This window comes from Streptomyces sp. NPDC086766, assembly GCF_044746005.1.
Classification (GTDB): Bacteria; Actinomycetota; Actinomycetes; order Streptomycetales; family Streptomycetaceae; genus Streptomyces.
On the sequence record NZ_JBIVBI010000006.1, the window covers coordinates 57,232 to 113,802 of the forward strand.

Genomic DNA, 56,571 nt, shown 5'->3' on the forward strand with positions numbered 1-56,571 from the left:
TCCGCAGCCAGATGTTCTCGAACTCGCGGCGCCGGTACACGCGCCGGACCGCCGCGTCGTCCGGAGAGGCCGGGTCGTTGGCGATCACGTCGCCGTCGGCGGTGAAGCCGATGACGGTCATCAGGTGGCCGGAGGTGCCGTAACCGGCGCCGGTCAGTTCGGTCTTGAGGAACGACTGGGACGTCATGGCCGGGATGCCGGCCGCGATCAGCGTCTCCAGATCGGTGAGCGAGGCGAGCCGGGTCACCACGCCCTGCAGACCGGGGAAGGTGGCCGCGTAGGCGGCGTTGAAGGGCCAGTTGCCGCAGCCGGCGTACTGGTAGTCGTAGGTGTACCGGGCCGCGTGGCAGACCTGCGGATCGGCGTAGGCGGGGTCGACCCAGGCCAGTTGCCCGGCGGTGAGGCGCCCGCCCCAGTACTCGACGATCATCTGCGAGGAGGTGGGACTGCACCAGGCCTCGCCACCGTTGTCGTACTCCGGGTACTGACCGCGGTGGATCTCCTGCGAGTAGCGCGGGACGGCCAGCTCCTTGGCCACGCCCGGCGTGGAGGCCGGGACGGTGAAGCGGTCCGGCACGTCGGAGCCCATGGCGCCGACCCGCCACACGGTGGGTGTGAGCGCGGTGCCGGGCCTGCGGTGGAGGGTGAGGCGGAGCCGGTACGACACAAGACGCAGCCCGGAGGCCGGATCGTCGACGGAGAAGGTGTCGGTCCAGATCGTGCTCCGGCCGTCGCTCTGGCCGTCGACGGAGGTCCGCCGGATGTCCTGGTCGCCGGCCGCCCAGCGGCCCATCACGTACCAGGGGGTGTCCGTGCCGTCGGAGTACGTGCCTTTCAGCTCCACCTGGAGCCAGGTTCCGGCGGGGGTGCTCGCGTTCCAGGAGGCGACCGCCTCGGTGGCGGGGACGGTGAGCGGGTGGACGGGGGAGGTCCAGGTGGCGTACTCCCAGGACGCCGTCCTGCCGGTGTGCGGGTCGGTGTAGTCGGTGGTGCCCGCGGCGGCGGCGATGCGCAGGCCGGGGCGGAGGCCCGCGACCGGCTCGGTGCCGTGGGCCTCGCCGCCGCGCCAGTCGACGTACGTGGTCCAGGCGCGGTAGTCGACCGGGCGGGCCGGGGCGCGGCCGGCAGGGGCGGCGGGAGCGGCGGGGCCGGTCCCGACGGCCGGGCCGGCGCCGGCGGCCAGCGCCGGGGCCGCGCCGGCGGCCGTGGCGGTCGCCGCGGCGGCGGCCACCGCGGCGGCGAGGACGGATCTGCGGGACGGCTGTTCGGCTCTGCTCATGGGTGGAAGACCCCCAAGGTGTCCGAGTCGGGGCGGGTCCGTGCACGACTGTGCGCCCACTATGGCCGCGGCGACCGCCCTCGGCCAGCACTTCGCCCCACGCCACGCCCACCAATATTGGTCTCCGCCACTGGCGTGACCTGGGCGGGGACGGCCCCGGTCGCGCGGGCCCGACCGGGGCGGCCCGCTCAGACCAGGTCCATCGCGGCGACCTCGTCCGGACGGCCGTAGCTGACCGGGCCCCGGAAGCGGCGGCGGGCGGTGGCGAACCACCACATCGTGGCCACGAGCAGGACGACGGCCAGGGCGATCGGGGCGTAATTGAAGGAGTCGACGGTGATCGGCGAGGCCTGCGGCAGCATGAACAGCACGCTGCTGAGCACGATCCAGGTCACGGCCACCACGCCGACCGGCCGCCCCCAGCGGCCCAGGTGCCAGGGCCCCGGCCGGAACTCGTCGCCGAGCCGCAGCCGGAGCAGGATCGGCACGGCGTAGGCGAGGAACAGCCCGACGACGTTGACGCTGACGATGGCGGTGAAGGCGGTGTGCGACCACCAGCCGGGCAGCACCAGGGCCAGCGAACAGGCCACCGCCAGCCAGACCGCCTTGACCGGGGTGCGGGTGCGCGGCGAGACCGAGTGCCACCAGCGGGAGCCCGGCATGGCGCCGTCCCGGGAGAAGGCGAAGATCTGCCGGGTGTTGCTGGTCAGGTTGGCCAGTCCGCAGAAGAGCATGGCCCCGATCACGATCAGCAGCAGCGCCTTGGCGGTGCCGAGTCCGAGGGCGTCGATGAGGATCTGGACGGGCGGTGCGGCGGAGGCCGCCACCCGGTCGTAGTCGCGGATGCTGACCACGAGGGCGAGCATCAGGACCAGTCCGGTGAGCGCCGACCAGCCGATGGCGCGGGTGATCCCCTTGGGCGCGTTCACGGTCGCCCGGACGGTTTCCTCCGACATGTGGAAGCTGCCGTCGAATCCGGTGAACGTCCAGCTGGTGACCAGCAGGCCGAGCATCCCGCCGTAAATCCCGTTGGTGAAACCGGTGTTGTTCGCGAAATGGGTGACGAAGGAGGCCGGACGGTGGTGGTCGGGGACGGCGGCCAGGGCGGTCACGATCACGACGAGTCCGATCAGCAGCCACCACACGGAGATCCGGTTCAGGACGGCGACCAACTGGACGGTGTAGGTGTTGGCGAGCCCCTGGAGCACGATGATCAGGGCGGTGAGGAGCACCGTCTGGTGCATGGTCGGCCGGTAGGAGGACCACTGCAGGGCGAGAAAGGCCTGGACGAAGGTGGCGGCGGCGTAGCCGGTGGCGGCGGTGCCGCCGATCTGGCCGACGAAGTTCAGCCAGCCGGTGAACCAGGACCAGGCGCCCTTGTGCCGACGGGCGAGTTTCCCGGCGGAGAAATACAGCGCCCCGCTCGTCGGGTAGGCCGAGGCGACTTCGGCCATGGCCGCGCCGACGAACAGCACCATGACCGAGACGCCGATCCAGCCGAAAACGAGAATGCGGGGACCGCCCGCGTTCATCCCGAATCCGAAGGACGAGAAAATTCCGGAGATGATGTTGATGATGGTGAAGGATATGGCGAAATTGTCGAAGGCCTGAAAACGCCGGGTGAGTTTTCTGGGATAACCCATCGCGTGCAGGGTCGCGTCGTCGTCGAGCGCGGCCGGGTCCCCGGTGCCGCCGGCTCCGGTGCGCGGGGCCGATATCCGTTCGGACACAGTTCGACCTTCCTCTGGGTGGGGGGTGGGAGGTGGGGCTGGGACGAGGGTCAGGGGCCGCCGGGCACCGGCAGGCCGCACGCCCGCCGCGCCCTGGAGAGCTGCTCGGCGGGGTCCCCGAAGGCGCACCACGGCATCCGTGAGGCGTAGGGGCCCATGGCGACCAGGGCGGCGCGGGCCTCGGACAGGCGCCGGGCCATGACCAGCGCGTGGGCGAGATAGGCGAGGTCGAGCACCGGGGTGAACCGTCCGCCGGCGACCGTGGGCAGCCAGTTCCGGTGGAGCGCGAGGGCGGTGGAGCGCCACGGCGGCTCCTCCCAGACCCGGTCGGCGAGCCGGCGGGCGGGGTCGTGGCTCTCCACCAGGGCGACCAGCGGCAGCAGCCGCAGCGCGGAGTCGGCGGGCGCCCGCTGGCTCAGGAAGGCGGCGACGTCCCAGGCCGCGTTGACCGAGCCGCCGTGGCGGGCGAAGAAGCAGGCCAGGAAGCGGTGGTGGGCCTCGCGGTGCCAGGGGTCGAGGGAGAGGACGTGCGCGAACAGCCGCCAGGGGCCGGGCGGGGCGGTGAGCAGGCCCTGGGGCGCCGGGTCGCGCAGCCGGTGCAGCCGGGCCATGGCGAGCCGCGCAACCCAGGGGGTGGGGTCCGCGGGGTCGAGGCCGGAGGCACGGTCGCAGGCCGACAGGGCGATCCGCTCCAGGGCGCCGGCCCGCTCGTCGCGCGCGTCGGCGGCGCGCAGCGCCCGGAGCACGGCCACCCGCGCCCACAGCAGCGCGGCCTCGGGTTCAGGCTCCTCGGCCAGCCAGCGTTCCGCGAGGTCGGAGTCGGCCGCCTCCGAGGCGAGGACCAGGGAGCGGTGGGCCCGCAGGCCGAAGGCGCCGCGTGTCTCGGCCAGGGCCTCGCGCGCGCTGCCCCAGCGTCCGGCCCGGACGTCCACGCACACGGTCGCCAGAACGCGGTCGTCGGCTGCCGGATGCCACACGTACTGCCCCTCGAAAAGCCCAGCGGCCATCGTCCCCGTCCGTCCCCGTTCACTGCCACGCGGGTGCGCAGGGGGCACTTTACTCACCACGGAGCACAACCGGAACGCGGTTTTCGATCTACCCGGAGGCGGATTCGCCGGCCAATAGCGGCGCGCGAGGGCGCAGTCTCGATAGTTCAATAGGACACTATTTTTCGGCCCTCGGCCGGGCCCGTGGAAACGCCCGGCTAGAATGTTCCGCGGAAATATGCCATCACCCGGGCCCCCGCCCGATCACTCCCCGGGAACCGCCATTCACGCCCTCTCCTCCCGCCTGCGGCGCCTGTCGCCCTCGTGCGGCCCCGTGCGCCTCGTCGGCGTCGACGGGCACGCCGGGTCCGGCAAGTCCACCTTCGCCGGCCGGCTGGCGGCGGCCCTGGACGGCGCCCCCGTGCTGCACCTGGACGACGTCGCCAGCCACGAGGAGCTGTTCGCGTGGGACCGGCGGCTGCTGGCCGAGGTGGTCGAGCCGCTCGCCCGGGGCCGGACGGCGCACTACGCCCCCTACGACTGGCGCGCCCAGGACTTCGGCCCCGCCCGGGCACTGCCGCCCGCGCCGGTGATCCTCGTCGAGGGCGTGGGCGCCGGCCGCCGGGCCCTGCGCCCGTTCCTGGCCCAGTTGCTGTGGATGGAACTGCCGCGCGAGGAGGCGTGGACGCGGGGCCGGTCCCGGGACGGCGAGGAGCAGCGGGAGTTCTGGGCCGGATGGGTCGAGGCGGAACGGCGTCACTTCGCCGCGGACCCCTCCCGGCCGTACGCCGACCTTCTGGTACGGCAGGTGGAGCAGGGGTACGAGGTGCTGCCGGGGCGGAAAGAGACGGCTGGACCGCACCGGAGCGTCACCCACCGTGACGGGCCATCGGCAGTGTGCTGAAGCCGTGAAAACCCGTCCGGGCGAACTTCGCCGACTGCCTCAACTCGGCTTGACCGGGGGGACGTACAGGTCTTACGTTCTCAATGTGCGGTCTGTCGAGACCGCCCCCCAGACGCGAAGCCCCCGGTTGTTCCCCCGTGATCGGGGGCTTCGTTCTGCCCGCGTTCCGCTCTCCGGACGCCGCACGGCGTCATCCGGTCACCCTCGGTCACCGCGCAGTCCCCGCCCCCGCCCGCTCCCACCCCGTCGAACGGGCCGTGCGGCACCCTTCGGCGGGCACCGGTCCCGCAGGTACGATGCCCTCGGTGCGACCTTCGAACGGCTGCTTCACGCACCTGCAACTCCGGTCCGCGGCACAGCCGTTCGACCAAGGCAGCCGCCGACGACGGTCGGGCGGTGAACCTACGGGGGCACGGTCTGTGGGGGACGTGATGGACTTCGGCACGCGGGGCCCCGAGGCGCCGGCCGACCTCGCCTGGCTGCGAGGCGTGGACGCCTACACCATGGGCGCCTATCCGCAGGCGGAGGAGGAGTTCCGCACCGCGGTGCGGATGGATCCGGGGATGGCCGACGGCTGGCTCGGGCTGCACGCGCTGCGCGTGGACACGACGACCGCGCTGCTCAGGATGTTCCGGCACCGGGAGCGCTTCGGCGAGCAGCGCGCCCGGCACCGCCGCACCCTCAACTCCTGGTACTGGCTGGGCTGGTGGGTGCAGCCCGTGCTGGAGAGCCCCCGGGACCTGCTGCTGGCGCACGCCTCGCACTGGCTGGACGGCCGGCACGTACCCGAGCTGGACCGCGCGCTGGCCGGGCTGCCGCCCGTGGACACCGACGCCCAGGTCCGCTTCCTGCACGCCTGCCGCGCCTATCTGGTCAAGGACTGGGAGCAGCTCGTCCGGCACACCGACTCCCTGCTCGACGACCCCCTGCTAGGCATCGAGGCCGGCCTGTTCGGCGGCATGGCGCGGGTCCGGCTGGAGATGTACGGGCAGGCCGAGCCGCTGCTGTCGGCCGCGCTGATGCGGTGCCGCAGCGAGCAGCCGCAGCGCAAGGAGCTCCGGTACTGGCTGGCGCGGGCGCACGAGGGCACCGGCCGCAGCGCCGCCGCGCTCCCCCTGTACCGCGCGGTGCACCGGGTGGACCCGGCGTTCATGGACACCTCGGCCCGGCTCGCGGCGATCGCCGAGGGCGACGGGTACGACGACGCGGCCGGCCTCGCGGCGGTCACGCTCACCGGACTCGGGCAGGACGCAGTGGACGGTCCGGACGTCCTGGACCCGCTCTTCGGGGTCGAGGGCCGCGACCTGAGGCTCCCCGAGCCCGAGACTCCGGCGTCCGGGCCGCTGCCGTCGGCCGCCGACCCGGCGGTGCGGCAGCGGACCGCGGTCCCCGCGCAACCGCTGCCCACCGGGCCGACCGATCCGGGCCTACTGGAGGAGGCGCTTGCCGAGCTGGAGCGCATGGTGGGCCTGGAGCCGGTGAAACGCCAGGTCAAGGCCCTGTCGGCACAGCTCAACATGGCCCGGCTGCGGGCCGGGCAGGGCCTGCCCGTGCAGCCGCCGAAACGCCACTTCGTCTTCTCCGGCCCCTCGGGCACCGGCAAGACCACGGTCGCCCGCATCCTCGGCCGCGTCTTCTACGCGCTCGGCCTGCTCGGCGGCGACCATCTGGTGGAGGCCCAGCGCGCCGACCTGGTCGGCGAGTACCTCGGCCAGACCGCCGTCAAGGCCAACGAACTGATCGACTCCGCGATCGGCGGAGTGCTCTTCGTGGACGAGGCCTACTCCCTGTCCAACTCCGGATACGGCAAGGGCGACGCATACGGCGACGAGGCGCTGCAGGTGCTGCTGAAGCGGGCGGAGGACAACCGCGACCACCTGGTGGTGATCCTCGCCGGCTACCCCGAGGGCATGGACCGCCTGCTCGCCGCCAACCCCGGGCTGTCCTCCCGCTTCACCACCCGCGTCGACTTCCCCTCCTACCGGCCCCTGGAGCTGACCGAGATCGGCAAGGTGCTCGCCGCGGAGAACGGCGACCGGTGGGACGAGGAGGCCCTGGAGGAGCTGCGCTCCATCGCCGGGCACGTGGTCGACCAGGGGTGGATCGACGAGCTCGGCAACGGGCGCTTCCTGCGGACGCTGTACGAGAAGAGCTGCGCGTACCGGGACCTGCGCCTGTCGGCGTATCCCGGTTCGCTGTCGCGGGACGATCTGGCCACGCTGCGGCTGCCGGACCTGATGCAGGCGTACGGAGAGGTGCTGTCGGGGCGGGGGCCGCAGGATCCGTCGGCTCTCTGAGCCGGCCACGGCCACCGCGCCCGGCGGAGCCCGCTCCGGCCGGCCGGCCGCGCCGCGAACGCGGGCGGCCGAGCCGGAGCGGGTCCTAGGAGGCCAGCACCTCTTCCTGCTCCCCGCTGCTGCGCGGCTCCGTCAGCCTGACCTCCGGGGTCACCCGGTGCGCGGGGTCGCGCACCTCGCCGACCAGCAGCTCCAGCACGTCCTCCAGCGCGACCAGGCCGAGCACCCTGCCCTTGGCGTCGGCGACCTGGGCCAGGTGGGTCGCCGCCCGGCGCATGACGGTCAGCGCGTCGTCCAGCGGCAGCTCCGACCTGAGCGTCGTCATCGGCCGCCACACCCGCTGCGGCACGGCCCGCTCGGACTCCTCCAGGTCGAGGACGTCCTTGACGTGCAGGTAGCCCATGAAGGCTCCGGACTCCGCGGCGACCGGGAAACGGGAGTAGCCGGTGCGGGCGGTCAGGGCGACGATCTCGCCCGGGGTGACCGAGGGGCTGACGGTCACCAGGGCCTCCCGCCTGAGCAGCACGTCGGTCACCGGGCGGGAGCCCAGCTCCAGCGCGTCCTCCAGCCGCTCCTGCTCCTCGGGGTCGAGGAGGCCGGCCTGCCCGGCGTCCTCCACCAGCCGGTTGAGCTGCTCGCTGGTGAACACCGCCTCGACCTCGTCCTTGGGGTCGACGCGGAACAGCCGCAGGATGCCCTGGGCGCAGGCGCCGAGGGCCACGGTGATGGGCCGGCAGAGCCGGGCGAAGGCGACCAGGCCGGGACTGAGCCACAGCGCGGCCTTCTCCGGCGCGGCCATCGCGAGGTTCTTCGGCACCATCTCGCCGATGACGAGGTGGAAGAAGACCACCGCCGCGAGCGCGATGACGTAGCCGAGCGGGTGGATCACCCCGTCGGGCAGGTGGATCCACTCGAACAGCGGCTCCAGCAGGTGGGCCACCGTCGGCTCGGCGACCGCGCCGAGGGTCAGCGAGCACACGGTGATGCCGAACTGGGCGGCGGCCATCATCTGCGGCAGCCGCTCCAGGCCGTACAGGACCTGGCGGGCCCGGGCGGTGCCGAGCGGCTCGATCTGGCTGCGGCGGACCGACACGAGCGCGAACTCGGCGCCCACGAAGAAGCCGTTGGCCAGCACCAGCACAGCGGCGAAGAAGAGTTGGAAAACGCTCATCGGGCGGCCTCCGCACGGGCGGCGGACTCCGTCGCGGCGGCCGTCCGCACCAGGCGGACGCGCTCGGCGCGGTAGTGCCCGACCTGGCGCACGGACAGCCGCCAGCCGGGCAGCTCGGCGCGGTCGCCGGGGGCCGGGATACGGCCGAGCAGGTCCGCGACCAGTCCGGCGACGGTCTCGTACGGCCCCTCGGGCACGTCGAGGCCGATGCGGCCCAGGAGGTCGACCCGGCAGCTTCCGTCGGCGTCCCACGCGGGCCGGCCGTCCTCCGGGGGGACCGGGGCCAGTTCGGGCAGGTCCTTGGCGTCGTGCTCGTCGCGGACCTCGCCGACGATCTCCTCGACGATGTCCTCCAGCGTCACGACGCCCGCCGTGCCGCCGTACTCGTCGACGACGACCGCGATGGGCTGCTCGCTGCGCAGCTGCGCCAGCAGGGGCTGGACGGGCAGGGTCTCGGGGACGAGCAGCGCCCGGCGGGCGATGCGGCCGACCGGGGTGCGCAGCCGCTCGTGGGACGGGACCGCCAGCGCGTCCTTGAGGTGGACCATGCCGACGACCTCGTCGATCCGCTCCTGGTAGACGGGGAAGCGGGACAGGCCGGTGGCGCGGGTCAGGTTGACCACGTCCTCCGCGGTCGCCGAGGACTGCAGGGCGCTGACCCTCACGCGCGGGGTCATGACGTGCTGGGCGGTCAGGTCCCCCAGCGACATGGTCCGCACGAACAGGTCGGCGGTGTCCTGCTCCAGCGCACCGGCCTGCGCCGAGTGGCGGGCCAGGGACACCAGCTCGCCGGGGGTGCGGGCGGAGGCCAGCTCCTCGGCCGGTTCGACGCCGAGGGCGCGCACGAGCCGGTTGGCCACGGCGTTCAGCGCGGCGATCACGGGGCGGAACAGCCGCGAGAACAGGTGCTGCGGGCCGGCCACGAACCGTGCGACCTGCAGCGGCCGGGACACGGCCCAGTTCTTGGGCACGAGCTCGCCGATCACCATCTGGATGGCCGAGGCGAGCAGCATGCCGACGACGACGGCGACCCCGGACACGGCGCCCTCGGGGACGCCGATCGCGGTGAACGGGCCGTGCAGGAGCGCGGCCAGCGCCGGTTCGGCGAGCATGCCGACGACGAGGGAGGTGATGGTGATGCCGAGCTGGGTGCCGGAGAGCTGGAAGGACAGCTCCTTGAGCGACTCGACGACCGTGTGGGCGCGTCGGTCGCCCTCGGCGGCGGCCTTCTCGGCCTCCGGCCGTTCCACGGTCACCAGGCCGAATTCGGCCGCCACGAAGAAGCCGTTGGCCAGAATCAGCAGGAAGGCCGCTCCGAGGAGCAGCAGGGGGATGGTCATGATGCCGCCGCCTCCGCGTGCGCGCGGACCTCGTGGGGTCGGTCCGCGCTATGTCGGCAGGGGGCGGCGCAGGTACTGCAGGACGGTCCGTCCATCGCCGGAGGGAGTCACTCCTCGGGTAGCAGGAACCCCTGGCGCCGGTCGGAGCACAGGGGCGGAGGCACAGCGAAAAACGCCTCCGTCACCAGATTAATCAAGACCCCGGCCGATGCGGCAGGGTGGACGTCACCCGGTCAGCTCTGAGCATCCCCGGAAGAGCGCTCGGGATCCTGGACGGAACGCGCCTCGACCAGCGCGCGCAGGGTCCGCGCGTCGGCGACGGCGCGCTGCCTGGCGATGCCCGGCTGGATGCCGAGCGCGGGCAGGCTGGTGCCGTCGCTGAGGTTGAGGAAGACCCAGGGGTCGCCCTGGCGCAGGTTCACCTGGAGGATCTCCGCCCAGTCCAGGTGCCGCCGGGAGACGATGTTGACGACGGTGACGCCGGTCTCGTCGGCGACCACCTTCGGCCGGGCGAGCGTCAGCGGCACGCCGGCCAGGAGCGCGCCGGTGAGGACGAAGCTGAGGCGCTCGCCGGGGCCGAGCCGCTCCAGCAGCAGCGCGACGGCCGTGATGACCGCGAAGAGCACGACGGCTGCGGTGAGCAGCACCGCGCGGGTGCGGCCCGGCCGGAAGGTGACCGGGAGTGCGGGCAGGTCGGACATCTCGGTGTGCCCCCTCAGAGGCGGCAGGCGTGGATCGCCGTGGTCAGGATGGCCCGGGCGCCGATCGCGTACAGGTCGTCCATGATCCGCTGGGCCTCCTTGGCCGGGACCATGGCGCGCACGGCGACCCAGCCCTCGTTGTGCAGCGGGGAGACGGTCGGGGACTCCAGGCCGGGGGTCAGCGCGACGGCCTTCTCCAGCTGCTCGACCCGGCAGTCGTAGTCCATCATCACGTAGGTCCGGGCCACCAGGACACCCTGGAGGCGGCGCAGGAACTGCTGGACCTTGGGCTCCTCGGCGTCCGCGCCGGTGCGGCGGACGACGATCGCCTCGGACTTCATGATCGGCTCGCCGAAGACCTCCAGGCCCGCGTTGCGCAGCGAGGTGCCGGTCTCCACGACGTCCGCGATGACCTCGGCGACGCCGAGCTCGATGGCGGTCTCGACGGCGCCGTCGAGGTGGACGACGGAGGCGTCGATGCCGCTGTCGGCGAGGTGCTTGGCGACGATGCCCTCGTAGGAGGTGGCGACCGTCTTGCCGTTGAGGTCCGTCACTCCGTCGGCCGTGCCGGGCCTGGAGGCGTAGACGAAGGTCGAGCGGGCGAAGCCGAGGGGCAGGATCTCCTCGGCGTTGGCGCCGGAGTCGATCAGCAGGTCGCGGCCGGTGATGCCGATGTCGAGGCGGCCGGAGGAGACGTAGATCGCGATGTCGCGGGGGCGGAGGTAGAAGAACTCCACCTCGTTCCCCGGATCGACGATGCGCAGTTCCTTGGACTCGCGGCGCTGCTGGTAGCCGGCCTCATGCAGCATCTCCGCCGCAGGGCCGGAGAGTGAACCCTTGTTGGGGACGGCGATGCGCAGCATGAGGTCGGCTTCCTTCGCGTGGTGTGCTTACGGCGGTGTGGGGTGGTGCTCAGAGGTGGGCGTAGACGTCGTCCAGGGAGATGCCCCGGGCGACCATCATGACCTGGACGTGGTAGAGGAGCTGCGAGATCTCCTCGGCGGCCGCCTCCTTGCCCTCGTACTCGGCGGCCATCCAGACCTCTGCGGCCTCTTCGACGACCTTCTTGCCGATGGCATGGACCCCCTTGCCGACCAGTTCGGCGGTGCGGGAGGAGGCGGGGTCGCCGTGGGCGGCCTTGTGCTGGAGCTCGGTGAAGAGCTCCTCGAACGTCTTCTTGGACATGGTGGTCCCCACCCTACGCGGTCCGGGCGACTCCTCAGCGCCAGGGTTCGGATACCGAACGCAGCGTGGCGGCCGTCGCCACCGCCGCCGTCACCGCCTCGTGGCCCTTGTCCTCGCGGGAGCCCTCGATTCCGGCCCGGTCCAGGGCCTGCTCCTCGGTGTCGCAGGTGAGCACGCCGAAGCCGACGGGGACGCCGGTCTCCACCGACACCTGGGTCAGGCCCTGGGTGACGCCCTGGCACACGTAGTCGAAGTGGGGGGTGCCGCCGCGGATCACGACACCGAGGGCGACGATCGCGTCGTAGCCGCGGCCCGCGAGGACCTTGGCGACCACCGGGAGCTCGAAGCTGCCGGGCACCCTCAGCAGGGTCGGCTCGTCGATCCCCAGCTCGTGCAGGGCGCGCAGCGCGCCGTCCACCAGCCCGTCCATCACCTTCTCGTGCCACTGCGCCGCGACGACGGCGACCCTGAGGTCCCCGACGTTCCGTACGGACAGTTCCGGTGCGCCCTTGCCGCTCACGTGTCTCCTCGGTGCTCTCTGCTTACTGGTTGCCGCAGCTGGACACGGCCGTCGTGTCCAGCCAGGGCAGGTCGTGCCCCATCCGGTCCCGCTTGGTGCGCAGGTAGCGGAGGTTGTGCTCGCCCACCTGGACGGGCATCGGCTCGCGTCCGGTGACCCGCAGGCCGTAACGGACGAGCGCGTCGCTCTTGTCGGGGTTGTTGGTCATCAGGCGGACGCTGCGCACCCCGAGGTCCTGGAGGATCTGCGCGCCGGCGCCGTAGTCGCGGGCGTCGGCGGGCAGGCCCAGTTCCAGGTTGGCGTCGAGGGTGTCCCGGCCGCGCTCCTGGAGCTCGTAGGCGCGCAGCTTGGACATCAGGCCGATGCCGCGCCCCTCGTGGCCGCGCAGGTAGACCACCACGCCCCGGCCCTCGCCCTGGATGCGCTCCAGGGAGGCGTCGAGCTGGGGGCCGCAGTCGCAGCGCTGGGAGCCGAAGACGTCGCCGGTGAGGCACTCGGAGTGGATCCGGACCAGGACGTCCTCGCCGTCGCCGATCTCGCCGTGCACCAGGGCGACGTGCTCGACGCCGTCGACCGTGGACCGGTAGCCGTGGGCCGTGAAGGTGCCGTGGGCGGTGGGCAGGTGGACCTCGGCCTCGCGGCGGACCGTGGGCTCGCTGGAGCGGCGGTAGGCGATCAGGTCCTCGATGGAGATGATCGTCAGGCCGTGCTTGCGGGCGAAGGGGATCAGCTCGGGCAGGCGCAGCATCCGGCCGTCCTCGCCGGCGATCTCCACGATCGCGCCGGCCGGGCGCAGTCCGGCGAGCCGGGCCAGGTCGACGGCGGCCTCGGTGTGGCCGTTGCGGACCAGGACGCCGCCGGGCCTGGCGCGCAGCGGGAAGACGTGGCCCGGGCGGACGAGGTCGGTGGGCTCGGCCGTGCCGCTCGCCAGCAGCTGGAGCGTGGTGGCGCGGTCGGAGGCGGAGATGCCGGTGGTGACGCCGTGCGCGGCGGAGGCGTCGACGGAGACGGTGAAGGCGGTCTTCATCGACTCGGTGTTGTCGTCGACCATCTGCGGCAGCTTCAGCCGGTCGAGCTCCGGGCCCTCCATCGGGGCGCAGATGAGGCCGCGGCACTCGCTCATCATGAAGGCGACGATCTCCTCGGTCGCCTTCTCGGCGGCGATGACGAGGTCGCCCTCGTTCTCGCGGTCCTCGTCGTCGACGACCACGACCGGGCGGCCGGCCGCGATGTCCGCGACGGCCTGCTCGATCGGGTCGAGCGCGAAGTCCTCGATGCCGTCCGTGGTGTACAGGATCGGTGCCGCGGTCATGCCGGCGCTCCTTCCAGGACGGGCCGCGCTTCCCTGCGGGAGCGCAGCCACCAGTCGCGCATGCCCCAAAGGACGAGTGCGCCGTAGATGACGTAGACGAAGCCGGAGAAGGCGAAGCCGTTGGCGAAGTTGAGCGGGACGCCGACGACGTCGACGAGCAGCCAGGCGAACCAGAACTCGACCATGCCGCGTGCCTGGGCGTACATGGCGACGACGGTGCCGACGAAGATGTACGCGTCCGGCCAGGGGTCCCAGGACAGCGACGGGTACGCCTGGAACAGGCCGGCGACCGCGACCGTGCCGACAGCGGCGGCGCCGAGCAGGACGGCCCGCTCCCGCCAGGTGGCGAACCGCACGGCGACGTGGCCGTCCGCCGCCTGCTCCCTGCCGCGCTTCCACTGCCACCAGCCGTAGACCGCGACGGCCATGACGACGATCTGCTTGCCCGCGCTGCCCGAGAGGTGGGCGGTGGCGAAGGCGGCGAAGAGGACGAGGCCGGAGAGGAACTGGGTGGGCCAGCTCCACAGGGAGCGCCGCCAGCCGAACGCCAGGGCGATCAGGCCGATGACGTTGCCGATCATGTCCGACCACTTGATGTGCTGGCCGAGGAGGGTGAAGGCCTCCGAGTTGAGCCAGTTCACTTGGTGGCCCCCTGATGGGCGAGCAGCCGCTCGACGTACTTGGCGACGACGTCCACCTCGAGGTTGACCGGGTCGCCGCTCTGCTTGAGGCCGAGGGTGGTCAGCGCGAGGGTGGTGGGGATGAGGCTGACGGTGAAGTGGTCGGGGCCGGCCTCGACGACGGTGAGGCTGATGCCGTCGACGGTGATCGAGCCCTTCTCGACGACGTAGCGCGCGAGGTCCCCGGGGAGGGAGATCCTGACGATCTCCCAGTGCTCGGAGGGGGTGCGGTCCAGGATCGTGCCGGTGCCGTCGACGTGCCCCTGCACGATGTGCCCGCCCAGGCGCGCGCCGACCGCGGTGGGGCGTTCGAGGTTGACGCGGGAGCCGACGGTCAGGGCGCCCAGGCTGGAGCGCTTCAGGGTCTCCGCCATGACGTCGGCGGTGAACTCCTCGCCCTCGTGCTCGACGACGGTGAGACAGACCCCGTTCACGGCGATGGAGTCGCCGTGCCGCGCCCCCTCGGTCACGACCGGGCCGCGGAGCCGGAAGCGGGCGGCGTCGCCGAGGTTCTCCACGGCGGTGACTTCGCCCAGCTCTTCGACGATTCCGGTGAACACTTCCCGGGTCCTCCTGCCTCATTCGGGCACGGACTCCGGGGCTGTCGTTGACGACAGAGACCACGAACGAGGACACCGGGTACGGCGCCGGACGGGATCCGCCCGCGAGGGCGAGCCCGTAGTCGGCGGCGCGCACGGGTGTGTGCTCGCTCGCCGCGCACTGCCTCCCATCCGGACTTTAACCGTCGGTCCAGGAATTTCACCTGGTCAACCGGCCGCTGGAAGCGACCGGGTCGCGGACTGTAACCGCCGGTTCGGACTTTCACCGACCCCGGAGTGCGCTGCTACTGGTACAGGCCCAGTGTGCCACGCCTGATCGAGGTCCCGACAGACGATCGGTGTGCAGTGCCTCACAGAACGTGGCGCCCGCCCCCGCGGGCGGGAGGCCCGGCGGCGGGCAAGGGCCGTCGTCACCGCCGCCGGACCGGTCTGCGCGGGCGCCCGGACACGGGCCGGCCGGATCCGACCCTAAGAGGACTAGACCAGAGCGGTCAACAGGTACGGACCGGTCGGTCCCTTCCTGGCACGACCCGTCTGACAGGGTGAACTCATGACGACCGCCGAGGAGTTCGAGCAGCACCGGCCGCGCCTGTTCGGCCTGGCCTACCGGATGCTCGGGTCGGCCCACGAGGCCGAGGACGCGGTCCAGGACGCCTATCTGCGCTACAGCGGCGCCGACCGCCCGGCGGTGGACCACCCGGCGGCCTGGCTCGCCAAGGTCGTCACCAACCTCTGCCTGAACCGGCTGACTTCGGCCAGGGCCCGGCGCGAGCGCTACGTCGGGCCCTGGCTGCCGGAGCCCGTGCTCACCTCCGACGGCACGCTCGGCCCGCTGGAGTCGGCCGAGCAGCGCGACGCGGTGTCCATGGCGGTGCTGGTGCTGCTGGAGCGGCTCACCCCCGCCGAGCGGGCGGTGTACGTGCTCCGGGAGGCCTTCGCCTACCGGCATCGGGAGATCGCCGGGGTGCTGGACCTGAGCGAGGCCAACTGCCGTCAGCTGTACCGGCGGGCGGTGCGGCGGGTGGGCGATCCGGGCGCCCGCTTCCAGCCCGCCCCCGAGCGGCAGGAGGAGCTGCTGGCCTCGTTCCTCGCGGCGGCCCGCGGCGGGGACCTGGCCGGTCTGGAGAAGCTGCTCGCGGCCGACGTGACGTGGTGGGGCGACGGCGGCGGCAGGGTGTCCGCGGCGCGGCGGCCGATCGAGGGGCGCGAGAAGGTCGTACGCCTGCTGACCGGCGGCGGCGGCCGGTTCGCGGCGGGGCTGGACTTCACGATGGCCGAGGTCAACGGCGCCCCGGGGCTCGCGGCATGGGCGGGCGACACCCTGGCCGGGGTCGTCTCCTTCGCGCTGCGGGACGGGCTCGTCGCGCAGGTGCGGGCCGTGGTGAACCCCGACAAGCTGGACTTCGTACGACGTCAGCTGGCGCGCTGACGGCGGGCTGTCACACGGCGCGGGGCTGCCCGGTCTCAGTGGGCGGTGGGCGCTCCGTCCGGGGGCGCCGGCACGTGAAGGGACGGAACAGCATGACCACGATCCTGGTGACCGGGGGCACCGGCACGCTCGGCCGGCTCGTCGTCGAGCGGCTGCGCGCGGACGGGCACGAGGTGCGGGTGCTCAGCCGGCACACCCCGCCGCACGCCGTCGACCTGCGCGCGGGCGGGCCCGCGCTGGACGCGGCCGTCGCGGGCGTGGACACGGTCGTGCACTGCGCGAGCTCGCCCCGGAGCGGCGACGAGGAGGCGGCCGGGCATCTGATCGCGGCGGCGCGGAAGGCGGGGGTGGGGCACCTGGTCTACATCTCCATCGTGGGTGTCGACCGGGTGCCGTACGGCTACTACCGGTCCAAGCTCGCCGTGGAGAAGCTGATCGAGGAGTCGGGGCTGGGCTGGACGGTGCTGCGCGCCACCCAGTTCCACGATCTGCTGGTGACGCTGTTCGGGGTACTGGCCAAACCGCCGGTCGTGCTGCTGCCGGCCGGGGTGCGCGACCAGCCGGTCGCGGCGGCGGAGGTCGCGGAACGGCTGGCCGGGCTGGCGGTGGGGGCGCCGGCGGGGCGGGTGGCGGACATGGGCGGGCCCGAGGTGCGCTCGTTCGAGTCGCTGGCCCGGGCGTACCTGAAGGCCACGGGGCGGCGGCGCCCGGTCCTGAACGTGCCGCTGCCGGGCCGCGCGTACCGCGGCTTCCGCGGCGGCGGCCATCTGACCCCGGGCAACGCGGTCGGCAAGCGCACGTTCGAGGAGCACCTCGCGGAGCGCTTCGGGGGCGGGCGCGAGGCCTGAACGGGGCCTGAACGGGGCCTGAACGGGGCTCGGCGGGGGGACGGGCGCCGACGGTGGCGGACGCGGGGCGCGAGGGGTGGCGGCACGGCGGCCCGCGCGTGGTGCGCGGCCGACGTGCGGCGCGGTGACAGCGGGCCGCGCTGCTCGCCGGACCGGCCGTCCGCGTGTGGTCCGGACCGGCCGTCCGCGCGTGGTGAGGGGGCGGCCGTCCGCGCGTGGGTGAGGGGGCGGCCGGCCTCGCGGAGGCCGCGCCGTGGGGGCCGTGTGCGGCGTCAGCGGTCGGGCGGGGTGAAGAGGTCGTCCTGGGCGTGGTCCCGGGCGGTCAGCAGGGCCCCGCGCAGTACGGCACCTCCGCCCAGAGCGGCGGGCCGCACCTCGGTCGGCAGGGGGGACATCCGGCGCAGCCGCTCCGCCACGCGCGCGGCGAGCACCTCCCCGCCGGCCTGCCCCACCTCACCGCCCAGGACCACGCATCCGGGGTCCAGCAGGGCCACGACCGACGCGGCCCCGATCGCCAGCCGGTCGGCGAGCGCGTCGAGAAAGCGGTCGGCGCGGGCCGCCGCGTCCAGGTCGCCGGGGTCCGGCGCAACCGCCGCGACCGCCCCGCGCACCACCTCCGCGGCGACGGGCTCCGGCCCGGGTCCGGATGCGGGTCCGCACTCCCCCACCAGCCCGAACGTCGCCGCCAGTGCCACGACCGCCGCCGAGCCCGCCAGCGAGTGGAAGCCGCCCGCGCAGTCCGTCGCGGACGGCAGGGTGGCCGTGCCCGGTACCGGGAGGAAACCGATCTCGCCGGTGCCGCCGGAGGCCCCGCGGCGCAGCGCGCCGTCCAGGACGACGGCCGCACCCGTGCCGTGGCCGAGCCAGAGCAGGACGAAGGTGTCCCGGTCCCGGGCGGCCCCTTCGCGCTGCTCGGCCACGGCGGCGAGGTTGGTCTCGTTCTCGACGATGACGCGGGCCCGCGGAAGCCTCTCCTGCAGCGCGGCCACCAGCCGGCGGTGCCACTCGGGCAGGCCGGTGGAGTTCCGGAGTTCACCGGACCCCGGGTCGATCAGGCCCGGCGCGCCGATGCCGACCGTGTGGAGGCTCCCCCGCACCGGACCGGACTCCCCCGGTGGCACTCCCGCCACTCCGGCCTCCGCGGCCGTGTGCTCCACCAGGGCCACCGCCCGCCGCACCGCGGTACCGGTGCCCGTGTCCCCGCCGATCGGTGAGGACGCCTCGGCGAGCACCCGGCCGAGCAGGTCGGACACGGTCACGGAGACGCTCTCGGTGCGGACGTCCAGCGCGGCCAGGTGGGCGCGGTCGGCGACGATCCCGTACAGCCGCGCGTTCGGGCCGCGCCGCTGTTCTCCCGACTCGCCGACGACGGTGACCAGACCGGAGGCCGTGAGGCGTTCGACGAGGTCGGCGACCGTCGGCCGGGACAGGCCGGTGAGCTGCTTCAACTGCCCTGCCGTCAACGGTCCTTCCCGCTGCATCAGCCGCAGGGCGAGCCGGTCGTTGATGGCCCGGGCGGTGCTCGGGGATGCGGGCATGCCGGGAATCCTCCCAGATCTGCGGGGCCGCGCCGCGGGCGGACGGCCGTAGGCATCCTATCTATCAGGCAGGGTTCCTGATAGTTTACGGCGGCACAGTGGGGAGACAGCCAGCCGGGGAGGGGCCCGAGAATGAGCGCAGTGGTCTACGAGCTACGTCAGGTGAGGCGCGCCCGGTACGCCGTGGCGGCCGTCTTCGCCGTGCACGGCGCCGTCACCGGGTCGTTCGCCACCCGCGTGCCGTGGATCCAGGACCACGCCGGGGTCGGTGCGGGCCAGCTGGGCCTCGCGCTGGCGTTCCCGGCGCTCGGCGCGTCGCTCGCGATGCCGCTCGCGGGCGGGATCAGCCACCGCTTCGGCGCCCGCAACGCGCTGCGCGGGCTGATCGCCCTGTGGACGCTCGCCCTGGTCCTGCCCTCCCTCGCCCCGAACCTCCTCACGCTGTGCCTGGCCCTGTTCGTCTACGGCGGCACGGCGGGCATGGCGGACGTCGCGATGAACGCCCTCGGCGTGGAGGTCGAGAACCGGCTCGGCCGGTCGATCATGTCCGGGCTGCACGGCATGTGGAGCACGGGCGCGCTGATCGGCTCGGCGGCCGGCACGCTGGCCGCGCACCTCGGCGCGGACGCCCGGCTGCACCACCTCCTGGCGGCCGTCGTGCTGACCGCGGTGGGCGTGGGGGCCTGCGGCTGGGTGCTCGACCTGCAGCCGGCCGAGGACGAGGAGGCGCCGCCGCGGTTCGCGCTGCCGCCGAGGTCGGCGCTGCTGATCGGGGCGATCGGGTTCTGCGCGGTGTTCGCGGAGGGCGCCAGCCTGGACTGGTCGGCGGTGTATCTGCGGGACCGGCTGGGGACCTCCGCCGGTCTCGCGGCCGCGTGCACCACGGGCTTCACCCTGACCATGGCCGTCGCCCGGATCGCGGGCGACCGCGTGGTGGACCGCTTCGGCTCGGTGCGCACGGTGCGCGCGAGCGGTGTGCTGGCCGTCCTCGGCGGCCTGCTGATCGTCGCCGGCGGCCGTCCGGCGGTGGCGATGACCGGGTTCGCGCTGATGGGCCTCGGCATCGCGGTGGTCGTGCCGCTGTGCTTCGCGGCGGCGGGCCGCAGCGGGCCGAATCCCAGCCAGGCCATCGCCGGTGTGGCGACCATCACGTACACCTCCGGGCTGGTCGCGCCGAGCGCGATCGGCGGCCTGGCCCAGGTCGCCGGCCTGGTCGTGTCGTTCGGCCTCGTGACCGTGCTGGCCTGCGGGCTCGCCGCCTTCGCCGGGGTGCTGCGGGCCGGCGACCGGGACCGGCCGAAGATCAGTCCGCAGCCCGCAGCAGTTCCCGGCCCGCGGTCCTGAACGTCTCGCTCCACGGCGTGGGCCGCAGGGTCTTCGCGTCCAGCCGGACCAGGACCCGGGTGCCGTGCGCGTAGGTCACCGCGCCGTCGGCCGAGCAGAAGCGGAAGCCGTACGTCAGCCCGGTCGTGCCGAGCCGCTCCAGCCACAGGTGGACGGCGTACGCGCCGGGCCGGGTCACCGGAGCCTCGTAGGTGATCCGCAGTTCCTTGACCGCGTTGCAGGCGTCGCCGGCGGCCACCCAGTCGCCCTCGAAGTGGAAGCCGTGCTCCCGCCACAGCTCGGCCCAGGCGCGCTCGACCATCAGCGGGTAGCGGGCGTTGTGCAGCAGTCCCAGGGCGTCCAGGTCGTCGAAGTGGACGGCGACCGGGACGAGCCGGCCGTACGACGGGACGGGGGCGGGCGGGGCTTCGGCGGTCACGGCGGGACTCCAGGGACATCGCGGTCGAGCGGTGGGACGGCTCCATCCTAAGCGGACGCTCAGCGACCCTTCCGGCGCGGACCCCCTTCCCCGGCCGGGCCGGCGGATCGCGTCCGTGAACGCGGTCCACGGAGAGGACCTCGGGTGCGGAGGACCGCCAGGTACCCCTGACAATGGACCGGACAGTCTTCAGGTACAGAGAAAGCGAAACCCCACCATGGACCTCGGCGTGCGCTGGAAGCTGCACGGTGACGGGCGGACGCCCGCACCCGGAGCGGTGGTGCGGCCCGACGAACGGCTCTCCTGGCCCCGCACGGTCGGACTCGGCGCCCAGCACGTCGTGGCCATGTTCGGCGCGTCCTTCGTCGCCCCCGTACTCATGGGCCTGGACCCCAACCTCGCGATCATGATGTCCGGCGTGGCGACCGTGATCTTCCTGCTCGCCACCCGCGGCCGGGTGCCCAGCTACCTGGGCTGCTCGCTGTCCTTCGTCGGCGTCGCGGCGGTCATCCGGGCGCAGGGCGGCACGAGCGCGACCGTGACCGGCGCGGTCCTCGTCGTCGGCGTGGCGCTGTTCCTGGTGGGTCTCGCCGTGCAGCGCTTCGGTGCGCGGATCATCCATGCCGCGATGCCCCCGATCGTCACCGGCGCGGTCGTGATGCTGATCGGCTTCAACCTCGCCCCCGTGACCGCCTCGACCTACTGGCCGCAGGACCAGTGGACGGCCCTGCTGGTGATGCTGTTCACCGGGCTCGCCGTCGTCGCCCTGCGCGGCTTCTGGTCCCGGATCGCGATCTTCCTCGGTCTGGCCTTCGGCTACGGCATCTCCTGGGTCTTCGACCGCGTCTTCGGCAAGATCCACTCTGTGGACGCGAGCGGCAGGCTCACCGACCACTGGCGCCTGGACCTCTCCGGCGTCGGCAAGGCCGACTGGATCGGGCTGCCCTCCTTCCACGGGCCGTCCTTCCAGTGGTCGGCGGTGCTGGTGGCGCTGCCCGTGGTGATCGCCCTGGTCGCGGAGAACGCCGGCCACGTCAAGGCGGTCGGCGAGATGACCGGCGAGAAGCTCGACGACAAGCTGGGCACCGCCATCTCCGCGGACGGCGTCGCCTCGGTACTGTCCACGGCCGTCGGCGGCCCGCCCAACACCACCTACTCGGAGAACATCGGCGTGATGGCCGCGACCCGCGTCTACTCGACCGCCGCGTACTGGGCCGCCGCCGCCTTCGCGCTGCTGTTCGGCGTCTGCCCCAAGTTCGGCGCGGTGGTGGCCGCGATCCCCGGCGGTGTGCTCGGCGGGATCACCGTGATCCTGTACGGCATGATCGGCCTGCTGGGCGCGCAGATCTGGACCAACGCCCGGGTGGACCTGCGCAACCCGCTGAACCTGGTGCCGGCCGCGGCGGGCATCATCATCGGCGTCGGCAACGTCACCATGAAGTTCACCGACACCTTCTCGCTCAGCGGCATCGCGCTCGGCACGCTGGTCGTGATCACCGGCTACCACGCGCTGCGGGCGTTGGCTCCGGCCCACCTCAAGCCGCAGGAGCCGCTGCTGGACGAGGGCACGTCCTCCTACGACGAGACGGCCGAGGCGACCGATACGGCCGAGGCGACCGGGGCCGAGACCGACGCCGGGCACCGCACCCGCTGACCACCGCCCGGGGCAGGTGAACCGGGCACGTGGTCCGGGCACGCTGTCGCTCCTCCCGCCTCGCGGGCCGTTCCCCTCCGGGCCCGGCGTCCGCTCGCCCGCGGGACGGCGGCGTTCCCCCGATCTGGGGAAGCGCCGGGCCCGTCGGCCCCCCGGCCGGGCCGGGGCTGGGACCCTGCCCCCATGGGGCAATCGGCACAGCTCACCCATGACGTGGACACCGTGGACGCGGTCGTCGCCCGGATGCGCGCTCTGGACGCCGCTCTGCCGGAGCACGACGGGCTCGCGGTGTTCAACCGCGTCTACCTCGCCGTGACCGAGGAGGTCGGACGGGGCCTGAGCGCGGGGCGGTTCGCCGACGCGCGGGCGGCGGCCACGCTGGACGTCCGGTTCGCGCGGCGGTACCTCGCCGCCGTGGACGCGGCGGACGGGGCGGGCCGCCCGCCGGCCTGCTGGCGTCCGCTGTTCCAGCTCCGCCGGCATCCGGGCGTACGGCCGCTGCAGTTCGCCCTGGCCGGCATTAACGCGCACATCGGCCACGACCTGGCGCTCGCCGTCGTCGACGCCTGCCGCGCGCTCGGCTGCGAACCGGCCGCCCTGGAGGACGAGTTCGACCGCGTGGGCGACCTGCTCGTCTCCCTGGAGGAGCGCGTCCGCGAGGATCTGATGCCGGGCCCCGACCTGCTCCAGATCGCCGACCCGCTCACCCACCTGCTCGGCGCGTGGAGCCTGGAGAAGGCCCGGGAGGCCACCTGGTCGGCGGCGCGGGCCTTGTGGGCGCTGCGCCGACTCCCCGACGTGGCCGGGGAGTTCACCGAACGCCTGGACGCGGCGGTGGGCCTCGCCGGGCGCATGCTGCTCACACCCCTGCCGGACTGACAGGCCGGAGTCCTGCCGCCACGTGGCCGGCCCACCGGTCGCGCTGACGCCCGCCGCCGCGGTCACCGAGCGGGTCCGGCTGGGCGGCAGCGTGCCGGTGGCGCCCAGCGCATGCCCACGGGATCCTGGTCGCCCGCGGAGCTCCGCGCGACGCCGGGGAGTCGCAGGGCGTCTCCGCGGAGGTCTGCGCGACCGCGCGGGCGGGCGGGGTTGCGACCCCCGGCGAACGGGGCTCAGTCCTCCGGGAGTTCGACGGGGGCGATCTCGTCGTAGACGTCGCCCGGGCCGGGGTTGCCCGGGTCGGTCTCGCCGCCGAACTGGTGCATGACGCCCCAGACCGCGTTCAGCGCGGTCTGGACGGCTCCCTCGGCCCAGCCCGCCGTCCAGGAGATGTCGTCGCCGGCGAGGAAGACGCCCCGCTTGTCCTCGGGCAGCCGGTCCTGCACGAAGTGCGTGAACAGGCGCCGCTGGTAACGGTAGTGGCCCGGCAGGTTGGCCTTGAACGCGCCCATGAAGTAGGGCTCGTTCTCCCAGGAGACGGTCACCGGGTTGCCGATGACGTGCTTCCTGATGTCGACCTTCGGGTAGATCTCGCCGAGCGACTTCAGCATGACCTCCATCCGCTCGTTCGCGGACAGCGGCAGCCACTTCAGGCTGTCGTCGCACCAGGTGTAGGAGAGGCAGATGACGGCGGGCTTGTCCGGGCCGTCGTCGAGCAGGTAGGTGCCGCGGGTCATCCGGTCGGTGAGGGTCATCGACATGACGTCGCGGCCCGTCGGGTTGCCGCTGTCGTCGACGGCCTTGTCCAGCCAGAAGGGCCGGTCGACGGGCACGAAGAGCTTGCTGGACTCCATGTAGTGGGTCCGCTCGATCGCCGTCCAGTGGTCGATCGGGAAGAGCGAGTCGTCGCAGTCGATCTTCGACAGCAGCATCCAGGACTGGGCGGTGAAGATCACCGCCGGGTAGGTGCGGACGTCGCCGTTCGCGTCCGTCACGGTGATCCGGTTGCCGGCGGTGCGGTGCAGCCGGGTCACTGCCGGGCGGGGCTCGCCGTTCACGTGCAGCGACTTCAGCGAGGTGCCGTAGGGCCAGTGGACGATCTTCTCCGGCTCGCGCTCCCACAGCCGGAGCGGCAGCTGCTGGGAACCGCCGACGATGCCGCGGTGGTGGTCGTCGGCCTCGGTGTAGACGACGCGCAGGATCTCCAGGATGGAGTTGGGGAAGTCGGTGTCCCAGCCGCCGGTGCCGAAGCCGACCTGGCCGAAGATCTCGCGGTGCCGGAAGGACGTGAAGGCCTCGGAGTCGCAGAGGAAGCCGTAGAAGGTCTGGTTGTCGAGCTTCTCGACCAGCTTCGACCAGATCTCGCGGATGCGCGGGACGTCCCGCTCCCGCATGGCGCGGTTCATGTCGGAGAAGTCCGCGCCCTCCTCCAGGCACCGGTTCCAGGCCGCCGCCACGTCCCGGTAGACCTGCGGCAGGTCGTCGATCGTCTCGGCGTAGTGGGTCTCGCCCTTGAGGTCGACGACCGTCGACGGGGTCGTCTCGGCGAGGGGGTTGGGGAAGGGCCGCGTCTGAAGCCCGACCAGGTCGATGTAGTGCTGCAGGGCCGTGGAGGACGGCGGGAAGCGCATGGCGCCCATCTCGGCGGTCAGCGAGGGGTCGCAGCCCTCGAAGCCGACGGTGCGCAGCCGGCCGCCGATCCGGTCGGCCTCGTAGACGACGGGCTTGAGGCCCATCTTCATCAGCTCGTAGGCGGCGACGATGCCGGACAGGCCGCCGCCGACGACCGCCACCTCGGTGCCGTGCTCGGTCGCCGGGATCTGGCCGAGGCCCGCGGGGTGGGCGAGGAAGTCGTCGTAGGCGTAGGGGAAGTCCGGGCCGAACATGGTGATCGGCGGCTGCTGCCCGTCGGCGTGCTCGACGGCGTTGGGCACGGTGGACGTCATGGGGCACGGACTCCTTGCGCGAAAAGGTGTTCTGGGGGAGGTGGGAGGAGATCGGGGAAGACCGAAGGGCCGCGGGGCCGCAGGGATCAGATCAGCGAGCCGTAGAGGCCCGGGCGGCGGTCCTTCAGGTACGGGTTGGCCTCGCGGGAGGCGGCGAGGAAGGCCGGGTCGGCGTCGGCGAGGACGAGCTGCTCGGCACGGCCCGCGCGGGTCCGGGCGACGCCGTCGGGTCCGGCGAGGGTGGACAGGCCGACGAACTCGAACTCGCCCTCCGTGCCGACCCGGTTGACGTACGCGACGTACATCTGGTTCTCGAAGGCGCGCACCGGGACGACGGACTCGGCGACGAACTGGAACGGGTGCATCTGCGCCGTCGGGACCAGGAGGAGGTCGGTGCCGGCCAGGGCGTGCGCGCGGACGTTCTCCGGGAACTCCACGTCGTAGCAGATCATCAGGCCCACGGTCAGGCCGCCGATGTCGGCCTGGACGACCGTCCGGTCGCCCGGTGCGAAGTGGGCGCGCTCGAAGCCGCCGAAGAGGTGGGTCTTGCGGTAGTTCGCCAGCCGGGTGCCGTCGGCGGAGATCAGCTGGGCGGAGTTGAAGACGGCCTCGCCGTCGCGCTCCGGGTAGCCGTAGGCGACGGCGAGGCCGTGCCGGGAGGCGACCCACGCGACCGCGTCCGCGGACTCGCCGTCGGCGGGCTCGGCAAGCCGGCCGACGCCGTCGCCGATGGCGTACCCGGTCAGGAACATCTCCGGCGCGACCAGCAGCCCGGCGCCCGCGGCGGCGGCGCGGCCCGCGGCCTCGTCGAGGACCTTGAGGTTCTCGGCGACGGAGCCGGGGCGGCCGGAGCTCTGGAGCAGGGCGGTGCGCATGCGTGGTCCTCACCGGTGACGGAGGGGGTTCGGGGGTCGGTTAGACCGTACGGTCGGCGGGCTCGGGCCGACAAGCGGGAGCCGTTGCACGCCGGTGAGCGGATCGTTGCGTCCCACCGGGACCCGGCGGCGATTCGTTGCGCACCCTCGCCGAGGCCTCCTCCCCCGCTCGGGCCTCCCCCGGAAACCCCCTCGCCCGCGCCGCCCGCCGATCGGTGCCGGCCGCGTCCCTCCCGCCCCCGTCCGCCGCCCCGGCGGGCCCGTGGAGACGGCCCGCACGGGCGCCGCCCGGGGCCCGCGCAAGTCACCCCAGGTGGTCCCCGCTCACGCGGGGCCGGGCACGGCGAAGGTGGTGACCACGGCCGCGTGGTCCGAGGGCCAGTCGTTGGCGGCGACGTCCGGCCAGGGGCGGGGGACGCCGCTGACGAACGTCCGCGCGTCGCGCACCGTCAGACCGCGGTGCAGGACGTAGTCGATGCGGTCCTGCGGTTCGGGGCGCCCGCTGCCGTCCTCGTGCACCGGGTGGACGGGCGACCAGGTGTGGCCCGGGTCGGCCGCCGGGTCCGGGTGGGCCTCCCGGTAGGAGTCGCGCAGGCCCGCCTCCTCGGCGGCCCGCGTCACCGGCCAGGCCACGTCGGGCCGGTCGAGGTGGGAGGGGCAGTTGAAGTCGCCGACCAGGACGACCGGCACGGCGGGGTCCCCCTCGTCGGCGATCCGCCGCAGCGTGTCCCGCATCTGGGCGAGCCGCACCTCCTCGTGGGCGATCAGCTCGGCCGCCGGGAGCCCGTCGAAGGCGGCCTCGTAGGGACCGTAGGGCGTGTAGTGCAGGTGGGCCGTCCAGATGTCGACCTCGCGGCCCGGGGCGACGGCGACACGGACCCCGGCGGCGCCGTAGAAGCCGACGTCCGGGTCGCCGAGGCGGGCGGTGACCGGGTGGCGGCTGATGACCCCGAGGTTCTCGCCGGCCCGGTGGTGGTGCCAGCCGAGGGCCTCGGCCAGTTCCCCGGCCGCGGTGCCGCCGGTCTCCTGCAGGCCCACGACGTCGGCGCCGCTCTCCAGGATCGCCTTGAGCTGCTTGGCCCGGTGGTCGTCCACCTCGGCGCCGCCGAGCCACAGGTTCCAGCTCATGACGCGCAGCTCGACGGGGACCAGGGCGCTCAGCTCCTGCGGGGTGACCCCGGCCAGGCTGGGGCGCACGGTCCGGCCCGGCGCCGCCTCGATCGGGGCGAGGGAGGGCACGGCCAGCACCGCGCACCCGGCCGCCTCGGCGGAGCGGACGCCGGTCCGGGTGTCCTCGACGGCCACGCAGGCCGCCGGGTCGACGCCGAGGGCGCGGCACGCGGCGAGGTAGGGGTCGGGGGCGGGCTTGGTGCGCTCGGTGTCGTCGGCGGTGACGGAGGCCGCGAACCGGCCGGGGCCGAGGGCTTCGAGCACGGTGTCGGCGACGGCGCGCGGGGACGCGGTCACCAGGGCGAGGGGCACCCCGTCGCGGGCGAGGGCGTCGAGCAGGTCGAGCGCGCCGGGGCGCGGCACGACGCCGGTGCGGACGCGGGAGACGAACTCCCGGTGCAGTTCGCGCGCGAGGGGGCCGGCCGGGGCGCCCGTGGCCGCCCCGAGCCACCGCGCCGTGTCCTCGACGGCGCGGCCGAGCACCTCCGGCTGGTCCGCCTCGGTCAGCGGGCGTCCGGCGACGTGCTCCACCGCCTCCCACCACAGTCGCTCGGTGTCGACGAGCGTGCCGTCCATGTCGAACAGCACGGCCTGGAGCGGGAGCCGGGGGTGGGGGGTCACGTCTCTCTCTTTCCGGAGTGGGGGGTCGTCATGGCGGGTCCGCGGTCACGGCCGGGGGGTGCGTTCCGCCACCAGGACGGGCCGGTCCGGCAGCGACACGCGCACCGGCGCGCCGGCGGCGAGTCCGGCGGCCTCGTGGGCGGGCAGGTCCGCCTTCACCTCGGAGCCGTCGGCGAGCCGGGCGGTGATCCGGACGGCCGCGCCGAGGAAGGCGGTGGCGACGACCCGTGCGTCGCCGGCCTCGTCCGCCCGTAGCCGAACCGACTCGGGCCGTACGAGCACGTCCACCTCGCCGGCCTCCGGCGCCGGGCCGTCGACCGGCAGCCGGCGGCCGAGCACCTCGACGCCGTCCCGCGCCAGCAGGCCGGGGATCCGGCTCATGGTGCCGACGAACTCGGCGACGAAGGGGGTGGCGGGCCGGCCGTACAACTCGGCCGGGGCGGCGCACTGTTCGAGCCGGCCGGCGCGCATGACGGCGACCCGGTCGGCGACCGACAGCGCCTCCTCCTGGTCGTGGGTCACGAACAGGGTGGTGATGCCGAGTTCCTGCTGGAGCCTGCGGATCTCCTCGCGCAGGTTCAGCCGGACCTTGGCGTCGAGGGCGGACAGCGGCTCGTCGAGCAGGAGGACGCGCGGGCGCAGGGCGAGCGCCCGGGCCAGCGCGATGCGCTGCTGCTGGCCGCCGGAGAGCTGGTGCGGGTAGCGGTCGCCCTTCTCGGCGAGCCCGACCAGGTCCAGCAACTCCGCCGCGCGGGCGCGCCGTTCGGCGGTGCGGACCTTGCGCATCCGCAGCCCGAAGGCGACGTTGTCGAGGGCGCTGAGATGCGGGAAGAGGCTGTACGACTGGAAGACCATCCCGGCGTCGCGGCGGTGGGCCGGGACGCGGGTGACGTCCTCGCCGTCCACCAGCACCTCGCCGGAGTCGGGGTGTTCGAACCCGGCGAGCATCCGCAGCGCGGTGGTCTTGCCGCAGCCGGAGGGGCCGAGCAGCGCGAGGAACTCCCCCGGCCGCACGGTCAGGTCGAGCCCGTCGAGGGCGACGGTGGAGCCGAACTCCCGGCGCAGGCCGCGGAACTCGACGGTGGCGGCCTGGGTCTCGGCGGCCTTCTCAAGGGCAGTGGCGGTCATGATCATCCCCGGGACGGAGCGGTTCGGGTGCGGCCGCCGGCACCGGCGAGCGCGAGGAGCAGTGCCCAGGTGACGAGCAGGCTGAGCACGGAGACGGCGACGGACAGCTGGGCCTGCGAGCCGCCGATGCTGTAGATCCACACGGCGAAGGGCCTGAAGCCCAGCAGCTGGGCCACGGTGAACTCGCCGAGCACCAGCGCGAGGGTCAGGAAGGCGGCGTTGAGCAGGGCGCCGCGCAGGTTGGGCAGCACGGCGCGCAGGAGGGCCTGCGGCCAGCCGGCCCCGCAGCTGCGGGCCGCCTCCACCAGCGTGCGCACGTCGATCGCGCGGAGCCCGGCGTCGAGGGCCCGGTACACGAACGGCAGCGCCATCACGACGTAGGCGAGGACGAGTACGAACGGGAAGTCCGGGTTCTGGACGGCCACGAAGGTCTGGAACAGCGGGGTGCGCGAGAGGTGGTCGGGGCCCCACTTGAGCACGGTGGCGATGCCGGCCACGTAGGCGATCGGGGGCACGACCAGCGGCAGTGAGCACACCACCTCGACGACGGGCCGCAGCCGGGGGGCGCCGAGCCGGAGCGCGACCACGGCGGGCACCATCAGCAGCAGCACCAGGGCGATGGTGGCGGCGGCCAGTTCCAGCGACAGCAGCAGGCTGGAGCCGAAGCCGTCGGTGGAGAGGATCTGGGAGTAGGCGTCGAAGGTGACGCCCCGGCCGGGGACCTCCACGGTGAAGACCACGGACGCGGCCAGCGGGACCAGGAAGTACAGGGCGGCGAGGCCGAGCACGGTCCCTCGCCACGGATTCAGGCGAGCCATCGCGCGCTCCGTCGTTGCAGGGGCAGGTACACGGCCATGACCAGGCCCGCGACCAGGACCATGTCGAGGCTGAGGGCGAGCGCCACGTTCTCCTGGCCGACCAGCACGTTGCCGGAGATGGCGTCGGCGATCTGCAGGGTGACCAGCGGGACCGAGCTGCCGACCATGGCGGCGGCGGTGGCGTACGCGGCGAAGGCGCTGCCGAAGAGGAGGACCAGGCCTCCGAGCAGGGACGGCGCGAGGACCGGCAGGGCGACGTGCCGCCAGTACTGGGCGGCGCCCGCGCCGTTGTTCTGGGCGGCCTCCCGCCACTGGGAGCGCAGGCCCTCCAGGGCGGGGGTGATGGTGAGGACCATCAGCGGGATCAGGAAGTAGAGGTAGACGATCACCAGGCCCCAGAAGCTGTAGAGGTCCCAGCCCTTCCCGGTCAGGCCCAGGTGCCGCGTCAGCACACCCGCGTTGCCGAGGGTGGCGACGAAGGCGAAGGCCAGCGGGACGCCGCCGAAGTTGGCGAGCACCCCGGAGGCGGTGAGCACGGCCTCGCGCAGCGCCCGGGAGCGGGAGGTCACCACGGCCTGCGCGAGCGGCAGGCCGAACGCGGCGCCGAGGGCGGCGGAGATCGCGGACAGCTTGACGCTGCCGAGCAGGGAGGTCAGGTAGGCGCCGTGCAGCGAGGTCGTCAGGTTGGCGGTGCTGTAGGTGGTGGCACCGGTGGCCTGGTCCTCGACGGTGAAGGCGCCGTTCAGCATGGCCAGGGCGGGCAGCCCGAAGGCGATCGCGGTGAAGGCGAGCAGCGGGAGGACGGCGAGGGCGCCCGGGGCGCGGCGCCGCCGCTTCGCCGAAGCGGCGGGCGCCACGTCCACCCGGGTGAGGGCGGTGGTCATCCGGAGACGGCCCTCCCCCAGCCCTGCGCGATGACCGTCTTGGCCTTGCTCTGCTGGGTCTCGGCCGGGAAGGCGGGCGTGCCGGAGACCTTGGGGAGCTTGGCGGCGGCCGCCGCGTCGAGGGTGCCGTCCTTCTGCAGGGCGGCCATCAGGGCCGGGCGCGCGTAGCCCTTGAGCCACAGGTTCTGGCCCTCGGCGCTGTAGAGGTACTCCTGCCACAGGCGGGCGGCCGCCGGGTGCGGGGCGTCCTTGGTGATGGCCTGGGAGTAGTACTGGGCGTACTTGCCGTCGGTGGGGACGGTGACCTTCCAGTCCACGCCCTTGGACTTGAACTCGTCGGCGTAGCCGGCGTTCAGGTAGTCCCAGTCGATGCTGATCGGCGTCTCGCCCTTCTCGACGGTGGCCGGGGTGGACTCGACGGGCGTGTAGTTGCCGTTCTTCTTCAGCTTGGCGAAGAAGTCCAGGCCGGGCCGGATGTCGTCGAAGGAGCCGCCGTTGGCCAGCGCGGCCGCGTAGACGCCGCCGAAGGCCGAGCCGGACTTGGTGGGGTTGCCGTTGAGGGCGACCTGGCCCTTGTACTGCGGCTTCAGCAGGTCCTTGAAGGTGGTGGGGCACTGCTTGACGCGCTTGGCGTCGCAGCCGATGGAGATGTAGCCGCCGTAGTCGTTGTACCAGCGGGCCCGCGGGTCCTTCTGCGCGGCCGGGATGCCGGCGTACCCGGTCACCTTGTACGGCGCGAGCAGGTCCTGCTGGGCGGCGCTGAGCGCGAAGGAGCTGCCGAGGTCCAGCACGTCGGGGGCGCGGTCCTGGCCCTTGCGGGAGGTGACGGCGTTGATCTCGTCCTGGCTGGAGCCGTCCGGGTTCTCCACCTCGACCTTGATGCCGTACTTCTTCTGGAAGCCGTCGATGAGGGCGCCGTAGTTGGCCCAGTCGCGGGGCAGCGCGATGGCGTGCAGCGTGCCCTCCTTCTTGGCCGCCTTCACCAGCGCGTCCATGCCGCCGAACGCGGTGGCGGAGGCGGCGGTGGCGGCGCTCTTGCCGTCGGCGGTGGTCGACGCGTTGTCGGGGGCGGCACCGCAGGCGCTCAGGGCGAGCGCGGCGACGACGGCGAGGGAACCGCCCAGGACGGCGGTTCTCGGCAGGGACACGGTCACGGGACTCTCCTGGGATGCACACGGGGGTTTGAGGCAGTGCGGAGAACTTGTCTGAACAAGTCGACCCCAGTACGCCCGCCCTCGGTGTCCTGTTCGTGAACTGCCGCGAAACCCCCGCTGCCTTCGGCTTGCACACTTCGCACCGCCCCCGGGCACCGGCGGATCTGGTTTAGGCTGCTCACGCTGTGCACAGTCGCCGACTCGGAGGGGGAACATGCCGGCGCGACACGAGGAGATCGCCGACGCCCTGCGGCGGGCGATCGGCCGTGAGGAGTACACCGTCGGGAGCCGGCTGCCGCCGGAGACGGAGCTCGCCGGGCAGTACGGCGTCTCGCGCGGCACGGTCCGCCAGGCGGTGGCGGCCCTCACCGCCGAGGGGCTGATCGGGTCCCGCCAGGGCGCCCGCCGGGTGGTGCTGGCCAGCCGCCGCAGCCAGAGCTTCGCCGAACTGCGCAGCTTCGCCCAGTGGGCCCGGGCCATGGGCCGACGGGCGACGGGCCGGGTGGTGGCACAGGGATACCGCCCCGCCGGCGAGGAGGACGCCGTGCGCCTGCACCTGTCCGAGGGGACACCGGTGCTGCACGTCCTACGGGTGCGCGGCCTGGACGGGGAGCCGGTGCTGCTGGAGCGCACGGTGTACGCGGACTGGATCTCCCCAGCGGTCGAGTCGGTCCCGCCGGACTGCCCGTCCGTCACCGAGCGGCTCTACGAGGACACCGGCCTGGTCGTCGCCTACGGCGAGCACGTCATCGACGCGGTGGCGGCGGGCGCCCGGGACGCCGAACTGCTCGGGGTGCGCCGCACGAGTCCGCTGCTGCGGGTGCGCAGGGTGACGACCACCCGGGAAGGGCGGCCGGTGGAGTGGTCCGACGACCGCTACCGCCCGGACGCCGTCAGCTTCAGCGTGCACAACTCGACGGGGAACAACGCGCTGGCCCGCAGAGGCGCGGAATAGCGCCGGCGGGCGCGCGGCCCCGCCTCGGCCTCCGCGTCTACGTCGGCGCTCCGGACGAGAACCTGCGCAGCAGCGGGGAGAGCACCAGGACGGACTTGGTCCGCTCCACGAACGGTTCCCCCGCGATGCGTTCCAGGACCCGTTCGAAGTGCCGCATGTCGGCGGCGAAGACCTGGGCGACCGCGTCCGCGTCGCCGGTGACGGTGGACGCGGACACCACCTCCTGGTAGCGCTCCAGGCCGCGCTGGATGGTCTCCGGGGAGGTGTTGCGCCGGCAGTAGATCTCGACGTACCCCTCGGTCTTCCAGCCGAGCGCCGCCGGGTCGACCCGGACGGTGAAGCCGGTGATGGCGCCGGTGGCGCGCAGCCGGTCCACGCGCCGTTTCACCGCGGGGGCGGACAGGCCGACCAGCTGCCCGATGTCCGAGTAGGAGCGGCGGGCGTCCTCGGCGAGGGCGTGCACGATGCGTTCGTCGAGATCGTTGAGCACGGGGAGTGGATCACTTCTTCGGTTCGGTCACTTCTCCGCCGTCGTGGGGCCGTCGGCGGTCACGGAACCGCCGGCCGCCGCGGGGCGGGACGGCGGTGGCCGTACACGAAGTAGAACACGAGCCCGGCCGCCCTCCGGCCCTCCGCCCGGCGCTCGGGAGGTCTCCCGGGCACGGGGGCCGGGGGCGGGGCGGTGCCGGTCAGCTCCAGCTGGCGTGCAGGGGCTTGCCCTCGGCGTAGCCGGCCGCGCTCTGGATGCCGACGATGGCCTTCTCGGCGAACTCCTCCAGGGAGGCGGCACCGGCGTAGGTGCAGGAGGAGCGGACGCCCGCGATGATCGAGTCGATCAGGTCCTCCACGCCCGGGCGCGCCGGGTCCAGGAACATGCGGGAGGTGGAGATGCCCTCCTCGAACAGCGCCTTGCGGGCGCGGTCGTAGGCCGACTCCTCCGAGGTGCGGTTGCGCACCGCGCGGGCGGAGGCCATGCCGAACGACTCCTTGTAGAGCCGGCCGTTCGCGTCCTGCTGGAGGTCGCCCGGCGACTCGTAGGTGCCCGCGAACCACGAGCCGACCATGACGTTGGACGCACCGGCGGCGAGGGCCATCGCCACGTCCCGCGGGTGGCGGACACCGCCGTCGGCCCACACGTGCTTGCCGTACTTCCGCGCCTCGGCCGCGCACTCCAGCACGGCGGAGAACTGCGGCCGGCCGACGCCGGTCATCATGCGGGTGGTGCACATGGCACCCGGGCCCACGCCGACCTTGATGATGTCCGCGCCCGCGTCGACCAGGTCCCTGACGCCCTCGGCGGAGACGATGTTGCCCGCGACGATCGGCACCCGCGGGTCGAGGTCGCGGACCACCTTGACGGCGCTGACCATCGACTCCTGGTGGCCGTGCGCCGTGTCGATGACGAGCGTGTCGACGCCCGCGTCCAGCAGCTGCTTCGCCTTGCCCGCGACATCGCCGTTGATGCCGACGGCGGCGGCGATGCGGAGCCTGCCGTCCGCGTCGACGGCCGGCGCGTACAGCGTCGCGCGCAGCGCGCCCTTGCGGGTCAGGATGCCGGCCAGCCTGCCGTCCCGGTCGACGGCCGGGGCGTAGCGCCGGTTGGCCGCGTCGAGGGTGTTGAAGGCCTCGCGCGGGTCGATCCCGGCGTCGAGCAGCAGCAGGTCCCGGGACATGACCACTTCGAGCTGGGTGAAGCGGTCGACGCCGCTGAGGTCGCGGTCGGTGACGACGCCGACCGGCCGGTGGTCCTCGTCGACGACCACACCGGCGTTGTGCGCCCGCTTGGGCAGCAGGGACAGGGCGTCGGCGACGGTCTGGTGCGGCGCCAGCACGATCGGGGTGTCCAGCACGTGGTGGCGGCTCTTCACCCAGGAGATCACCTCGGTGACCACGTCGATCGGGATGTCCTGCGGAATGACCACCAGGCCGCCGCGGCGCGCCACCGTCTCGGCCATGCGGCGGCCGGCGATGGCGGTCATGTTGGCGACGACGAGCGGGATGGTGGTGCCCGTGCCGTCCGGGGAGCTGAGGTCCACGCCCTGACGCGAACCGACCGCGGAGCGGCTCGGCACCATGAAGACGTCGTCGTACGTCAGGTCGTAGGCGGGCCGGATGTCATTGAGGAAACGCACGTGCTGCACATCCCAGTCGATCTCAAGGCGGCCCCCCGACAGGTCAGCCAGGGGGGAAGAGCACGTACTTCATTGTCCCATGGAGTCCGGATCGTCATCCCCGGTCGAAACATCCAGGCTGGTCAGCGGGCCCTTCGGAGGAACGTCCAGGGGCGAGCGCCACACGGAGCGCGGGCGTCGTGCCCATGGCCTGGGAGAACACCTCCCGTGCGGTCTCCCACTCCTGCGGGCGGGCCTTCGCGTACGGCTGCCAGCCCCGTACGGCCACGAGGAGGCCCCGGCCCGCCGCCGCACCGGGCCACACCGAGGGGTCGGAGAGGCTGTCGGCGAGCGCGTCCCAGTTCCGCCCGAACCAGTCCGGCAGCGCGAGGGCGCGGACGCACCGGTCCATCAGCCCCGCCTTGTCCGTGACGCCGTCCAGGTCCAGCACGACCGGGTGCCGGCCCGCCGGGTCTTCCGTCATCTCAGCACCGCCCGGGAGGAGAGGGGACCGACGGGGACGGGCCGCGGCGGCACGCTGCTGCCGCGGCCCGTCCCCCGGACGACGGGTCGCTGGAGGCGTCCGGCGGCCGTCAGACGCCGTCGGGGTCCGCCCGGTTCAGGGCCGGCTTCGGCGTGGGGCCCGCCGTCATCAGGTAGTCCGCGGCCGAGGTGTCCGTGACCAGGCTGGTGACCAGCCCGGACCGCAGCACGGCGTCGATCGCCGCCGCCTTGCGCTGACCGCCCGCGATCGCGACGACCTCCGGGATACGGCGCAACTGGTCGGCCTTTACCGTGATGCACCGCTCCCCCAGGTCGCGGCCGACCCGGCGGCCCTCGGTGTCGAAGAGGTGCGCCGCCATCTCGGCCGCGACGCCGAGGGAGGCGTAGTGGGCGCGCTCCTCCTCGCTGAGCATGTCGTGCACCGTCGAGATGCCCGGCTCCCAGGAGCCGATGGACACGCAGGCGACCGTGACCTTGTCGAAGTACTCGAAGGCCCGCGCGATGCCCGTCTGGTGGCGCAGCGCCGCCGCGGTGGCCGCGTCCGGCAGCAGCATCGGCGCGTAGATGGGGTGGGCGTCGCCGCCGGACACCTGCGCGGCGCGGCGCACGGCCTCCACCGAGCCGCGCTCGGAGGTCCCCGCGTCGTACACGCCCGTCAGCTGCACCACCGTGCACGGCGGCAGCCGGTCGAGGGCCGCGGCCATGTGGATGGTGGACCGACCCCAGGCCAGACCGAGGACGTCCCCCTCGTCGACCAGCTCGCCGAGCAGGTCCGCGGCGACCTCGCCGAGGTTCTCCGGGTCGGGCGTCTCCTCGGCCTCGGCCGGGGACTCCACCACGACGGCGTGCCTGAGGCCGTAGCGGGCGCGGAGCGCGTCGGAGCGCTCGGCGTCCAGCTCGGCCGGGACACGGATCTCGATACGCACGAGATCCCGTTCGAGAGCGGTCTCCAGAACCCGGGCCACCTTGAAGCGGCTGACGCCGAACTCCTCCGCGATCTGGATCTTGGACTTGCCCTCGAGGTAGAAGCGGCGGGCCATGGCCGCCGCCTGCACCAGCTCAGCGGGTCCCATCCGCATGGCTGACCGGCCCGCCGACATACCCGACACGGCGATCTCCTCACTGCTGTTCACACTCTGGATTCGCCGTTCATCCTCGCAGATCCGGCGCACTCGATCAGCCCTGATGGGAGCCGTTCACGTACCTGTGGCTCAGTGGTCGCACGCCCACGACGCCCGGGCGACGGCCTTTTCCGCCTGGGTGCGCAGTGCACGTACCGCGTCCGAGGGGTCCTTGGCCCCGTACACCGCCGAGCCGGCGACGAACACGTCCGCGCCGGCGTCCGCGCACTGTTCGATCGTAGAGGCCGAGACGCCGCCGTCGACCTGGAGCCACAGTTCGAGACCGTGCTTGCTGATCAGCTCACGGGTGCGGCGGATCTTCGGCAGCATGATGTCGAGGAACGCCTGACCGCCGAAGCCCGGCTCCACCGTCATGATCAGCAGCATGTCGAGCTCGGGAAGCAGGTCCTCGTACGGCTCGATGGGCGTGGCGGGCTTGAGCGCCATCGAGGCCCGGGCGCCCTTGGCGCGGATCTCGCGCGCGAGCCGGACGGGGGCGGCGGCCGCCTCGACGTGGAAGGTGACCGAGGAGGCGCCGGCTTCGACGTACTGCGGGGCCCAGCGGTCCGCGTCCTCGATCATCAGGTGGCAGTCCAGCGGGGTGTCCGTCGCCCGGGCCAGGGACTCCACGATCGGCACGCCGAGGGTCAGGTTCGGGACGAAGTGGTTGTCCATGACGTCCACATGGAGCCAGTCGGCACCGTCGACCGCCTTCGCCTCGTCGGCGAGGCGCGCGAAGTCGGCGGACAGGATGCTGGGGTTGATCTGCACGGCCATGACCCAAGACTGCCATGCCCGGGCACGGTTGTTCGCCCCGGTACCCCGCTGAGGCGCGCGGGGGCCGGTCGGCGGCGCACCGGCCGCCTCGAACGCCGGTCGCCGCGTGCGCGTCGGGCCGGAAAAGCGCACCGTCGTGGGACGGCCGTTCTATCGTCGACCGGCAGACGACCCGCGGGGGGACCACGGGAGGTGTTGCGGTGCCGAGGGCCCGGTCAGAGACCAGAGGAAGCAATCTGCCCATCGTCCTCGGGCTCTCCCTGGCCTTCACGGTCACGGTCCTCGACCCGCTGCTGCTCAGCCTGAACCTGGCCGAGGTGAGCCGGGCCCTCCACGTGCCGCAGGACCTGGTCGGGCTGCTGGGCGGCGCGGCGACGCTGGTGGTGGCCTCCGCCGTCCTCGCGGCGGGCGGCGTGGGCGACGCGTTCGGGCTCAAGCGGCTGCTGATGGTGGGGCTGGTGATCGTCACGATCGCCAATCTGCTCTCGACGCTCTCCTCCGGCTACCGCTTCCTGCTGGCGATGCGCTTCCTGGACGGCGTGGGTCTGACCGCGCTGCTGGGTGTCTCCATGGCCCTGCTGAAGGCTTCGGTGCCGTCGGAGAAGCGTCCCGCCGCCCTCGGCGTGTTCATGGCCATCGAGATGTTCGTGGTCGGGCTGACCCCCGCGATCGCGGGCTGGCTGGTGGAGGGCGTCGGCTGGCGGTCGCTATTCCTGATCTCCCCGCTGCTGTGCCTGTGCTCGTTCTGGCTGACCGCCCGCCGCGTCCCCGAGCCGCCCGCCCACGAACGGCGCCCGCTCGACGTGATCGCCGTCCTGCTGGTCGGTGTGGCCCTGCTGTCCCTCGTCGTCGGCATGTCCTCGGCACAGAACGGTTTCGCCCGGCCCGAGACCTGGGTGCCCCTGCTCGTCACCGTGCTCGCCGCCGTGCTCTTCGTGCTCCACGAGCGCCGTGCCCCCGAACCCGCCGTGGATCTGGCGCTGTTCCGGGTCCCCGCGTTCAACCTGGCCCTGGCGGCCGCCCTCACGCTGAACTTCCTGGGCGCCGGATTCAGCTTCTCCCTGGGGCAGTTCGGCGGCGTGGTGCTGGCGCTGCCGCCGGAGACCATCGGTCTGCTGTTCCTGCCCGGCACCGGGCTGATCGCCGGGACCGCGGTCCTCGCCGGGCGCCTGATGGGCAAGCACACGCCGCGACCGGTGATGGTGACCGGCCTGCTGACGCTGCTGGCCAGTGGCCTGGTGATGGCGGGCTCCGCCGGCCCCCAGATGGCGCTGTGGCTGCTTCTGCTGGCCACCTGGCTGTGCAACCTCGGCGTCACGATCACCTCGACCTCGGCGTCCGAGACGGTCCTCTCGCACGCGCCCTCCGGTCACACCGGCACGGTGTCCTCCGTGCAGTCGGCCGCCTCCATGACCGGCAACGCGTTCGGGCCCACCGTCTACCTGTTGCTGCTGAACTTCTTCTTCCAGCGCGAGTGGCTGGCGGACGCCCGTACGCGCGGGCTCTCCGAGTCCCAGGCGGAGCAGGCCGTGAACGCGGTGCGCAGCCAGTTGGCGGTGAGCCCCCCGGGCACCGCCGTGTACGACCCGAACCTGCTCCGGCAGTCGGCCGGGCTGAACCTCGGGCTGGACTTCAGCTACGGGCTGCGGCTCACCATGCTGACCGTCAGCTTCCTGCCGTTCGGGCTGGCGCTGGTCGCCCACTACGTGATGCCGGGCGGCTGGCGGCTGAGGCGGCGGAGGCGGGAGACCGCGCCGGAGTCCGGGGGCTGAGCGCCGGTCAGGCGGTCCGGCGGACGAGGGCCAGGTACATCGCGTCGGTGCCGTGCAGGTGCGGCCACAGCTGGACGTCCGGTCCGTCCCCGAGGGCGGGGACGCCCGGCAGCAGGGGCCGGGCGTCGATCAGTTCGGCGCCGGGGAACTGCTTGAGCACGTCGGTGACCACGGCACGGGTCTCGGCGAGGTGGGGCGAGCAGGTGGCGTAGCCGACGACTCCGCCGACGCGCACGGACTCCAGGGCGGTGCGCAGCAGCCCGCGCTGGAGCGGGGCGAAGCCGTCCAGGTCCTCCGGACGGCGCCGCCACCGCGCCTCGGGCCGCCGGCGCAGCGCGCCGAGCCCGGTGCACGGCACGTCCACGAGCACCCGGTCGAAACTGCCGGGCCGCCAGGCCGGCCGGGTCCCGTCCGCGGCGATCACCTGGTACGGCCCGGGGTTGCCGGCGAGCGCCTTGGCCACCAGCCCGGCCCGGTGGGGCTGCTTCTCCGAGGCGAGCAGCGTCGCGCCGCGCTCGGCGGCGAGCGCGGCCAGCAGGGCCGCCTTGCCGCCTGGCCCGGCGCAGCCGTCGAGCCACTTCTCGTCCGGTCCCTCCAGCGGGGCGTCGGCCAGGGCGAGGGCGACCAGCTGGCTGCCCTCGTCCTGTACTCCCGCGCGGCCCTCCCGGACGGCGTCCACGGCCCCCGGCTCGCCGCCCTCGGTGAGGCGCACGGCGTACGGGGACCAGCGTCCCGGAACCGCGGCGTCCTCGCGCAGCAGTTCGTCGGCGGTGGCGCGGCCCGGCCGGGCGACCAGGGTGACCTCGGGCCGCTCGTTGTCGGCCTCCAGCAGGTCCTCGATCCCGGCGCGCGGACCGCCCAGCGAGTCCCACAGGGCGGAGACGACCCAGCGGGGGTGGGAGTGCACGACGGCGAGGTGGTCCTCGGGGTCCTCGTCGTAGGGCGGCGCGACCTCCTCCAGCCACGCGTCGAGGTCCTGCCGGGCGACCTTGCGCAGCACCGCGTTGACGAACTTGGCGCGTCCGTCGCCGAGCACGACCCGGGCCAGCTCGACGGTGGCGGACACGGCCGCGTGCGAGGGGATCCGCGTCCCGAGGAGCTGGTGGGCGCCCAGGCTGAGCACGTCGAGCACCGGCGGGTCGACCTCGCGCAGCGGCCGGTCGACGCAGGACGCGAGGATCGCGTCGTACGTCCCCTGCCGGCGCAGCGTGCCGTACACCAGCTCGGTCGCGAGCGCCGCGTCCCGGCCGTCGAAGTCGCCCTTCTCCCGCGCCTTGCGCAGCAGCGGCGGCAGGACGAGGTTGGCGTACGCGTCCCGCTCGTCCACGGCGCGCAGCGCCTCGAAGGCGAGGACGCGGACGGGGTCCTTCTGGGGACGGCGGTACGGCTTGGCGGGCTTGCGGGGCCGACGGGTGTCGCTCACGAAAAAGGTGCTCCGGAAGTCTGGGTGCGCTGTGCACCTACCCTACGTCCCGCTCCGCGCGCCCCGCGCCGGGCGTCACCCCCCGAGGGTCTCGCCGTCCGCGATGCGCACCCCGCGCGCCCAGTCCGCGGCCCGCATCGGCTTCTTGCCCTGGGCCTGCACCCACAGCAGTTCGACCGCGTAGGAGCCGGTGCCCGCGTACACGTTGTTCTTGCCGACGGACAGGACGCCGGGGGCGAGGTCCGTCCGCTCGGGGACGGGGACGACGTGCATCAGCTTGAGCCGCTCGCCGCGGAACGTGGTCCAGGCGCCGGGGGCCGGGGTGCAGCCGCGCACCACGCGGTCGACGCGCAGGGCCGGGGTCGTCCACTCGACCCGGGCGTCCTCGACCGTGATCTTCGGCGCGAGGGTGACGCCCTCGGCCGGCTGCGGTACGGCCTTCAGCGTGCCGTCCTCGATGCCGTCCATGGTCGCGGCGAGCAGCCCGGCGCCCGCGAAGGCGAGCCGGGTGAGCAGGTCGCCGCTGGTGTCGGTGGGGCGGACCTCCTCGGTGATGGTGCCGTAGACCGGTCCGGAGTCGAGGCCCTCCTCGATGAGGAAGGTCGAGGCACCGGTGATCTCGTCCCCGGCCATGACGGCGTGCTGCACGGGCGCGGCGCCGCGCCAGGCGGGCAGCAGCGAGAAGTGCAGGTTGACCCAGCCGTGCGCCGGGATGTCGAGGGCGGCCCGGGGCAGCAGGGCGCCGTAGGCGACGACGGGGCAGCAGTCCGGGGCGATCTCCGCGAGCCGCGCCAGGAAGTCGGGGTCGCGCGGCTTGACGGGCTTGAGCACCTCGATGCCGGCCTCCTCCGCCCGCTCGGCGACGGGGCTCGCGACCAGCCTGCGCCCGCGGCCGGCCGGCGCGTCGGGCCGCGTGACGACGGCGGCCACCTCGTGCCGCCCGGAGGCGATCAGGGCGTCCAGAGCGGGAACGGCGACCTCGGGGGTACCGGCGAAGACGAGCTTCATGGGCGGAGTTGGGCCTCTCGGGCGGGGTGGACGGCGGGCAGCGCACCAGTCTATGGCCATGGCCGCGGCGCCGCCGACGGACGACGGCCGTCGGCGGCCGGGGACGTCCGGCGACGGGTCACCCCGCAGCGCACGCCCCTCCCCGGGGGCGTACGCGGATGCTCTTACGCCCCAGAGCGTGACCAGCGGAGGGCGGGCGCGTTGGTCAAGAAAGAGTTGACCACAACCGGCCGCCCGCGCGGCCCGGTTCCCTTCAACGCCGGTTCGAGAGGCTTCTTCATGGCCGACCACGCAACCCACGACGCCCAGGCCCGGGCCAGCCTGCACCTGCTGGTGCGGGACATCGAGCGGGTCCGCCGGCAGGTGGACGCACTGCGCACGCTCACCGCCCAGCTGGGGAACGTCTACCGCCCGCGCCGCTCCGGTCCCTCCACGGGCTTCGTCGTCTACGGACGCGCCCCCGCCCCGACGGTCCGTCTCGCGCAGGAGCTGCGGGACAGTGTCGAGACCCTGGTCACGGCCGCCGTGGACTTCGACCGCTCGCTGGGCTTCTCGTGGGACGCCGTGGGCTCGGCCCTCGGCGTCACCAAGCAGGCCGTCCACCGCCGTTACGGCGCGCGCCGCGCCGCGGCCCAGGCGGCCGCCGAGACCGAGCGGGCCCCGGAGCCGACGAACAACCACGCCGTCAACGTCGGCGGCTCGATCCCCGCGGTGCCGACGGTCCCCGCGGCGCGCTCCATGCCGACCCAGCCGACGGCGGGCAGCTCGTCCCTGCGCGAGGACGTCCGGCCGACGCCCTTTCCCGGCCCCCGCCACGGCTGACCACCCCCGCCTCGCCCTCCCGGGACGTCCGGGAGGGCGGCGGTGTCTCCGGCCCCGCGGGCCCGGGACCGGGAGCCGGGCACGCCGCCCCCGAAGCAGGGCGGGTCACCCGATGTCCGGCGGATCGATACGCACCCGGACGGCGTCGGCGCCGCCGCGTGCCGTCCGGGCCGCCTGTGCGGCCTTCAGTGCGGCGGCCAGCGCGGCTCCGCTGCCGGGCGGCACCCGGACCAGCGCCCGGTCCCAGTGCTCGCCGGGCGGCGGCTCCCCCGACCGGCGGGGCCGCCCGGGCGGTGTGACCGGGAACGGCACGGGACCGAGCACCTCGGCCTCGGGAGGCAGCCGGGCCGCGCGGAGGAACTCCGCGACCGCCTCCGGCGGGCCCGACACGGCCGCCATCCGGGAGACCGGCGGGAAACCCAGTTCGGCCCGCTCGGCCAGCTCCCGCACCGCGTGCCCCACGGGGTCCCAGCGCACCAGCGCCTGCACCGGCCGCAGCGTCGGCTCGGCGACGACGACCACGGTCCCGCCCGCCTCCTGCGGCCGGACGAGCGCGGCGGCGCCGATCCACCGCCGCAGCGCGTCCTCGCCGGAGCGCAGGTCGGGTCGGCCGAGCATGGCCCAGCCGTCCAGCAGCAGGGCCGCCGCGTAGCCGCCCTCGGCGACCGGTTCGGCGCCGGGGGTGCTCACCACCAGCGCGGGCGTCCCCGGCACCGTGTCGAGCACGTGCTCGCGTCCCGACGTCCGTACCGGTACGGCGGGGAAGGCGCGCCCCAGCTCCTCCGCGGTCCGCCGGGCCCCGACGACCTGGGCCCGCAGCCGGAAGGAGCCGCACTCCGGACAGTGCCAGGCCGGCTCCTCGCGCCCGCACCAGTCGCAGCGCGGCACTCCGGCGTCCTGCCCCTGCAGGGGGCCCGCGCAGTGCCGGCAGCGCGCGGGCGCGCGGCACTGCGCGCAGGCCATCCGCGGCACGTACCCCCGCCGGGGCACCTGCACCAGGACGGGCCCGTGCCGCAGCCCCTCCCGGGCCGCCTGCCAGGCGAGCGAGGGAAGCCGGGCGGCCCGGGCGGCCTCGTCGCGAGCGAGGTCCCCGTCCCCCACGGTCCGGACGAGCGGGGCGGCCCGCCGCACCTGCTCCCGCGCGGCCACGACGGGCCGGGCCCAGCCGCTCTCCACCAGCTGCGCGGCCTCCACGGTGCAGCTCCAACCACCCAGCAGAAAAGCGCACTTGTCCTGCGCCGCGCGCAGCAGCAGCACCTCGCGGGCGTGCGGCTGCGGCGCGTGCTGCTCGCTGTGGCTGTCGTCCCCGTCGTCCCAGAGCGCGACGAGCCCGAGGTCGCGCACCGGCGCGAACATGGCCGCCCGGGTCCCGACGACGGCCCGGACGGAGCCCCGGGAGACCGCGAGCCACTGGCGGTACCGCTTCTCGGGCCCCGCGTCGGCGGTGAGCAGTACATGCAGGCCCTCGCCCAGCAGGGCGGTCAGCGCGGCGTCCACCCGGGCGGCGGCCCTCCCGTCCGGTACGACGACCAGTGCGCCGCGCCCGGAGGCGAGGGTCGCGGCGACGGCCCGGGCCAGCTCATCGCTCCACTGGGGGCCGGGCAGCGCGTTCCACACCGCGCGCGGCGTGCCGCCCGCGGCCAGCGCCGCCAGGAACGCGGCTCCCCGCTCGTAGAGCGCCCAGGGGCCCGGCTCGGGCGCGGCGGGGGGCGGCAGCGGGGCGGGCGAGGGCCGCCGCTCGGCGCGCGCGCTGCGCGGCGGCACGGCGAGCTGCAGCACGTCGGCGAGGCTGCCCGCGTACCGGTCGGCGACGGCGCGCGCCAGGCCCAGCAGCTCCGGGCCGAGCACGGGCTCGGGCGAGACGACCTGGGCGAGGGCGGCGAGGGGGCCGGAGTAGTCGGACTCGGCGCGCCGCTCGATCAGGAACCCGTCGATGAGGCCGCCGCCCTCGCGTCGCCCGTCCCGGACCCGGTGCCGTCCGGCCCCGAACCGCACGCGCACCCGCACGCCGGGCTGTGCGTCGGCGTCCAGCTCCGCGGGCACGGCGTAGTCGAAGGAGCGGTCGAGGTGGAGCACGCCCTTGTCGACCAGCACCCGGGCCACGGGCAGCTCCCCGGCGAGCGCGGCGCCGCGCCAGGTACGGGGCTTGGCGCGGGGCTCCTTGGCCTTGCGCACGCTCTCCCGGATGAGCGCAAGCTGCTCCGGCGGGGCCTGACCGGCCTCGCCGTCACCCGGCCCGTTCTCGCTGCTCACGCTTGCATTCTTACCAAACGGGACCGACAACCGGGGGCGCCGGACAGGGCCGAGGCCCGGCCCCCGAAGGGAACCGGGCCTCGTGTGCCTCTCACGCACCCCTGGGCACCGCGGCCCCCGGGGTGAGAACGGCGACTAGACGCCCACCGCTGCGCGCAGGGCGTCCACGCGGTCGGTGCGCTCCCAGGTGAAGTCCGGCAGCTCACGGCCGAAGTGCCCGTAGGCCGCGGTCTCGGCGTAGATCGGGCGCAGCAGGTCCAGGGCGCGGATGATGGCGGCCGGACGGAGGTCGAAGACCTCCTCGATCGCCTTCTCGATCTTCTCGGTCTCGACCTTGTTGGTGCCGAAGGTCTCCACGAACAGGCCCACCGGCTCGGCCTTGCCGATCGCGTAGGCGACCTGGACCTCGCAGCGGGCGGCCAGACCCGCCGCCACGACGTTCTTCGCGACCCAGCGCATCGCGTACGCCGCCGAGCGGTCCACCTTGGACGGGTCCTTGCCGGAGAAGGCGCCGCCGCCGTGCCGGGCCATGCCGCCGTAGGTGTCGATGATGATCTTGCGGCCGGTCAGGCCGGCGTCACCCATCGGGCCGCCGATCTCGAAACGGCCGGTCGGGTTCACCAGCAGACGGTAGCCCTCGGTGTCCAGCTTGATGCCGTCCTCCAGGAGCGCCTTCAGCTCCGCCTCCACGACGAACTCGCGGATGTCGGGGGCCAGCAGGGACTCCAGGTCGATGTCGGACGCGTGCTGCGAGGAGACCACGACGGTGTCCAGGCGGACCGCCTTGTCGCCGTCGTACTCGATGGTGACCTGCGTCTTGCCGTCCGGGCGCAGGTAGGGGATCGTGCCGTTCTTGCGCACGTCCGACAGCCGCTTCGACAGGCGGTGCGCCAGGAAGATCGGCAGCGGCATCAGCGTCGGCGTCTCGTCCGTCGCGTACCCGAACATCAGGCCCTGGTCGCCCGCGCCCTGCCGGTCCAGCTCGTCGTCGTCGCCCTCGACCCGGGACTCGTAGGCGGTGTCGACGCCCTGCGCGATGTCCGGGGACTGCGAGCCGATCGACACCGACACGCCGCAGGAGGCGCCGTCGAAGCCCTTCTTGGAGGAGTCGTAGCCGATCTCGAGGACCTTGTTGCGGACCAGGGTCGCGATGTCCGCGTAGGCCTTGGTCGTGACCTCGCCGGCCACGTGCACCAGGCCGGTGGTGATCAGCGTCTCCACGGCGACCCGGGAGGTCGGGTCCTCCCGCAGAAGCGCGTCGAGGATGGTGTCGCTGATCTGGTCAGCGATCTTGTCGGGGTGACCTTCGGTCACGGACTCCGAGGTGAACAGGCGACGGGACACAACGCTCCCTGGGGTTGCAGCGGCTGCTGGCTGATCATGGGCGGACGGCGCGGGGCTGCGCCCGGTCGTCCGAGAACAGTTTATCGGTCGCTCTCCGCCACCGGCCTACCCGTCTCGTCTCTCGGGAACGCTGTGACCTGCGGCACGGGCATTCTGCCCAATGCCCGGTGGGCTTGGCCAGAGTCGCCACGCACCGAAGTCCGGGCTCGAGCGATCGTCGAGACGAATGAAACATTCAGCCGAGCCGGGCCGTCACCAGGTCCCACACGGTTTCGGCCAGGGCCTCCTTCGGCCCGTACGGCACCGGGGTCTCGGCGCCGTCGGCAGCCAGCACCACGGCCTCGTTCTCCTCCGAGCCGAAGGTCTTGCGCTCGCCCACCTCGTTCACCACGAGCAGGTCGCAGCCCTTGCGTGCCAGTTTCGTCCGCCCGTTGGCGAGGACGTCGTCGGTCTCCGCGGCGAAGCCCACGATCACCTGTCCGGGCCGCGCCCGGTCGGCCGACACCTCCGCGAGGATGTCCGGATTCCGCACCAGAGCGATGGGTTCCGGTTCCTGGTCGTCCTTCTTCTTGATCTTCCCGGCCGCGTACGCCACGGGACGGAAGTCCGCGACCGCGGCGGCCATGACCACCGCGTCGGCGTCGGCGGCCGCCTTCAGCACCGCCTCGCGCATCTGTACGGCCGTCCCCACCTGGACGACGTCGACGCCCGCCGGGTCCGGCAGGCCGGTGTTCGCGGCGATCAGGGTGACGCGGGCGCCCCGGGCCGCCGCGGTCCGCGCCAGGGCGTAGCCCTGCTTGCCGGAGGAGCGGTTGCCGAGGAAGCGGACGGGGTCGAGGGGTTCGCGGGTGCCGCCGGCGCTGACCACGACGTGCCGCCCCTTCAGGTCGGGCTCGGTGACCCCGCGGGCGAGGACCCGGCGGCAGACCTCGAAGATCTCGGCCGGGTCGGGCAGCCGGCCCTTGCCGGTGTCGACGCCCGTCAGCCGGCCGACGGCCGGCTCGACGACGACGGCGCCCCGGCCGCGCAGGGTCGCCACGTTCTCCTGGGTGGCCGGGTGCTCCCACATCTCGGTGTGCATGGCCGGGGCGAAGACCACCGGGCAGCGGGCGGTGAGCAGGGTGTTGGTCAGCAGGTCGTCCGCGAGGCCGTGGGCCGCCTTCGCCAGCATGTCGGCCGTGGCCGGGGCGACGACGACCAGGTCGGCGTGCTGCCCGATGCGGACGTGCGGCACCTCGTGCACGTCGTCCCAGACCTCGGTGGAGACGGGGTTGCCCGACAGTGCCGACCAGGTGGCGGCGCCGACGAAGTGGAGCGCGGAGGCCGTGGGGACCACGCGGACGTCGTGGCCCGACTCCGTGAGTCTGCGCAGCAGCTCACAGGCCTTGTAGGCGGCGATGCCGCCGCTGACCCCCAGAACGACCTTGGGCTTGTCCACCGTCTCTCCCGGACTCGGCTCGCGTGCGCCAGGGACGGGCGCACGGGTCTATGACACACCACAGGCCCGGCAGTCGCGCTGCCGGGCCTGTGGACAAAACCGCTGCGGTCTGCGGATACGACCATCCGCACACGACCTACTGCGCCGGGCCCTCGATGGCCTCGGACGTCAGCAGACCCGCGTTGATCTCGCGCAGGGCGATGGAGAGCGGCTTCTCGTGGACGTGCGTGTCGACGAGCGGACCGACGTACTCCAGGAGGCCCTCGCCGAGCTGCGAGTAGTACGCGTTGATCTGGCGGGCCCGCTTGGCCGCGTAGATCACGAGGCTGTACTTCGAGTCGGTGGCCTCGAGGAGCTCGTCGATCGGCGGGTTGATGATGCCCTCGGGCGCGGAGATGGAAGAGGACACGCTCTACCTTCCGATGGATGGGAAAGAATCAGTCAGTGCGACCGTCACGATCACACAACGTCCATCAAGGCTAGCAGCTCGCGCGCCACGTCCTCGACGGAGGTGTTGACCAGGGTCTCGTCGAACTCCGGCTCGGCCGCCAGCTCGATCTTCGCGGCCGCCAGGCGGCGTTCGATCACCTCGGGCGGCTCGGTGCCCCGGCCGGTGAGCCGGCGCACCAGCTCCTCCCAGGAGGGGGGAGCCAGGAACACGAGCCGGCCCTCGGGCATGGACTCGCGGACCTGCCGCGCGCCCTGGAGGTCGATCTCGAGGAGGACCGGCACCCCGGACTCCAGGTGCTCCAGCACGGCGGCGCGCGGCGTGCCGTAGCGGTTGCCGGCGAACTCGGCCCACTCCAGCAGCTCGCCGTTGGCGATCAGCTTGTCCATCTCGTCGTCGGTGACGAAGAAGTAGTGGACTCCGTGCTGCTCGCCGGGGCGGGGCTTGCGGGTCGTCGCCGACACCGAGAGCCAGACCTCGGGGTGCTTCTTGCGCATATGAGCGACGACCGTGCTCTTGCCGACCCCTGAGGGGCCGGAGAGCACGGTCAGTCGCGGACGTGCGTCCGGGGGCTCGGGGGTCGTCCCCCGGGGTGTTACAGCCATGCAGCGATTATTCCAGCAATCCCGGGGTGCCCGGGACTCAGGATCCGGTGCTGCCGAACTCGCGCTCCAGGGAGGCGATCTGGTTGGAACCGAGGCCGCGCACGCGGCGGCTCTCGGAGATGCCGAGCCGCTCCATGATCTGCTTGGCGCGGACCTTGCCCACGCCCGGCAGGGACTCGAGCAGGGCGGAAACCTTCATCTTGCCGATGACGTCGTTTTCCTGGCCCTGCTTGATGACCTCGTGCAGCGAGGCGCCGGAGTGCTTGAGTCGATTCTTGACCTCGGCCCGCTCCCGGCGAGCCGCGGCGGCCTTTTCGAGCGCGGCTGCGCGCTGTTCAGGGGTAAGGGGCGGAAGAGCCACGCCTACGTCACCTCGGATGTCGAACTGTCGGATACGGACCGGTGAGGAACCTAGTCGCCCCACACCTGGGGAGCCGCGAGCAACACGCTTGCCCGCTCTCCCCCACTGCCTGGGAGGGCGTGGGAGGCGCCCCCACTCGACGGAGACTAGCGGTCAAGTCCGCCAGAGTCAGCGAGAACAGCGGAAAAGTCCTGGTCAGCCTCCGTCAGGGCGGACATTTAGGACATACTGCCCTGGATTTGAGCATGTATCCAGACTCGAGCGGCCCCCGGCCCCTTCCCCGGAGACTCAGCCGGTGGCCACCGCGGCCCTGATCTCCTGCGCGAATCGTTCCGCCGCGCCGCGCAGCGCGACGACGTCGGGACCGTGACGAAGAACACCTCGGCTGACGTTCGGCACGACGTTGCGCACCGCGGACCCGAACACCCGCGGGAGATCGGCCGGGGTGGCGCCCTGGGCGCCGATCCCGGGCGCGAGGAGCGGCCCGTGGATGCCGAGGTCGTACGAGGACAGGTCGCCGAGCGTGGCGCCCACGACCGCGCCGAAGGACCCCAGGGGCTCCTCCCCCGCGTTCTCCGCGGCGAGGTGGGCGAGCATCGTCGCCCCCACGCTCCGGCCGTCGGACCGCACGGCGTGCTGGACCTCGCCGCCCTCCGGGTTGGAGGTCAGCGCCAGCACGAACAGGCCCGTGCCGCTCTCCCGGGCCAGCTCGACCGCGGGCCGCAGCGAACCGTAGCCGAGGTAGGGCGAGACGGTCAGCGCGTCGGAGAACAGCGGGGCGTCCTTGCGCAGGAAGGACTCGGCGTAGGCGGCCATGGTGGAGCCGATGTCGCCGCGCTTGGCGTCCATCAGGACCAGCGCGCCGGCCGCCCGCGCCTCCTCCACCGACTTCTCCAGGACGGCCAGGCCCCGGGAGCCGAAGCGCTCGAAGAAGGCGATCTGCGGCTTCAGGACGGCGACCCGGTCGGCCAGGGCCTCGACCACGGTGCGGCTGAACCGCTCCAGGCCGGCCACGTCGTCGTTCAGTCCCCACTCGGTGAGCAGGGAGGCGTGCGGGTCGATGCCGACGCACAGCGGGCCGCGTTCGTCCATGGCGCGGCGCAGGCGTGCGCCGAAGGGGTCCAGCGGGCTCATGCCGTCTTCTCCGTCTTCCTGACGTCGGCGCCGACCGCGTCGGCGAGGGTGGCGTACGGGCTGGTGCGCAGGAGGGCGGCGAGCCCCTTGTGGATGGCCCGGCCCCAGAAGGGCCCCTGGTAGACGAAGGCGCTGTAGCCCTGGATCAGGGTGGCGCCGGCCAGGATGCGCTGCCAGGCGTCCTCGGCGTCCTCGATGCCGCCCACGCCGACGAGCGTGATGCGGTCCCCCACGCGCGCGTAGAGACGGCGCAGGACCTGGAGGGAGCGCGCCTTCAGCGGCGCTCCGGACAGACCGCCGGTCTCCTTCACCAGCGCCGGGTCGGACCTCAGACCGAGGCCCTCGCGCGCGATGGTGGTGTTGGTGGCGATGATGCCGTCCAGGCCCAGTTCCACCGCGAGGTCGGCGACCGCGTCGACGTCCTCGTCGGCCAGGTCGGGCGCGATCTTCACCAGCAGCGGCACCCTGCGGCCGGGCACCACGCGGTCGGCGGCCTCGCGCACCGCGCTCAGCAGCGGGCGCAGGGCCTCGGTGGCCTGGAGGTTGCGCAGGCCCGGCGTGTTCGGGGAGGAGACGTTGACGACCAGGTAGTCGGCGTGCGGGGCCAGCCGCTCGGCCGACTTCACGTAGTCGCCGACCGCCTCCTCCTCCGGGACGACCTTGGTCTTGCCGATGTTGACGCCCACGACGGTCCGGAAGACGGGCGTGCGCGAGGCCAGGCGCGCGGCGACGGCGAGGGAGCCCTCGTTGTTGAAGCCCATGCGGTTGATCAGCGCCCGGTCCGCGACCAGGCGGAACAGCCGCTTCCTGGGGTTGCCGGGCTGCGGCTCGCCGGTCACGGTGCCGATCTCGACGTGGTCGAAGCCGAGCATGGCCATGCTGTCGATGCCGACCGCGTTCTTGTCGAAGCCGGCGGCGAGCCCGAACGGCCCGTGCATCCGCAGCCCGAGGGCCTCGGTGCGCAGTTCCTTGTACCGGGGCGCCAGGACGGCCGCGGCGAACGTGCGCAGCACCGGGATCCGGGCGGCCAGGCGGATCCAGCCGAAGGCCAGGTGGTGGGCCGCTTCGGGGTCCATCCGCCGGAAGAGCAAACGGAAGAAGAGCTGGTACATGTGGGTGTCCTCGTGGAGAGCCTCATGAAGGGGACTCATGAAGAGGGGGACACCGTTTCCGGTGTCCCCCTCGGGGCTGCTAGTCGCGGGCCGCGGTCAGGAATTCCGCGTGTTCCTGGAGGGAGCGCACGCCGACGTCGCCGTGGTTGAGGGCGTCGATGCCCTGGACCGCTGCGGCGAGCGCCTGGACCGTCGTCAGGCAGGGCACGGAGCGCGCCACCGCCGCCGTACGGATCTCGTAGCCGTCGAGGCGGCCGCCGGTGCCGTACGGGGTGTTGACGATCAGGTCGACCTCGCCGTCGTGGATCAGCTGGACGATGGTCCGCTCTCCGTTCGGGCCGGTGCCCTCGGACTGCTTGCGCACGACCGTGGCGTTGATGCCGTTGCGCTTGAGGACCTCGGCGGTGCCGGAGGTGGCGAGCAGCTCGAAGCCGTGGGCGACCAGTTCGCGGGCCGGGAAGATCATCGAGCGCTTGTCCCGGTTGGCGACCGAGATGAAGGCGCGGCCCTTGGTGGGCAGCGGGCCGTACGCCCCCGCCTGCGACTTGGCGTACGCCGTGCCGAAGACGGAGTCGATGCCCATGACCTCGCCGGTGGAGCGCATCTCCGGGCCGAGGACCGTGTCGACGCCGCGCCCCTGGATGTCCCGGAAGCGGGACCACGGCATGACCGCCTCCTTGACGGAGATCGGCGCGTCCATCGGCATGGTGCCGCCGTCGCCGTTCCTCGGCAGCAGGCCCTCCTCGCGCAGCTCGGCGACGGTGGCGCCCAGCGAGATCCGGGCGGCGGCCTTCGCCAGCGGCACCGCGGTCGCCTTCGAGGTGAAGGGGACGGTGCGGGAGGCGCGCGGGTTGGCCTCCAGGACGTAGAGGATGTCGCCGGCCAGCGCGAACTGGATGTTGATCAGGCCGCGCACGCCGACGCCCTTGGCGATGCCCTCGGTGGAGGCGCGCAGGCGCTTGATGTCAAACCCGCCGAGCGTGATCGGCGGCAGCGCGCACGCCGAGTCGCCGGAGTGGATGCCGGCCTCCTCGATGTGCTCCATCACGCCGCCGAGGTAGAGCTCCTCGCCGTCGTAGAGCGCGTCGACGTCGATCTCTATGGCGTCGTCGAGGAACCGGTCGACGAGCACGGGCCGCGAGGGGCTGATCTCGGTCGACTCGGCGATGTACGACTCCAGGCGGGCCTCGTCGTACACGATCTCCATGCCGCGCCCGCCGAGGACGTACGACGGCCGCACGAGGACCGGGTAGCCGATCTCGTCGGCGATGTCCTTGGCCTGGGCGAAGGTGGTGGCGGTGCCGTGCTTGGGGGCGGGCAGGCCCGCCTCCGCCAGGACCCGGCCGAAGGCGCCGCGGTCCTCGGCGGCGTGGATCGCCTCGGGGGACGTGCCGACGATCGGCACCCCGTTGTCCTTGAGCGCCTGCGCGAGGCCCAGCGGGGTCTGGCCGCCGAGCTGGACCACGACGCCGGCGATCGGGCCGGCCTGCTGCTCCGCGTGGACGATCTCCAGCACGTCCTCCAGCGTGAGCGGCTCGAAGTACAGCCGGTCGGAGGTGTCGTAGTCGGTGGAGACGGTCTCCGGGTTGCAGTTGACCATCACGGTCTCGTACCCGGCGTCGGAGAGCGCGAAGGAGGCGTGGACGCAGGAGTAGTCGAACTCGATGCCCTGGCCGATGCGGTTCGGGCCGGAGCCCAGGATGATCACCGCGGGCTTCTCGCGGGAGGCGACCTCCGTCTCCTCGTCGTAGGAGGAGTAGAAGTACGGCGTCCGCGCGGCGAACTCGGCGGCGCAGGTGTCGACCGTCTTGTAGACCGGGCGGATGCCGAGCGCGTGCCGGACCTCGCGGACGACGTCCTCGCGCAGGCCGCGGATCTCGCCGATCTGCTGGTCGGAGAAGCCGTGCCGCTTGGCCTCGGCGAGCAGGTCGGCGGTGAGCTCGGGGGCCCCGGCCAGCTCGTCCGCGATCTCCTTGATCAGGAAGAGCTGGTCGACGAACCACGGGTCGATCTTCGTGAAGTCGAAGACCTCCTCCGGGGTGGCGCCGGCGCGGATGGCCCGCATGACCGTGTTGATCCGGCCGTCGGTCGGGCGCACGGCCTCGCGCAGCAGCTCGTCCTTGTCCCCGGCCTCGCCGACGAAGGTGAACTGGCTGCCCTTCTTCTCCAGCGAGCGCATCGCCTTCTGGAAGGCCTCGGTGAAGTTGCGGCCGATGGCCATGGCCTCGCCGACCGACTTCATGGTCGTGGTCAGCGTGGAGTCGGCCTGCGGGAACTTCTCGAAGGCGAAACGCGGGGCCTTCACGACCACGTAGTCGAGGGTCGGCTCGAAGGAGGCCGGGGTCTCGCGCGTGATGTCGTTCGGGATCTCGTCGAGGGTGTAGCCGACGGCGAGCTTGGCGGCGATCTTGGCGATCGGGAAGCCGGTCGCCTTGGACGCGAGAGCCGAGGAGCGCGACACCCGCGGGTTCATCTCGATGACGATGACCCGGCCGTCCTCGGGGTTCACCGCGAACTGGATGTTGCAGCCGCCGGTGTCGACGCCGACCTCGCGGATGACCGCGATGCCGATGTCGCGCAGTACCTGGTACTCGCGGTCGGTCAGCGTCATCGCCGGGGCGACGGTGATCGAGTCGCCGGTGTGCACGCCCATCGGGTCGAAGTTCTCGATGGAGCAGACGACCACGACGTTGTCGTGCTTGTCGCGCATCAGCTCCAGCTCGTACTCCTTCCAGCCGAGGATGGACTCCTCCAGGAGCACCTCGGTGGTCGGGGAGAGCGTCAGGCCCTGGCCGGCGATGCGGCGCAGCTCGTCCTCGTCGTGGGCGAAGCCGGAGCCGGCGCCGCCCATGGTGAAGGACGGGCGGACGACGACCGGGTAGCCGCCGAGCTCGTCGACGCCGGCCAGCACCTCGTCCATGGTGTGGCAGATCACGGAGCGGGCGGACTCGCCGTGACCGATCTTGCGCCGGACGGCCTCCACGACCTCCTTGAACTGGTCGCGGTCCTCGCCCTTGTGGATGGCCTCGACGTTGGCGCCGATCAGCTCGACGCCGTACTTCTCCAGGACGCCGTTCTCGTGCAGCGAGATCGCCGTGTTGAGGGCCGTCTGGCCGCCCAGGGTGGGCAGCAGGGCGTCGGGGCGCTCCTTGGCGATGATCTTCTCGACGAAGTCCGGGGTGATCGGCTCGACGTAGGTGGCGTCGGCGATCTCCGGGTCGGTCATGATCGTCGCCGGGTTGGAGTTGACCAGGACGACCCTCAGGCCCTCGGCCCGCAGGACGCGGCACGCCTGGGTGCCGGAGTAGTCGAACTCGGCGGCCTGGCCGATCACGATCGGGCCGGAGCCGATGACCAGGACGGACTGGATATCGGTGCGCTTAGGCACGCTGGCCCTCCATCAGGGAGACGAAGCGGTCGAACAGGTAGGCGGCGTCGTGCGGGCCCGCCGCCGCTTCGGGGTGGTACTGGACGCTGAAGGCCGGCCGGTCGAGGAGCTGGAGGCCCTCCACCACGTTGTCGTTCAGGCAGACGTGGGAGACCTCGGCGCGGCCGAAGGGGGTGTCGGAGACCCGGTCGGTCGGGGCGTCGACGGCGAAGCCGTGGTTGTGCGCGGTGACCTCGACCTTGCCGGTCGTACGGTCCTGCACCGGCTGGTTGATGCCGCGGTGGCCGTACTTCAGCTTGTAGGTGCCGAAGCCCAGCGCGCGGCCCAGGATCTGGTTGCCGAAGCAGATGCCGAAGAGCGGCGTGCCGCGCTCCAGGACACCTCGCATGACGGAGACGGGGTGGTCGGCGGTGGCCGGGTCGCCCGGCCCGTTGGAGAAGAACACGCCGTCGGGGGCGACCGCGTACACGTCCTCGACCGTGGCCGTGGCGGGCAGCACGTGCACCTCGATGCCGCGTTCGGCCATGCGGTGAGGGGTCATGCCCTTGATGCCGAGGTCGATCGCGGCGACGGTGTACTTCTTCTCGCCGATCGCGGGGACGACGTAGGCCTCTTTGGTGGCCACCTCCGCGGACAGGTCGGCGCCCACCATCTCGGGCGCCTGCCGGACGCGGGCCAGCAGCGCGGCGTCGTCGGCGATCGCGTCGCCGCTGAAGATGCCGACGCGCATGGCGCCGCGCTCGCGCAGGTGGCGGGTGAGGGCGCGGGTGTCGACGCCGCTGATGCCGACCACGTTCTGCGCGGCGAGCTCCTCGTCGAGGGAGCGCACGGAGCGCCAGTTGGACGGCACGCGCGCGGGGTCGCGCACGACGTAGCCGGAGACCCAGATCCGCTGCGACTCGGGGTCCTCGTCGTTGACGCCGGTGTTGCCGACGTGCGGGGCGGTCATCACGACGACCTGGCGGTGGTACGAGGGGTCGGTGAGGGTCTCCTGGTAGCCGGTCATGCCGGTGGAGAACACGGCCTCGCCGAACGTCTCCCCCACGGCCCCGTAGGCACGGCCGCGGAAGACCCGGCCGTCCTCCAGGACGAGTACGGCGGGAACCCTCTGTCCGGTTCCCCTGGTGGAGGTGGTCATCGTTCGGCGCCTTCCGTGGTGTTCGTCTCGGTCATGGAGTTGAGTGCGGCGACCCACTCGGTGTGCTCGGCCGCGCGGTCCGAGCGGAACCCGGAGTCGATCAGCCGCTCGCCGTGCGCCCAGGTCACCACCAGCAGGCCGCCCTCGGTGAGGACCTTGCCGGCGATGCCCTTGTCGAGCCGGGCCCCGCGCAGCCGCTCCGCCGGGACGAAGAAGTCCGTCGCCCCGGGGCGTACGACGTCCAGGCCCGCGTCCGTCAGCGTGAGCTCGGCCCGGCTCCGGGTGCCCAGGCCGCGCGCCACGATGCGGTCAAGCCACTGACCGGCGGTGGTGGAGCCGTGGTAGCGCCCGCTCATGGTCAGTCTGGCCTCGCCGGGCTCCTCCGGCGCGCTGGGCAGCTCCGGCAGGTCGCCCTGGAGAGTGCCGCGCCATTTCCAGCCCTCGCGCATCAGCCAGTAGACGAGGGCGACGAAGAGGACCAGACCGACGAGCCAGCCGAGCCGTGCGGCCCAGTCGGTGACCGCGGCCGACTTCCTTTCGGCGGCGAGCCCGGCTGCGAGCAGAGGTGCAGGTGTCACGTGAGCTTCCCGTCGACGAGCGTGGCCTTGCCCCGGAGCCACGTGTGGGTGACACGGCCCGGCAGCTCGCGTCCCTCGTACGGGGTGTTGCGGCTGCGCGAGGCGAAGCCCGCGGGGTCCACCCGCCCACGGTATGCCGTGTCGACGAGCGTGAGGTTGGCGGGCTCACCTGCCGAGACGGGGCGGCCGTGGCCGGCGGCCCGGCCGATCCGGGCGGGCTCGAAGGACATGCGGTCGGCGACGCCCGCCCAGTCCAGCAGGCCGGTGTCGACCATGGTCTCCTGGACCACCGACAGGGCGGTCTCCAGGCCGACCATGCCCATGGCGGCCGCGGCCCACTCGCAGTCCTTGTCCTCGTGCGGGTGCGGGGCGTGGTCGGTGGCGACGATGTCGATCGTGCCGTCGGCGAGCGCCTCGCGCAGGGCGTGCACGTCGCGCTCGGTGCGCAGCGGCGGGTTGACCTTGTAGACCGGGTCGTAGGTGCGCACCAGTTCGTCGGTGAGCAGCAGGTGGTGCGGGGTGACCTCGGCGGTGACGTCGATGCCGCGGGACTTGGCCCAGCGGACGATCTCGACGGACCCGGCGGTCGACAGGTGGCAGATGTGGACCCGGGAGCCGACGTGCTCGGCGAGCAGGACGTCGCGGGCGATGATCGACTCCTCGGCGACGGCGGGCCAGCCGCCGAGGCCCAGTTCGGCGGAGACGACGCCCTCGTTCATCTGGGCGCCCTCGGTCAGCCGCGGCTCCTGCGCGTGCTGGGCGACGACGCCGCCGAAGGCCTTCACGTACTCCAGCGCCCGGCGCATGATCACCGCGTCGTCGACGCACTTGCCGTCGTCGGAGAAGACGGTGACCCCGGCGGCCGACTCGTGCATGGCGCCGAGTTCGGCGAGCTTCCTGCCCTCCAG

Annotated in this window: 50 protein-coding genes and 1 riboswitch (2 of these 51 cut by a window edge); of the genes, 10 read left to right on the top strand and 40 right to left on the bottom strand. The window is 73.2% G+C overall.

The features are described 5' to 3' along the window. The 3 genes from ACIPM1_RS13220 to ACIPM1_RS13230 all read right to left on the bottom strand — a co-directional run. Positions 1-1,279, bottom strand: the 5' portion of a protein-coding gene (locus ACIPM1_RS13220; protein ID WP_402433099.1) for a peptidase C39 family protein. It extends 122 nt beyond the left edge of the window; only the first 1,279 of its 1,401 coding nucleotides appear in the window; it begins with the start codon at positions 1,277-1,279; the stop codon falls past the left edge of the window. A 188-nt stretch (positions 1,280-1,467) separates the two neighbouring features. Continuing rightward, on the bottom strand, positions 1,468-3,009 hold the full coding sequence (locus ACIPM1_RS13225; RefSeq protein ID WP_402433102.1) for an amino acid permease: 1,542 nt from the start codon (positions 3,007-3,009) through the stop codon (positions 1,468-1,470). A 50-nt stretch (positions 3,010-3,059) separates the two neighbouring features. Further along, on the bottom strand, positions 3,060-4,016 hold the full coding sequence (locus tag ACIPM1_RS13230; protein WP_402433105.1) for a hypothetical protein: 957 nt from the start codon (positions 4,014-4,016) through the stop codon (positions 3,060-3,062). A 217-nt stretch (positions 4,017-4,233) separates the two neighbouring features. Here ACIPM1_RS13230 and ACIPM1_RS13235 point away from each other — a divergent pair, with 217 nt between their 5' ends. Together ACIPM1_RS13235 and ACIPM1_RS13240 are read left to right on the top strand one after the other, a co-directional pair. Next, positions 4,234-4,899 (top strand): uridine kinase, encoded by a 666-nt coding sequence (locus tag ACIPM1_RS13235; protein WP_402433108.1) that lies wholly within the window; start codon positions 4,234-4,236, stop codon positions 4,897-4,899. A 431-nt stretch (positions 4,900-5,330) separates the two neighbouring features. Beyond that, positions 5,331-7,196, top strand: coding sequence for an AAA family ATPase (locus ACIPM1_RS13240; RefSeq protein WP_402433111.1), 1,866 nt, complete (start codon positions 5,331-5,333; stop codon positions 7,194-7,196). A gap of 85 nt (positions 7,197-7,281) precedes the next feature. Here the strand turns inward: ACIPM1_RS13240 and ACIPM1_RS13245 are convergent, their stop codons facing one another. The 9 genes from ACIPM1_RS13245 to ACIPM1_RS13285 all read right to left on the bottom strand — a co-directional run bounded on the left by ACIPM1_RS13245 (position 7,282) and on the right by ACIPM1_RS13285 (position 14,665). Further along, positions 7,282-8,367: a hemolysin family protein gene (locus ACIPM1_RS13245; RefSeq protein WP_402433114.1), complete on the bottom strand. Its 1,086-nt coding sequence runs from the start codon at positions 8,365-8,367 to the stop codon at positions 7,282-7,284. Then, on the bottom strand, positions 8,364-9,707 hold the full coding sequence (locus ACIPM1_RS13250; protein WP_402433117.1) for a hemolysin family protein: 1,344 nt from the start codon (positions 9,705-9,707) through the stop codon (positions 8,364-8,366). Before ACIPM1_RS13250 ends, ACIPM1_RS13245 begins: the two co-directional genes overlap by 4 nt. A 233-nt stretch (positions 9,708-9,940) precedes the next feature. Continuing rightward, positions 9,941-10,408 carry a PH domain-containing protein gene (locus ACIPM1_RS13255; protein WP_402433120.1) on the bottom strand — a complete coding sequence of 156 codons (468 nt, stop codon included), beginning with the start codon at positions 10,406-10,408 and terminating at the stop codon, positions 9,941-9,943. 14 nt (positions 10,409-10,422) lie between these two features. Next, complete coding sequence (hisG, locus tag ACIPM1_RS13260) at positions 10,423-11,271, bottom strand: ATP phosphoribosyltransferase (RefSeq protein ID WP_402433123.1); 849 nt, start codon at positions 11,269-11,271, stop codon at positions 10,423-10,425. Positions 11,272-11,320: 49 nt separating this feature from the next. Continuing rightward, positions 11,321-11,593, bottom strand: a complete 273-nt coding sequence (locus ACIPM1_RS13265) for a phosphoribosyl-ATP diphosphatase (RefSeq protein ID WP_028423093.1) — start codon at positions 11,591-11,593, stop codon at positions 11,321-11,323. Between the two features lie 34 nt (positions 11,594-11,627). Then, entirely contained in the window at positions 11,628-12,113 is a 486-nt protein-coding gene (ribH, locus tag ACIPM1_RS13270) for a 6,7-dimethyl-8-ribityllumazine synthase (protein WP_402433127.1), read from the bottom strand. Between the two features lie 22 nt (positions 12,114-12,135). Beyond that, positions 12,136-13,425: a bifunctional 3,4-dihydroxy-2-butanone-4-phosphate synthase/GTP cyclohydrolase II gene (locus ACIPM1_RS13275; RefSeq protein WP_402433130.1), complete on the bottom strand. Its 1,290-nt coding sequence runs from the start codon at positions 13,423-13,425 to the stop codon at positions 12,136-12,138. Further along, on the bottom strand, positions 13,422-14,066 hold the full coding sequence (gene pnuC, locus ACIPM1_RS13280; RefSeq protein ID WP_356185106.1) for a nicotinamide riboside transporter PnuC: 645 nt from the start codon (positions 14,064-14,066) through the stop codon (positions 13,422-13,424). Before pnuC ends, ACIPM1_RS13275 begins: the two co-directional genes overlap by 4 nt. After that, positions 14,063-14,665 (bottom strand): riboflavin synthase, encoded by a 603-nt coding sequence (locus tag ACIPM1_RS13285; RefSeq protein WP_356185109.1) that lies wholly within the window; start codon positions 14,663-14,665, stop codon positions 14,063-14,065. Before ACIPM1_RS13285 ends, pnuC begins: the two co-directional genes overlap by 4 nt. 153 nt (positions 14,666-14,818) lie before the next feature. Next, a riboswitch (FMN riboswitch) is annotated at positions 14,819-14,949 on the bottom strand. Between the two features lie 266 nt (positions 14,950-15,215). Between ACIPM1_RS13285 and ACIPM1_RS13290 the strand changes: the two genes are divergently transcribed. After that, entirely contained in the window at positions 15,216-16,094 is an 879-nt protein-coding gene (locus ACIPM1_RS13290) for an RNA polymerase sigma-70 factor (protein ID WP_402433135.1), read from the top strand. Between the two features lie 92 nt (positions 16,095-16,186). Next, complete coding sequence (locus ACIPM1_RS13295) at positions 16,187-16,942, top strand: SDR family oxidoreductase (RefSeq protein ID WP_402433138.1); 756 nt, start codon at positions 16,187-16,189, stop codon at positions 16,940-16,942. 272 nt (positions 16,943-17,214) lie between these two features. Here the strand turns inward: ACIPM1_RS13295 and ACIPM1_RS13300 are convergent, their stop codons facing one another. Next, on the bottom strand, positions 17,215-18,480 hold the full coding sequence (locus ACIPM1_RS13300) for an ROK family transcriptional regulator (protein ID WP_402433141.1): 1,266 nt from the start codon (positions 18,478-18,480) through the stop codon (positions 17,215-17,217). A gap of 132 nt (positions 18,481-18,612) precedes the next feature. Here ACIPM1_RS13300 and ACIPM1_RS13305 point away from each other — a divergent pair, with 132 nt between their 5' ends. Continuing rightward, the gene (locus ACIPM1_RS13305; protein ID WP_402433144.1) at positions 18,613-19,824 is read left to right on the top strand and encodes an MFS transporter; all 1,212 of its coding nucleotides are present in this window, start codon (positions 18,613-18,615) and stop codon (positions 19,822-19,824) included. On the opposite strand, the gene ACIPM1_RS13310 is transcribed toward ACIPM1_RS13305, so the two are convergent. After that, positions 19,784-20,242, bottom strand: coding sequence for an acyl-CoA thioesterase (locus tag ACIPM1_RS13310; RefSeq protein WP_402433147.1), 459 nt, complete (start codon positions 20,240-20,242; stop codon positions 19,784-19,786). The genes ACIPM1_RS13305 and ACIPM1_RS13310 overlap by 41 nt on opposite strands. Positions 20,243-20,459: 217 nt before the next feature. Here ACIPM1_RS13310 and ACIPM1_RS13315 point away from each other — a divergent pair, with 217 nt between their 5' ends. Together ACIPM1_RS13315 and ACIPM1_RS13320 are read left to right on the top strand one after the other, a co-directional pair. Continuing rightward, complete coding sequence (locus ACIPM1_RS13315) at positions 20,460-21,896, top strand: uracil-xanthine permease family protein (protein ID WP_402433150.1); 1,437 nt, start codon at positions 20,460-20,462, stop codon at positions 21,894-21,896. A 183-nt stretch (positions 21,897-22,079) separates the two neighbouring features. Further along, positions 22,080-22,775 carry a DUF5995 family protein gene (locus tag ACIPM1_RS13320; protein WP_402433153.1) on the top strand — a complete coding sequence of 232 codons (696 nt, stop codon included), beginning with the start codon at positions 22,080-22,082 and terminating at the stop codon, positions 22,773-22,775. A gap of 233 nt (positions 22,776-23,008) precedes the next feature. On the opposite strand, the gene ACIPM1_RS13325 is transcribed toward ACIPM1_RS13320, so the two are convergent. From ACIPM1_RS13325 to ACIPM1_RS13355, 7 genes are all read right to left on the bottom strand, one after another. After that, entirely contained in the window at positions 23,009-24,721 is a 1,713-nt protein-coding gene (locus ACIPM1_RS13325; RefSeq protein WP_402433156.1) for a flavin monoamine oxidase family protein, read from the bottom strand. 86 nt (positions 24,722-24,807) lie between these two features. After that, positions 24,808-25,596, bottom strand: a complete 789-nt coding sequence (locus tag ACIPM1_RS13330) for a carbon-nitrogen hydrolase family protein (RefSeq protein WP_356185134.1) — start codon at positions 25,594-25,596, stop codon at positions 24,808-24,810. A gap of 324 nt (positions 25,597-25,920) precedes the next feature. Continuing rightward, positions 25,921-27,387 (bottom strand): HAD-IA family hydrolase, encoded by a 1,467-nt coding sequence (locus tag ACIPM1_RS13335; protein ID WP_402433160.1) that lies wholly within the window; start codon positions 27,385-27,387, stop codon positions 25,921-25,923. A gap of 45 nt (positions 27,388-27,432) precedes the next feature. Next, on the bottom strand, positions 27,433-28,515 hold the full coding sequence (locus tag ACIPM1_RS13340; RefSeq protein ID WP_402433163.1) for an ABC transporter ATP-binding protein: 1,083 nt from the start codon (positions 28,513-28,515) through the stop codon (positions 27,433-27,435). A gap of 2 nt (positions 28,516-28,517) precedes the next feature. Then, positions 28,518-29,333, bottom strand: coding sequence for an ABC transporter permease subunit (locus tag ACIPM1_RS13345; protein WP_356185143.1), 816 nt, complete (start codon positions 29,331-29,333; stop codon positions 28,518-28,520). Next, positions 29,321-30,217, bottom strand: a complete 897-nt coding sequence (locus tag ACIPM1_RS13350) for an ABC transporter permease (RefSeq protein WP_402433167.1) — start codon at positions 30,215-30,217, stop codon at positions 29,321-29,323. The genes ACIPM1_RS13345 and ACIPM1_RS13350 overlap by 13 nt, the downstream gene beginning before the upstream one ends. Further along, positions 30,214-31,371 (bottom strand): ABC transporter substrate-binding protein, encoded by a 1,158-nt coding sequence (locus ACIPM1_RS13355; protein WP_402433170.1) that lies wholly within the window; start codon positions 31,369-31,371, stop codon positions 30,214-30,216. The genes ACIPM1_RS13350 and ACIPM1_RS13355 overlap by 4 nt, the downstream gene beginning before the upstream one ends. Positions 31,372-31,585: 214 nt before the next feature. Between ACIPM1_RS13355 and ACIPM1_RS13360 the strand changes: the two genes are divergently transcribed. Beyond that, positions 31,586-32,326, top strand: a complete 741-nt coding sequence (locus ACIPM1_RS13360) for a GntR family transcriptional regulator (RefSeq protein WP_402433173.1) — start codon at positions 31,586-31,588, stop codon at positions 32,324-32,326. A gap of 37 nt (positions 32,327-32,363) precedes the next feature. On the opposite strand, the gene ACIPM1_RS13365 is transcribed toward ACIPM1_RS13360, so the two are convergent. The 5 genes from ACIPM1_RS13365 to rpe form a co-directional block, all read right to left on the bottom strand. Continuing rightward, entirely contained in the window at positions 32,364-32,816 is a 453-nt protein-coding gene (locus ACIPM1_RS13365) for an Lrp/AsnC family transcriptional regulator (protein WP_402433176.1), read from the bottom strand. Between the two features lie 199 nt (positions 32,817-33,015). Next, the gene (locus ACIPM1_RS13370) at positions 33,016-34,458 is read right to left on the bottom strand and encodes a GuaB1 family IMP dehydrogenase-related protein (protein ID WP_402433180.1); all 1,443 of its coding nucleotides are present in this window, start codon (positions 34,456-34,458) and stop codon (positions 33,016-33,018) included. 94 nt (positions 34,459-34,552) lie between these two features. Next, positions 34,553-34,921 carry a barstar family protein gene (locus tag ACIPM1_RS13375; RefSeq protein WP_402433183.1) on the bottom strand — a complete coding sequence of 123 codons (369 nt, stop codon included), beginning with the start codon at positions 34,919-34,921 and terminating at the stop codon, positions 34,553-34,555. A gap of 109 nt (positions 34,922-35,030) precedes the next feature. Further along, on the bottom strand, positions 35,031-36,074 hold the full coding sequence (locus tag ACIPM1_RS13380) for a sugar-binding domain-containing protein (RefSeq protein WP_356185161.1): 1,044 nt from the start codon (positions 36,072-36,074) through the stop codon (positions 35,031-35,033). A 78-nt stretch (positions 36,075-36,152) separates the two neighbouring features. After that, the gene (gene rpe, locus ACIPM1_RS13385) at positions 36,153-36,839 is read right to left on the bottom strand and encodes a ribulose-phosphate 3-epimerase (protein WP_402433187.1); all 687 of its coding nucleotides are present in this window, start codon (positions 36,837-36,839) and stop codon (positions 36,153-36,155) included. Between the two features lie 200 nt (positions 36,840-37,039). On the opposite strand from rpe, the gene ACIPM1_RS13390 reads away from it, so the two are divergent. Continuing rightward, positions 37,040-38,611 carry an MFS transporter gene (locus ACIPM1_RS13390; RefSeq protein WP_402433190.1) on the top strand — a complete coding sequence of 524 codons (1,572 nt, stop codon included), beginning with the start codon at positions 37,040-37,042 and terminating at the stop codon, positions 38,609-38,611. Between the two features lie 7 nt (positions 38,612-38,618). Here ACIPM1_RS13390 and ACIPM1_RS13395 read toward each other — a convergent pair whose 3' ends face one another. Both ACIPM1_RS13395 and fmt read right to left on the bottom strand, forming a co-directional pair. Continuing rightward, positions 38,619-40,034, bottom strand: a complete 1,416-nt coding sequence (locus tag ACIPM1_RS13395) for an RsmB/NOP family class I SAM-dependent RNA methyltransferase (RefSeq protein ID WP_402433193.1) — start codon at positions 40,032-40,034, stop codon at positions 38,619-38,621. A gap of 75 nt (positions 40,035-40,109) precedes the next feature. Continuing rightward, the gene (gene fmt, locus ACIPM1_RS13400) at positions 40,110-41,042 is read right to left on the bottom strand and encodes a methionyl-tRNA formyltransferase (protein WP_402433196.1); all 933 of its coding nucleotides are present in this window, start codon (positions 41,040-41,042) and stop codon (positions 40,110-40,112) included. A gap of 279 nt (positions 41,043-41,321) precedes the next feature. Here fmt and ACIPM1_RS13405 point away from each other — a divergent pair, with 279 nt between their 5' ends. Beyond that, a complete protein-coding gene (locus ACIPM1_RS13405; protein WP_402433199.1) occupies positions 41,322-41,864 on the top strand; it encodes a hypothetical protein in 543 nt (180 codons plus the stop codon). Between the two features lie 105 nt (positions 41,865-41,969). Here the strand turns inward: ACIPM1_RS13405 and ACIPM1_RS13410 are convergent, their stop codons facing one another. The 12 genes from ACIPM1_RS13410 to ACIPM1_RS13465 all read right to left on the bottom strand — a co-directional run. Next, positions 41,970-44,117, bottom strand: coding sequence for a primosomal protein N' (locus ACIPM1_RS13410; protein ID WP_402433202.1), 2,148 nt, complete (start codon positions 44,115-44,117; stop codon positions 41,970-41,972). Positions 44,118-44,252: 135 nt separating this feature from the next. Then, positions 44,253-45,461: a methionine adenosyltransferase gene (gene metK / locus ACIPM1_RS13415; protein ID WP_402433205.1), complete on the bottom strand. Its 1,209-nt coding sequence runs from the start codon at positions 45,459-45,461 to the stop codon at positions 44,253-44,255. A gap of 235 nt (positions 45,462-45,696) precedes the next feature. Beyond that, complete coding sequence (gene coaBC, locus ACIPM1_RS13420) at positions 45,697-46,899, bottom strand: bifunctional phosphopantothenoylcysteine decarboxylase/phosphopantothenate--cysteine ligase CoaBC (RefSeq protein ID WP_402433208.1); 1,203 nt, start codon at positions 46,897-46,899, stop codon at positions 45,697-45,699. Between the two features lie 136 nt (positions 46,900-47,035). Beyond that, positions 47,036-47,308: a DNA-directed RNA polymerase subunit omega gene (gene rpoZ / locus ACIPM1_RS13425; RefSeq protein ID WP_003977348.1), complete on the bottom strand. Its 273-nt coding sequence runs from the start codon at positions 47,306-47,308 to the stop codon at positions 47,036-47,038. Positions 47,309-47,358: 50 nt separating this feature from the next. Beyond that, on the bottom strand, positions 47,359-47,952 hold the full coding sequence (gmk, locus tag ACIPM1_RS13430; RefSeq protein WP_356185186.1) for a guanylate kinase: 594 nt from the start codon (positions 47,950-47,952) through the stop codon (positions 47,359-47,361). Between the two features lie 37 nt (positions 47,953-47,989). Beyond that, positions 47,990-48,313: an integration host factor gene (locus ACIPM1_RS13435; protein WP_003977346.1), complete on the bottom strand. Its 324-nt coding sequence runs from the start codon at positions 48,311-48,313 to the stop codon at positions 47,990-47,992. Between the two features lie 288 nt (positions 48,314-48,601). Beyond that, positions 48,602-49,447: an orotidine-5'-phosphate decarboxylase gene (gene pyrF / locus ACIPM1_RS13440; RefSeq protein ID WP_402433211.1), complete on the bottom strand. Its 846-nt coding sequence runs from the start codon at positions 49,445-49,447 to the stop codon at positions 48,602-48,604. Beyond that, a complete protein-coding gene (locus tag ACIPM1_RS13445) occupies positions 49,444-50,559 on the bottom strand; it encodes a quinone-dependent dihydroorotate dehydrogenase (protein WP_402433986.1) in 1,116 nt (371 codons plus the stop codon). Before ACIPM1_RS13445 ends, pyrF begins: the two co-directional genes overlap by 4 nt. A gap of 79 nt (positions 50,560-50,638) precedes the next feature. Continuing rightward, a complete protein-coding gene (carB, locus tag ACIPM1_RS13450) occupies positions 50,639-53,947 on the bottom strand; it encodes a carbamoyl-phosphate synthase large subunit (RefSeq protein WP_402433214.1) in 3,309 nt (1,102 codons plus the stop codon). Further along, entirely contained in the window at positions 53,940-55,085 is a 1,146-nt protein-coding gene (gene carA, locus ACIPM1_RS13455) for a glutamine-hydrolyzing carbamoyl-phosphate synthase small subunit (protein ID WP_402433218.1), read from the bottom strand. Before carA ends, carB begins: the two co-directional genes overlap by 8 nt. Then, positions 55,082-55,663, bottom strand: a complete 582-nt coding sequence (locus ACIPM1_RS13460; protein WP_402433221.1) for a hypothetical protein — start codon at positions 55,661-55,663, stop codon at positions 55,082-55,084. Before ACIPM1_RS13460 ends, carA begins: the two co-directional genes overlap by 4 nt. Further along, positions 55,660-56,571 carry the 3' portion of a dihydroorotase gene (locus ACIPM1_RS13465; RefSeq protein WP_356185199.1) on the bottom strand. Its footprint extends 375 nt past the window's final position, so only the last 912 of its 1,287 coding nucleotides appear in the window; its start codon lies beyond the right edge, outside the window; it ends in the stop codon at positions 55,660-55,662. The genes ACIPM1_RS13460 and ACIPM1_RS13465 overlap by 4 nt, the downstream gene beginning before the upstream one ends.

What these genes read in the sequence shown, in the direction of transcription:
- ACIPM1_RS13230 (WP_402433105.1), bottom strand. Translation starts at nt 4,016, where the DNA reads ATGGCCGCTGGGCTTTTCGAGGGGCAGTACGTGTGGCATCCGGCAGCC.
- ACIPM1_RS13235 (WP_402433108.1), top strand. Translation starts at nt 4,234, where the DNA reads ATGCCATCACCCGGGCCCCCGCCCGATCACTCCCCGGGAACCGCCATT.
- ACIPM1_RS13240 (WP_402433111.1), top strand. Translation starts at nt 5,331, where the DNA reads ATGGACTTCGGCACGCGGGGCCCCGAGGCGCCGGCCGACCTCGCCTGG.
- ACIPM1_RS13245 (WP_402433114.1), bottom strand. Translation starts at nt 8,367, where the DNA reads ATGAGCGTTTTCCAACTCTTCTTCGCCGCTGTGCTGGTGCTGGCCAAC.
- ACIPM1_RS13250 (WP_402433117.1), bottom strand. Translation starts at nt 9,707, where the DNA reads ATGACCATCCCCCTGCTGCTCCTCGGAGCGGCCTTCCTGCTGATTCTG.
- ACIPM1_RS13255 (WP_402433120.1), bottom strand. Translation starts at nt 10,408, where the DNA reads ATGTCCGACCTGCCCGCACTCCCGGTCACCTTCCGGCCGGGCCGCACC.
- hisG (WP_402433123.1), bottom strand. Translation starts at nt 11,271, where the DNA reads ATGCTGCGCATCGCCGTCCCCAACAAGGGTTCACTCTCCGGCCCTGCG.
- ACIPM1_RS13265 (WP_028423093.1), bottom strand. Translation starts at nt 11,593, where the DNA reads ATGTCCAAGAAGACGTTCGAGGAGCTCTTCACCGAGCTCCAGCACAAG.
- ACIPM1_RS13275 (WP_402433130.1), bottom strand. Translation starts at nt 13,425, where the DNA reads ATGACCGCGGCACCGATCCTGTACACCACGGACGGCATCGAGGACTTC.
- ACIPM1_RS13290 (WP_402433135.1), top strand. Translation starts at nt 15,216, where the DNA reads ATGACGACCGCCGAGGAGTTCGAGCAGCACCGGCCGCGCCTGTTCGGC.
- ACIPM1_RS13295 (WP_402433138.1), top strand. Translation starts at nt 16,187, where the DNA reads ATGACCACGATCCTGGTGACCGGGGGCACCGGCACGCTCGGCCGGCTC.
- ACIPM1_RS13300 (WP_402433141.1), bottom strand. Translation starts at nt 18,480, where the DNA reads ATGCCCGCATCCCCGAGCACCGCCCGGGCCATCAACGACCGGCTCGCC.
- ACIPM1_RS13305 (WP_402433144.1), top strand. Translation starts at nt 18,613, where the DNA reads ATGAGCGCAGTGGTCTACGAGCTACGTCAGGTGAGGCGCGCCCGGTAC.
- ACIPM1_RS13315 (WP_402433150.1), top strand. Translation starts at nt 20,460, where the DNA reads ATGGACCTCGGCGTGCGCTGGAAGCTGCACGGTGACGGGCGGACGCCC.
- ACIPM1_RS13320 (WP_402433153.1), top strand. Translation starts at nt 22,080, where the DNA reads ATGGGGCAATCGGCACAGCTCACCCATGACGTGGACACCGTGGACGCG.
- ACIPM1_RS13325 (WP_402433156.1), bottom strand. Translation starts at nt 24,721, where the DNA reads ATGACGTCCACCGTGCCCAACGCCGTCGAGCACGCCGACGGGCAGCAG.
- ACIPM1_RS13330 (WP_356185134.1), bottom strand. Translation starts at nt 25,596, where the DNA reads ATGCGCACCGCCCTGCTCCAGAGCTCCGGCCGCCCCGGCTCCGTCGCC.
- ACIPM1_RS13340 (WP_402433163.1), bottom strand. Translation starts at nt 28,515, where the DNA reads ATGACCGCCACTGCCCTTGAGAAGGCCGCCGAGACCCAGGCCGCCACC.
- ACIPM1_RS13345 (WP_356185143.1), bottom strand. Translation starts at nt 29,333, where the DNA reads ATGGCTCGCCTGAATCCGTGGCGAGGGACCGTGCTCGGCCTCGCCGCC.
- ACIPM1_RS13350 (WP_402433167.1), bottom strand. Translation starts at nt 30,217, where the DNA reads ATGACCACCGCCCTCACCCGGGTGGACGTGGCGCCCGCCGCTTCGGCG.
- ACIPM1_RS13360 (WP_402433173.1), top strand. Translation starts at nt 31,586, where the DNA reads ATGCCGGCGCGACACGAGGAGATCGCCGACGCCCTGCGGCGGGCGATC.
- ACIPM1_RS13375 (WP_402433183.1), bottom strand. Translation starts at nt 34,921, where the DNA reads ATGACGGAAGACCCGGCGGGCCGGCACCCGGTCGTGCTGGACCTGGAC.
- rpe (WP_402433187.1), bottom strand. Translation starts at nt 36,839, where the DNA reads ATGGCCGTGCAGATCAACCCCAGCATCCTGTCCGCCGACTTCGCGCGC.
- fmt (WP_402433196.1), bottom strand. Translation starts at nt 41,042, where the DNA reads ATGAAGCTCGTCTTCGCCGGTACCCCCGAGGTCGCCGTTCCCGCTCTG.
- ACIPM1_RS13405 (WP_402433199.1), top strand. Translation starts at nt 41,322, where the DNA reads ATGGCCGACCACGCAACCCACGACGCCCAGGCCCGGGCCAGCCTGCAC.
- gmk (WP_356185186.1), bottom strand. Translation starts at nt 47,952, where the DNA reads ATGGCTGTAACACCCCGGGGGACGACCCCCGAGCCCCCGGACGCACGT.
- pyrF (WP_402433211.1), bottom strand. Translation starts at nt 49,447, where the DNA reads ATGAGCCCGCTGGACCCCTTCGGCGCACGCCTGCGCCGCGCCATGGAC.
- ACIPM1_RS13445 (WP_402433986.1), bottom strand. Translation starts at nt 50,559, where the DNA reads ATGTACCAGCTCTTCTTCCGTTTGCTCTTCCGGCGGATGGACCCCGAA.
- carA (WP_402433218.1), bottom strand. Translation starts at nt 55,085, where the DNA reads ATGACCACCTCCACCAGGGGAACCGGACAGAGGGTTCCCGCCGTACTC.